Source organism: Aquibium sp. A9E412 (assembly GCF_030398335.1).
Taxonomy (GTDB): domain Bacteria; phylum Pseudomonadota; class Alphaproteobacteria; order Rhizobiales; family Rhizobiaceae; genus A9E412.
On sequence record NZ_JAOAOP010000028.1, the window covers coordinates 1 to 41,807 of the forward strand.

Annotated in this window: 38 protein-coding genes; 8 read left to right on the forward strand and 30 right to left on the reverse strand. The window is 72.5% G+C overall.

Features of this window, described 5'->3' with window-relative positions; all coding sequences use genetic code 11:
- Positions 1-42: 42 nt before the first annotated feature.
- The 3 genes from N1F89_RS11720 (at position 43) to N1F89_RS11730 (ending at position 2,671) form a co-directional block, all read left to right on the forward strand.
- Positions 43-1,098: a dihydrodipicolinate synthase family protein gene (locus tag N1F89_RS11720; RefSeq protein ID WP_354670322.1), complete on the forward strand. Its 1,056-nt coding sequence runs from the start codon at positions 43-45 to the stop codon at positions 1,096-1,098.
- A 7-nt stretch (positions 1,099-1,105) separates the two neighbouring features.
- The gene (locus N1F89_RS11725; RefSeq protein ID WP_290084278.1) at positions 1,106-1,876 is read left to right on the forward strand and encodes an ABC transporter ATP-binding protein; all 771 of its coding nucleotides are present in this window, start codon (positions 1,106-1,108) and stop codon (positions 1,874-1,876) included.
- Positions 1,877-1,999: 123 nt separating this feature from the next.
- Positions 2,000-2,671: an SDR family oxidoreductase gene (locus tag N1F89_RS11730; RefSeq protein ID WP_290084279.1), complete on the forward strand. Its 672-nt coding sequence runs from the start codon at positions 2,000-2,002 to the stop codon at positions 2,669-2,671.
- A 15-nt stretch (positions 2,672-2,686) separates the two neighbouring features.
- Here N1F89_RS11730 and N1F89_RS11735 read toward each other — a convergent pair whose 3' ends face one another.
- The 4 genes from N1F89_RS11735 to rfbF are packed head-to-tail and all read right to left on the reverse strand — an operon-like array spanning position 2,687 to position 6,539.
- Positions 2,687-3,424 (reverse strand): hypothetical protein, encoded by a 738-nt coding sequence (locus tag N1F89_RS11735; protein WP_290084280.1) that lies wholly within the window; start codon positions 3,422-3,424, stop codon positions 2,687-2,689.
- 47 nt (positions 3,425-3,471) lie between these two features.
- Complete coding sequence (locus tag N1F89_RS11740) at positions 3,472-4,704, reverse strand: class I SAM-dependent methyltransferase (RefSeq protein ID WP_290084281.1); 1,233 nt, start codon at positions 4,702-4,704, stop codon at positions 3,472-3,474.
- A gap of 3 nt (positions 4,705-4,707) precedes the next feature.
- On the reverse strand, positions 4,708-5,775 hold the full coding sequence (rfbG, locus tag N1F89_RS11745) for a CDP-glucose 4,6-dehydratase (RefSeq protein ID WP_290084282.1): 1,068 nt from the start codon (positions 5,773-5,775) through the stop codon (positions 4,708-4,710).
- Positions 5,772-6,539, reverse strand: coding sequence for a glucose-1-phosphate cytidylyltransferase (rfbF, locus tag N1F89_RS11750; protein ID WP_290084283.1), 768 nt, complete (start codon positions 6,537-6,539; stop codon positions 5,772-5,774). The genes rfbG and rfbF overlap by 4 nt, the downstream gene beginning before the upstream one ends.
- Positions 6,540-6,727: 188 nt before the next feature.
- Here rfbF and N1F89_RS11755 point away from each other — a divergent pair, with 188 nt between their 5' ends.
- A complete protein-coding gene (locus N1F89_RS11755) occupies positions 6,728-7,981 on the forward strand; it encodes a glycosyltransferase family A protein (protein ID WP_290084284.1) in 1,254 nt (417 codons plus the stop codon).
- Here the strand turns inward: N1F89_RS11755 and N1F89_RS11760 are convergent.
- The 11 genes from N1F89_RS11760 to N1F89_RS11810 all read right to left on the reverse strand — a co-directional run bounded on the left by N1F89_RS11760 (position 7,944) and on the right by N1F89_RS11810 (position 19,637).
- Complete coding sequence (locus tag N1F89_RS11760) at positions 7,944-8,729, reverse strand: cephalosporin hydroxylase family protein (RefSeq protein ID WP_290084285.1); 786 nt, start codon at positions 8,727-8,729, stop codon at positions 7,944-7,946. The genes N1F89_RS11755 and N1F89_RS11760 overlap by 38 nt on opposite strands.
- A complete protein-coding gene (locus N1F89_RS11765; protein ID WP_290084286.1) occupies positions 8,722-9,624 on the reverse strand; it encodes an NAD-dependent epimerase/dehydratase family protein in 903 nt (300 codons plus the stop codon). The genes N1F89_RS11760 and N1F89_RS11765 overlap by 8 nt, the downstream gene beginning before the upstream one ends.
- Positions 9,625-9,696: 72 nt before the next feature.
- Positions 9,697-10,230, reverse strand: a complete 534-nt coding sequence (locus tag N1F89_RS11770; protein WP_290084287.1) for a dTDP-4-dehydrorhamnose 3,5-epimerase family protein — start codon at positions 10,228-10,230, stop codon at positions 9,697-9,699.
- Positions 10,227-11,405: a class I SAM-dependent methyltransferase gene (locus tag N1F89_RS11775; RefSeq protein ID WP_290084288.1), complete on the reverse strand. Its 1,179-nt coding sequence runs from the start codon at positions 11,403-11,405 to the stop codon at positions 10,227-10,229. The genes N1F89_RS11770 and N1F89_RS11775 overlap by 4 nt, the downstream gene beginning before the upstream one ends.
- A 160-nt stretch (positions 11,406-11,565) precedes the next feature.
- A complete protein-coding gene (locus tag N1F89_RS11780; RefSeq protein ID WP_290084289.1) occupies positions 11,566-12,558 on the reverse strand; it encodes a cysteine synthase family protein in 993 nt (330 codons plus the stop codon).
- Positions 12,551-12,976, reverse strand: a complete 426-nt coding sequence (locus N1F89_RS11785) for a MarR family transcriptional regulator (protein ID WP_290084312.1) — start codon at positions 12,974-12,976, stop codon at positions 12,551-12,553. The genes N1F89_RS11780 and N1F89_RS11785 overlap by 8 nt, the downstream gene beginning before the upstream one ends.
- Before the next feature lie 44 nt (positions 12,977-13,020).
- Positions 13,021-13,605: an amino acid synthesis family protein gene (locus tag N1F89_RS11790; RefSeq protein WP_290084290.1), complete on the reverse strand. Its 585-nt coding sequence runs from the start codon at positions 13,603-13,605 to the stop codon at positions 13,021-13,023.
- 2 nt (positions 13,606-13,607) lie between these two features.
- Positions 13,608-14,501 (reverse strand): UPF0280 family protein, encoded by an 894-nt coding sequence (locus N1F89_RS11795; protein WP_290084291.1) that lies wholly within the window; start codon positions 14,499-14,501, stop codon positions 13,608-13,610.
- Positions 14,498-16,042: a 6-hydroxynicotinate reductase gene (locus N1F89_RS11800; RefSeq protein WP_290084292.1), complete on the reverse strand. Its 1,545-nt coding sequence runs from the start codon at positions 16,040-16,042 to the stop codon at positions 14,498-14,500. The genes N1F89_RS11795 and N1F89_RS11800 overlap by 4 nt, the downstream gene beginning before the upstream one ends.
- Complete coding sequence (locus N1F89_RS11805) at positions 16,039-18,780, reverse strand: molybdopterin-dependent oxidoreductase (protein WP_290084293.1); 2,742 nt, start codon at positions 18,778-18,780, stop codon at positions 16,039-16,041. The genes N1F89_RS11800 and N1F89_RS11805 overlap by 4 nt, the downstream gene beginning before the upstream one ends.
- Positions 18,777-19,637: an FAD binding domain-containing protein gene (locus N1F89_RS11810; protein ID WP_290084313.1), complete on the reverse strand. Its 861-nt coding sequence runs from the start codon at positions 19,635-19,637 to the stop codon at positions 18,777-18,779. The genes N1F89_RS11805 and N1F89_RS11810 overlap by 4 nt, the downstream gene beginning before the upstream one ends.
- A 181-nt stretch (positions 19,638-19,818) precedes the next feature.
- On the opposite strand from N1F89_RS11810, the gene pncA reads away from it, so the two are divergent.
- A complete protein-coding gene (pncA, locus tag N1F89_RS11815; RefSeq protein ID WP_290084294.1) occupies positions 19,819-20,418 on the forward strand; it encodes a bifunctional nicotinamidase/pyrazinamidase in 600 nt (199 codons plus the stop codon).
- Between the two features lie 11 nt (positions 20,419-20,429).
- Here the strand turns inward: pncA and N1F89_RS11820 are convergent, their stop codons facing one another.
- The 10 genes from N1F89_RS11820 to N1F89_RS11865 form a co-directional block, all read right to left on the reverse strand.
- A complete protein-coding gene (locus N1F89_RS11820) occupies positions 20,430-21,137 on the reverse strand; it encodes an ABC transporter ATP-binding protein (RefSeq protein ID WP_290084295.1) in 708 nt (235 codons plus the stop codon).
- A gap of 4 nt (positions 21,138-21,141) precedes the next feature.
- Complete coding sequence (locus N1F89_RS11825) at positions 21,142-21,873, reverse strand: ABC transporter ATP-binding protein (RefSeq protein WP_290084314.1); 732 nt, start codon at positions 21,871-21,873, stop codon at positions 21,142-21,144.
- Positions 21,870-22,832, reverse strand: a complete 963-nt coding sequence (locus N1F89_RS11830) for a branched-chain amino acid ABC transporter permease (protein ID WP_290084296.1) — start codon at positions 22,830-22,832, stop codon at positions 21,870-21,872. The genes N1F89_RS11825 and N1F89_RS11830 overlap by 4 nt, the downstream gene beginning before the upstream one ends.
- Positions 22,829-23,710 carry a branched-chain amino acid ABC transporter permease gene (locus tag N1F89_RS11835; RefSeq protein WP_290084297.1) on the reverse strand — a complete coding sequence of 294 codons (882 nt, stop codon included), beginning with the start codon at positions 23,708-23,710 and terminating at the stop codon, positions 22,829-22,831. Before N1F89_RS11835 ends, N1F89_RS11830 begins: the two co-directional genes overlap by 4 nt.
- A gap of 81 nt (positions 23,711-23,791) precedes the next feature.
- Positions 23,792-25,096, reverse strand: a complete 1,305-nt coding sequence (locus N1F89_RS11840) for an ABC transporter substrate-binding protein (protein WP_290084298.1) — start codon at positions 25,094-25,096, stop codon at positions 23,792-23,794.
- 133 nt (positions 25,097-25,229) lie between these two features.
- Entirely contained in the window at positions 25,230-26,681 is a 1,452-nt protein-coding gene (locus tag N1F89_RS11845; protein ID WP_290084299.1) for a hypothetical protein, read from the reverse strand.
- 95 nt (positions 26,682-26,776) lie between these two features.
- A complete protein-coding gene (locus tag N1F89_RS11850) occupies positions 26,777-27,010 on the reverse strand; it encodes a hypothetical protein (protein WP_290084300.1) in 234 nt (77 codons plus the stop codon).
- A gap of 82 nt (positions 27,011-27,092) precedes the next feature.
- Entirely contained in the window at positions 27,093-29,180 is a 2,088-nt protein-coding gene (locus N1F89_RS11855) for a hydantoinase/oxoprolinase family protein (RefSeq protein ID WP_290084301.1), read from the reverse strand.
- A 38-nt stretch (positions 29,181-29,218) separates the two neighbouring features.
- Positions 29,219-30,922 (reverse strand): gamma-glutamyltransferase, encoded by a 1,704-nt coding sequence (ggt, locus tag N1F89_RS11860; protein WP_290084302.1) that lies wholly within the window; start codon positions 30,920-30,922, stop codon positions 29,219-29,221.
- A gap of 63 nt (positions 30,923-30,985) precedes the next feature.
- Positions 30,986-32,764 carry a hydantoinase B/oxoprolinase family protein gene (locus N1F89_RS11865; RefSeq protein ID WP_290084303.1) on the reverse strand — a complete coding sequence of 593 codons (1,779 nt, stop codon included), beginning with the start codon at positions 32,762-32,764 and terminating at the stop codon, positions 30,986-30,988.
- A 214-nt stretch (positions 32,765-32,978) separates the two neighbouring features.
- Here N1F89_RS11865 and N1F89_RS11870 point away from each other — a divergent pair, with 214 nt between their 5' ends.
- Positions 32,979-34,160 carry an acyl-CoA dehydrogenase family protein gene (locus N1F89_RS11870; RefSeq protein WP_290084304.1) on the forward strand — a complete coding sequence of 394 codons (1,182 nt, stop codon included), beginning with the start codon at positions 32,979-32,981 and terminating at the stop codon, positions 34,158-34,160.
- Positions 34,161-34,213: 53 nt separating this feature from the next.
- Positions 34,214-34,732, forward strand: a complete 519-nt coding sequence (locus N1F89_RS11875) for a MaoC family dehydratase (protein WP_290084305.1) — start codon at positions 34,214-34,216, stop codon at positions 34,730-34,732.
- A gap of 19 nt (positions 34,733-34,751) precedes the next feature.
- Here the strand turns inward: N1F89_RS11875 and N1F89_RS11880 are convergent, their stop codons facing one another.
- The 5 genes from N1F89_RS11880 to N1F89_RS11900 form a co-directional block, all read right to left on the reverse strand.
- Positions 34,752-35,756 carry an oligopeptide/dipeptide ABC transporter ATP-binding protein gene (locus tag N1F89_RS11880; RefSeq protein ID WP_290084306.1) on the reverse strand — a complete coding sequence of 335 codons (1,005 nt, stop codon included), beginning with the start codon at positions 35,754-35,756 and terminating at the stop codon, positions 34,752-34,754.
- Positions 35,753-36,766: an ABC transporter ATP-binding protein gene (locus N1F89_RS11885; RefSeq protein ID WP_290084307.1), complete on the reverse strand. Its 1,014-nt coding sequence runs from the start codon at positions 36,764-36,766 to the stop codon at positions 35,753-35,755. Before N1F89_RS11885 ends, N1F89_RS11880 begins: the two co-directional genes overlap by 4 nt.
- 106 nt (positions 36,767-36,872) lie before the next feature.
- On the reverse strand, positions 36,873-38,300 hold the full coding sequence (locus tag N1F89_RS11890; RefSeq protein WP_290084308.1) for an MmgE/PrpD family protein: 1,428 nt from the start codon (positions 38,298-38,300) through the stop codon (positions 36,873-36,875).
- Positions 38,301-38,334: 34 nt separating this feature from the next.
- Positions 38,335-39,564 carry a CoA transferase gene (locus tag N1F89_RS11895; protein WP_290084309.1) on the reverse strand — a complete coding sequence of 410 codons (1,230 nt, stop codon included), beginning with the start codon at positions 39,562-39,564 and terminating at the stop codon, positions 38,335-38,337.
- Positions 39,565-39,619: 55 nt separating this feature from the next.
- Positions 39,620-40,369 (reverse strand): GntR family transcriptional regulator, encoded by a 750-nt coding sequence (locus N1F89_RS11900; RefSeq protein WP_290084310.1) that lies wholly within the window; start codon positions 40,367-40,369, stop codon positions 39,620-39,622.
- Positions 40,370-40,712: 343 nt separating this feature from the next.
- Between N1F89_RS11900 and N1F89_RS11905 the strand changes: the two genes are divergently transcribed.
- Positions 40,713-41,807: ABC transporter substrate-binding protein (locus N1F89_RS11905; protein WP_290084311.1), on the forward strand; the 1,095-nt coding region annotated here is incomplete at its 3' end.

Sequence of the window (41,807 nt, forward strand, 5' to 3'; positions counted from 1 at the left end):
CCGCCGCCGGCCCCGAACTCGGATAAAGGAGCCCAGATGGGACTGCACCGCACTGAGCTGCCCGTCGCGATCCGCAGCCTGATCGCGGAAGGAACCGCGATCCCCGCGCATCCGCTGGCGCTCGACGCCGGGCGCCGGCTCGACCGCCGGCGCCAGCGCGCGCTGGCGCGCTACTATCTCGACGCCGGGGCGGGCGGGCTCGCCGTCGGCGTCCACACCACCCAGTTCGCCATCCGCGAGGCCGGGCTCTACGCCCCGGTGCTGGAGATCGCGGCCGAGACCGCCGCGGCGTGGAGCGACCGGCCGGTGGTCAAGGTCGCCGGCCTCGTCGGCCCGACCGCGCAGGCGGTCGAGGAGGCGCGCACGGCGCGCGCGCTCGGCTACCATTGCGGGCTGCTCAGCCTCGCGGCGCTGAAGACGGCGAGCCTGGAGGAGATCGTCGCGCACTGCGCGGCGGTCGCCGAGGAGATGCCGCTGGTCGGCTTCTACCTGCAGCCCTCGGTCGGCGGCATGCGGCTGCCGTTCGAGTTCTGGCGCCGCTTCGCCGCCATCGACAACGTGATCGCGATCAAGATCGCGCCGTTCAACCGCTACGCCACGCTCGACGTCATCCGCGGCGTGGCGGCGGCGCGGGCGGAGGACCGCATCACGCTCTACACCGGCAATGACGACCACATCGTGCTCGACCTCGTGACGCCGTTCGCGGTCGAGCGCGACGGCGTGCCCGTCACGCTGCGCATCCGCGGCGGACTGCTCGGCCACTGGTCGGTGTGGACGCGCGCGGCCGTCGGCCTGCTGGAGCGCTGCCGGGCGGCGGCAGAGGCCGGCGGCGTCGACGCCGACCTCCTGGCGCTCGACGCGCAGGTGACCGACTGCAACGGCGCCGTGTTCGACGTCGCCAACGGCTTCCGCGGCTGCATCGCCGGCTGCCACGAGGTGCTGCGCCGCCAGGGCCTGCTCGAAGGCACCTGGTGCCTCGATCCGGACGAGGGCCTGAGCCCCGGCCAGGCCGAGGAGCTGACCCGCGTCAGCCGCGCCTACCCGCATCTCACCGACGACGCCTTCGTCGCCGAGAACCTCGACCGCTGGCTTGCCTGAGGCGCCCATGACCGACACTCCCATCATCCGTCTCGCGGGCGTCAGCAAGACCTATCGCACGCGCGACAAGGAGACGCTGGCCGTCTCCGATGTCACCATGACGATCGCCGAGGGCGACTTCGTCTCGCTCGTCGGGCCGTCGGGCTGCGGCAAGACGACGGTTCTGAAGATCGTCGCCGACCTGATCCAGGCCGACGCGGGCACGGTCGAGGTGGGCGGCTCGGGCGCCTCGGTCGATCGCAGCCGCGACGTCGGCATGGTGTTTCAGCAGGCGCTGCTCCTGAAGTGGCGGCGCATCATCGACAACGTGCTGCTGCCGGCCGAGATCCTCGGCCTGCCGCTGCGCGAATCGCGCGAGCGGGCGCGGGACCTGCTCGCCATGGTCGGCCTGCGCGGCTTCGAGCGCGTCTATCCCTACGAGCTGTCGGGCGGCATGCAGCAGCGCGCGGCGATCGCCCGCGCCCTCGTGCACGACCCCAAGATCGTGCTGATGGACGAGCCGTTCGGCGCGCTCGACGCGCTGACGCGCGAGAAGATGAACCTCGAGCTGCACCGCATCTGGACGGAATCGCGGAAGACCGTGCTGTTCGTCACGCACAGCATCCAGGAGGCGGTGTTTCTCGGCACCCGCTGCGCGGTGCTGACCTCGGGGCCGGCGCGCATGGCCGCCTACTTCCCGATCGAGCTGCCGCACCCGCGCGTCCTGTCGATGAAGACCGAGGCGCGCTTCGGCGCCTATGTGCGCCAGATCTACGGCCTGCTCGACGTCGAGGGCTGAGCCCGCCGCCGGCCTCGGCCGGCGCGGCCGGCGATTGATCGCGCCCGGCAGGGCGCTAGCTTCTGCCGCACCGCAACGCGCATGGCGGTGCTGCCGCCATGCCGCCAGCAGACGGGAGAAGGCATGTCGAAAACGCTGTTCATCACCGGCGCATCCTCGGGCATCGGCGCGGCCACGGCGCGCGAGGCCGTCGCCGCGGGCTGGAATGTCGGCCTGTTCGCGCGCAGCCGCGAGCGGCTGGACGCGCTCGCCGGCGAGCTCGGCGCGGCGGCGCTGGCGCTGCCGGGCGACGCCACCGACCTCGCCGAACAGGAGGCCGCCATCGGCCGCCTGGTCGAGCGCTTCGGCAGCCTCGAGGCGGCCTTCGCCAATGCCGGCACCGGGCTGTCGACGCCCGGCACCGAGGCGGGCGATCCCGACGAGTGGCGCCGCATGGTCGACATCAACATCATGGGGCTCTTGTTCACCGCGCGCGCCGCGCTGCCGCATCTGCGCGCGACGCGCGGCCACCTCCTCCTGACCGGCTCGGCCGCAGGCCGGCGCCATCTGCCCGGCTCGATCTACGGCGCCAGCAAGTGGTTCGTGCACGGCTACGGCGGCAACATGGCCGACGAGATGCGCGAATGGGGCGGCCGCTGCACGGTGATCTCGCCGGGCATGGTCGACACCCCGTTCTTCGACGAGGCCAAGCCCGACAAGCTGCAGCCGCAGGACATCGCCCGCGCCGTGCTGTTCGCGCTCGAGCAGCCGGCGCACGCCACCGTGCGCGAGATCCACGTCATGCCGACGGACTGAGCCGCGCGAGGGCCGTCAGTCGCGGCGCGTCCACACGGAGGCGCCGTCGACCGTGCGCTTGTCGATACCGCGTTCGATGCGCCAGTCGCGGCCGGTGTCGCGGATCACCGGCGTGCCGTCGGGCGAGAAGATGTGATGGCGGAAGCCGGCCGTCGCGGCTTCGAGCTTAGGGTTGTGACCGGAGAAGAACTGCTTTTCCGGGTCGAGCGCAGGGTCCATGAGCGCCGCCGCGCGCCGGGCGAAGCCGCCCTCGAGGATCGACGGCGCAGTGGTGAACTTGCCGCGCCAGCGGAAGAAGGGCGTCTTCCAGCCGGCGAGCCGGACATACACGCGGCGGCGGTGCAGGTGGCCCTTGCGGCGCACGTCCCAGTTCTGGTCGGCGGTGTGCAGCGAGACCTGGCGGATGCGCGGGTCGGCGAAGGGGGCGAGCACGGACCGGTCGATGCGCTCCAGCGCCACCCAGTCGTCTTCCAGATGCAGCACGTAGGGCGCCCGCGTCGCCTGCCAGAGCCGCTTGACGGCGGCGCCGAAGCCTGCCGTCTCGGGCTCGAAGACGACGAGGTCCTCGAAATGGGCCCGCAGGATGGCACGGCAGCGGTCGTGGTCGGCCGCGTCGCCGAAGATCGGGTCGATGTTGACCAGCGCACGGGTGATCGCAAGGGCGGGAAACAGCCTGTCCGCGAAGCTCGCCAGCGTGCGCTCTAGCAGCGCCGGCCGCCGCCCGGCGACCAGCGTCAGCTCGACCTCGGCCACCGCGGGCGCCGCCGCTCCCGGTTGCGCGCGGCTGCCGTGCCCGGCCGTCACAGGAGCCGCGTCTGCGGTATGGCGACGACGAAGCGGCCGCCGCGCGTTTCGACCGTGCGGTTGGCGGCGCGAATCTCCTCGGCCAGGTTCCAGGGCAGGATGACCACGAAGTCCGGGGCGCTCGCGTCCAGCGCCTCGGGCGCACGCACCGGAATGTGGCTGCCCGGCAGCAGGCGGCCCTGCTTGACGGGATTGCGGTCGACCGCAAAAGCGATGTCGTCGCGCGTCACGCCGCAGACATTGAGGAAGGTGTTGCCCTTGGCAGCCGCGCCGTAGGCGGCCAGCGTCCGGCCCGCGCCGCGCGCCTCGGCGAGGAAGGCGCGGAACCCCTCGCACACGCTCGCGATCCGCGCGTTGAAGGCGCTGTAGGTCGCCATGTCCGCCAGACCGGCGGCCTCCTCCGCGGCGCGCAGCCGCGTCACGGTCGGCGTCTGCGCATGCGGCCCGCCGACGCGCTGTGCGAAGACGCGCAGCGAACCGCCATGCGTGGCGAGCTCCTCGACGTCGAAGACCGCCAGTCCGCCGGCGGCGAAGACGCGCTCGACCGCCAGCAGCGACAGATAGGCATAGTGCTCGTGGTAGATGGTGTCGAACTGCAGGCCGGCGATCAGCCGCATGAGGTGCGGGAACTCGAAGGTCGCAACGCCTGCCGGCTTGAGCAGCGCCGCGAAGCCGGCGACGAAGCCGGCGATGTCGGGCACGTGGGCGAGCACGTTGTTGGCGGCCATCAGATCGGCCGATAAACCCTCCGCGGCAAGCCTTTCCGCCTCCGCCCGGTCGAAGAAGGCGACGCGCGTCGGCACGGCGCGCGTCTCGGCGATCGCCGCGGCGTTGGCGGCGGGCTCGACGCCGAGCACCGGTATGTCGCGGGCGGCGAAATACTGCAGCAAATAGCCGTCGTTGGAGGCGATCTCCACGACCTGCGATGCCGGTCCCAGACCAAAGCGCTCCGTCATCGCCTCGGCATAGCGCCGGGCATGGTCGAGCCAGCTCGTCGAATAGGACGACAGATAGGCATAGTCGCCGGTGAAGATCGCCTCCGGCGGCACGGTCTCGGTGGTCTGGGCGAGGAAGCATGCGTGACAGACCATCACCTTGAGCGGATAGCACCGCTCGGCGGCGATTGCCGCGGCATCGGGCTCCAGAAAGGCGTTGGCGACCGGCGTGGCGCCGAGATCGGCCATCACCGTGGCGAGCGGGGTCGCGCAGAAGCGGCAGCGGGGCGCCATCGTTCAGGCCTCCGTGAAGCGCGCGATCTGCGCGCGCGTCAGTTCGGCCGGATCGGCGCCTCGCCGCCAGCCGTCGTACCAGCGCGCCGTCCACGCGATCGCCTCCGTCTGGTCGAGGCGCGCCCGCCAGCCGAGCGTCGCCGCGGCGAGCGCCGGGTCGAGGGCGAGTGCGGCCATCTCGCGTGGCGCGTCGGCGGCGGTGCCGCCGTGCCAATGCGGATCGCGGCCGAGCGCGACCAGCATCGCCTCGGCCACCTCGCGGACCGCGCGTTGCCGCTCGTCGGCAGGCGGTCCGAAATTGAGCGCCGCCGGCGCCGCCGCGTCGCCGGCCAAGGCCTCCAGATAACGGAAATAGCCGGCCAGGCAGTCGAGCACGTGCTGCCAGGGGCGCGTGGCGGCGGGATTGCGGATCGACGGCGGCAGGCCGGCGTCCGCCGCTCGCACGATGTCGGGGACCAGCCGGTCGCTCGCGAAGTCGCCGCCGCCGATCACGTTGCCGCCGCGCGCGGTGGCCACCGGCACGCCGCGCGGCGCGAAGGCGCCGGCGGCGAGTGCTGCGGTCGCCAGTTCGCAGGCGGCCTTGGAGGCCGAATAGGGATCGAGACCGCCGAGCGGATCGTCCTCGCTGAAGGGGCGGCCGCTCTCGTCGTTGCGGTAGACCTTGTCGGTCGTCACGACGAGGACGGCCTGCAGCCGCGCGACGTCGCGCAGCGCCTCGAGCAGCCGCACCGTGCCGGTGACGTTGACGTCGAACGTGTCGCCCGGAGCGGCATGGCCGCGGCGCACCAGCGCCTGGGCGGCCATGTGCAGCACGATCTGCGGATCGGCCGCGCGGACGGCGCGCGCGACGGCCGCCGCGTCGCGGATGTCGGCCAAGTGCTCGCCGGCCAGACCCTGCGGGCCGACGAGCGCATGCAGCGCCGGCTCGCTGTCCGGCGGCAGGGAGAGGCCGTGGACCTCGGCACCCATGCCGGCCAGCCACAGCCGCGCCCAGGTTCCCTTGAAGCCGGTGTGGCCGGTGACGAGCACGCGGCGGCCGCGCCAGAAGCCCGGATCGGGTCTGGGGGTCATGTCCAGACCTTCCACGGCGCGCGACCGGCCTGCCACAGGGCCTCGAGCTGGTTCTTGTCGCGCATCGTGTCCATCGGTTGCCAGAAGCCGTCATGCGGGTAGGCCATCAGCTCGCCGTCGGCGGCCAGCGCCTCGAGCGGCGCGCCCTCGAAAGGCACGGCGTCGCCGGCGATGCGCTCGAGCACCGCGCGCTCGAGCACGAAGAAGCCGCCGTTGATGCGCGCGTTGTCGCCGGCCGGCTTCTCGATGAAGCTGCTGACCCGGGCGCCGTCGAGCGACAGCGCTCCGTAGCGACCAGGTGGCACGACGCTGGTGACCGTCGCCTCGCGGCCGTGCCGGGCATGGAAGGCGGCGAGCGCGGCGATGTCGATGTCGGCCACGCCGTCGCCGTAGGTGAGGAAGAAGCGGTCGTCGAGATGGGCGGCGACGCGCTTGAGGCGGCCGCCGGTCAGCGAGTCGGCGCCGGTGTCGACCAGGGTGACGCGCCAGGGCTCGGCCTTGCTGGCGTGGAACGCCGTCTCGCCGGTCGCCAGGTCGATGGTGACGTCGGAGGAGTGCAGGACGTAGTTCGCGAAGTACTCCTTGATCATGTAGCCGCGGTAGCCGAGGCAGATCACGAACTCGGTATAGCCGTGGTGGCTGAAGATCTTCATGATGTGCCAGAGGATCGGCCGGCCGCCGATCTCGATCATCGGCTTCGGCCTGAGATGGCTTTCCTCGGAGATGCGGGTGCCGTAGCCGCCGGCGAGAATGACGACCTTCATGGGCCTCACTGCGTGTTTCGACCGGACCGGCCCGCATGCGGCGGACGCGGTGCCGGCGACCGGTCAGGGTGCGGCATGGGTGGAGCATTTCCAGCTTGATTGCAACCGACATGCGGTGGCAATGGAAGGCGGAACGCCGCCTTTCGGCGGTCGATCGCACATCACCGCTCCGGGAGCCGGCCTAGCCAATGCGCACCGCGCCGTTCTTTACCGTCGTCATACCGACGCGCAACCGGCCGGAGCTCGTGCCCGACGCCGTGCGCAGCGTCCTGCAGCAGACGTTCGGCGACGTCGAGGTCGTGGTTTCCGACAATTCCGACGCGGCGAACGCCGACAGGACCGTAGCCGCGCTGGCCTTCGCGCGCGACGACGCACGTTTTCGCCTCGTGCGCGCGCCCGACGATCTGTCGATGACCGCGCATTGGGAATGGGCGCTGGGCCAGGCGCGCGGTCGCTATCGCGGCGTGTTGACCGACCGCATGGCGTTGCGGCTCTTCGCGCTCGAGGAGCTGCGCGACATCCTGCTGGCCGACGAGGCGGCGGCGGTGTGCTACCGCGCGGCTCCGACGATCGAATCCGTCGGTTGGCTCCGCGCCAAGCTCGCGCCGGGGCCCGTCGTGGCAACGGACCGCGCGACGGCAGACCAGATCGCCGCGTTCTCCCGAGGCGATCTCAGGAAGGACAATCCGCGCATGCTGAACTCGTTCGTTCGGCATGACGTACTCGACCGGATCGCGGCGCGGTACGGCTCGCTGTTCGACGGGATCTCGCCCGACTACGGCTTCATGTTCCGGTTCTTGTCGGTCGAGATGCGCTATCTCGCGGTCGAGGTTCCGCTGATCGTCACGCAGGGCGAGGCGCGCAGCAACGGGCGCGCCTTCAAGACGGGCAACGTGAACGCCGAGAAGACGGATTTCCTGCAGAAGCTTTCCGGGCAGGATGCCATCCTCGCCCACGGGCCGATTCCGCACGATGTCGACGTGCTGCCGAACGTGATCCTGCGCGAGTACGACTATGTGCGTTCGCTCGGCGCCAGCGCGGATTTCCCGGCCATCGACGCGCGTGCCTTCTTCCGGAGCTGCGTCGGCTTCGCACGCGATCTGGAGCGCGAAGGCACGCTGAGCCAGGCCTACATCGACGCGCTCGACCGGTATCGCCGCGACAAGCTGCCCGGCCAGCGCGCGTTCGCACGAAGCCGCATCAACGTCGCGGCCGGCGCGCGGCGCCGTCTGGCCAAGCGCTTCAAGGCCGGGCTTCGCGCGCGGCTCGGCGCGGTCGTTCCCGCGTTGAACGCCGGCCGCTACACCGGGGCGCGCAACATGAGCGAGCTGCTGGCCGCAGACCTCGAGGCGCGGCGCTGCGGGACGGCCTCCGCTCGGCGCTCGGCCGGATCTGACGGCGGCCTCAGCGGCGCCGCAGATAGCCGTCCGGCGCCGTCGTGATCTGCAGCTTGCGCTCGATGGCGCGGTCGATCTCGAAATCCTCGTTCGCCTCCAGGAACGCATGCACGGCGGTCTTGGGATTGTCGCCGCGGTCCCAGGGCCGGTCGGTGAAGTAGCCGGCCGGCAAATCCTCCACCACCGTGTCGAACACCACGCAGTAGCTGCCCGGCGTGACCAGCGGCGCGTAGGCCTCGAGCTCGGCCAGCACGTGCGCGTGCGTGTGGTTGGAATCGAGGCACACGAGCACGGTTCCCCCCTGCGCCAGGCGCGCCGCCGCTGCCCGCACGCGCTCGACGGTCTCGGGCGCCACGCTCGAGCCTTCGATCATCTCGATGCGCCCGGCCATCGGATGCGCTTCGATGGCGGCGCGGTTGTGCGGGCGGATGTCGATGTCGATGCCGAGCACCTTGCGGCGCGGGTTGCGCGGGTCCAGCGTCTCGCCCCGCTCGACCGCATCCGCGTAGTCGAGCAGCGCCAGCATCGAGGCGCTGAGGATCAGCGAGCCACCATGGGCGATGCCGGTCTCCACGATCAGGTCGGGCCGGACCTGCCAGATGAGTTCCTGCATGGCGACCATGTCCTGCGGATACTGGATGAGCGGCCGGCCGAGCCAGTCGAAATGGTAGGAGTAGTTGTGCCGGTAGGAGGCGAGAAACCAGGCGCGGGTCAGCGCGGCGAGGTCGTCGTCGCGACCCTGGGCGGCGATCTCCGCCGCTCCCCGTTCGCGGAACTGGCGATGGTCAGACATGATCGTTCCTTCCTTCCGGACGGGCGGTCCCGCCGGTCTCGTTGCTTGCTAGGTCGGGCGCCGCCTGAAGCGCCGCCAGCCGCCGGCCGTCGCCCCAGAAGGCGAAAGGCTCGTAGGACGGATAGGCGCGCGCGCCCAGGTTGAGCGCGATCGCGGAGCCGGCCGCGGCGCGCCAGTCCTCGACGAGGCCGCGCACCGAGCGCGGCCGGCCCGAGCACACGTTGACGATGGCCGGCGCCTGCGCCGCGAGCGCCACTGCCGCGATCGCCGCGCCGGCGTCTTCGGCCGGCATGAAGTCGCGCAGCTGCTCGCCCGCCGACATGTCGAACTGCGCGTCGCCGCGCGCCAGCGCGGCCTGAAAGGCGCCGAAGAGCGACGTGGGCGCCTGGCCGGGCCCGTAGAGGTAGAACAGCCGCAGCCAGCGCAGCTCGAACGGCCGCTCGGCGGCGAGAAAGCCGAGCTGGCGGCGCAGCGCGTCCTTGGCGAAGCCGTAGGGGTTGGCCGGCTGCGGCTCGAGGGTCTCGGCGAGCGGGCCGCTGCGCATGCCATACTCGAAGCAGGTACCGGCAACGACGAGCCGCCGCACGCCGGCCGCCACGAGGCCGGACAGAAAGCGGTACTGGGCCGGCAGCTCGACCTCGAAATGGCGCAGCGACAGGTAGTTGGGCAGCCCCTCCCAGGCCAGATGCACGACCACCTGCGGCCGGCCGAGCCGCGCATAGGCCTCGGCCGGGTCGAGGCTCATGTCAAATCGCGTCCAGCGGCGATGCGCCGGCGCTTGCTCCTGCACGGGCCGGCGCGCCTGCGCCACCGCGGCGACCGCACGCGCGTCGAGCGCGGCCAGCACGTGCCGGCCGAGAAAGCCGGAGGCTCCGGTGACGGCGAGAGGGGTCAAGGCACTGTCTCCGCGGCTGTCATCACCTTCTGCCGGTTCGCGGCGCGGCGAATCGCGGCGCACCGACGGCTTCTACAGCATCGCGAAGCCGCGGTCGCGCTCCGAAAGCCGGGCGACCGGCAGCGGCCAGTCGACGGCGAGCCTGGGATCGAGCGGGTTCAGGCCGGCTTCCGAGGCGGGCGCGTGGGGACGGTCGTGCAGATAGACGAGCGTGCAGTCCTCCGTCAGCGTCTGGAAGCCGTGCGCGAAGCCGGGCGGGATGAGCAGCGAGCGCATGTTGTCCGCGCTCAGCCGCTCGCCGTGCCAGGCGAGATAGGTTGGCGAATCCGGCCGCACGTCGACGGCCACGTCGAACACGGCGCCGGCCAGGCAGGAGACGAGCTTGGTCTCCGCCTGCGGTCCGGTCTGGAAGTGGAGGCCGCGCACGGTGCCCGCCTCGGCGGTGAAGGACTGATTGATCTGCGCCACGGGGCCGCGCGGCCACAGCGCGGCCAGTTCGTCGGCGCAGAACAGGCGGGCGAAGAAGCCGCGCGCATCGCCGTGGCGCCGCCGCTCGATCAGCTTCAGCCCCTCGAGCGGGGTGTCGTGAACGGCGAAGCGGGTCACGGCCGCGGCGTCCGAGCGGCATCGTCGGCCATGCTGCGCGGCGGCCTGCGCAGGCTGATCAGCTCTGCCGGCCAGGTCATGCGCTGCATGTCGGCTGCGATCTCTGTTTCGTAGTTGGGGTTCATGACCACGACCGCGACGACGCCGGCATCACGGGCGGCCTGCGGCGAGACGATGGGCAGCGCCGTGACCGGCAGGAAAGCGCCCTGCTTGGCTCGGTTGAGATCGATTGCCATCGCCAGTCCCTGCGTCAGCAGCGCGAAGGTGACCCCCTTCGACGCCGCGCCCCAGATGGCGACCGGTCCACGCCGGCCGAGCACGCGCACGCGCTCCTGCCAGGCCGTGCGCTCGGCCGCGGCACGCGCCCGGAAGCGGCTCACCAGACCGGGATCGGGGGCCGCCTCCGGCTCGGCGCGGCCGCGCGTCGCCTCCACCCACATGTACTGGCCGCCATAAACCGGCGAGCAGGTGGCGGCAAGGCCGAACGCGGCGAGCAGCCGGCGCATGGCGCCGGGTGCGAACAGCGAGCAGTGCTCGTAGAAGAGGTCCTCGAAGGCGGCGTTCTCGAGAATCCAGGTGACGTCGGGGGTCTCCAGAAACAGGCGGATGTCGCGCTGCACGGCGAGTTCGGCCATCGCGCTGACGAAACCGCGCGGCGCGGCGATGTGCTCGATCGTGTGCCGAGAGCACACGACATTGATCTGCGGCGGCACCGCAGCGGCGCTCGCCGGCGTGAAGGGCTCCGCCCGCACGGTGATGTGCGGCCCGAAGGATCGCTGGCCGATCCAGGCGGGGTCGTAGCCGATGGCCGAGGCCAGCCGGCCGGACGCGTCCAGCATCGCCAGGAATTCGCCGGCGCCGCAGCCGACCTCGAGCACGTGCAGCGGGCCGGGCACGTCGAGCAGGCGCCGCACCATCGCCTCCTGATGGGCGCGGTAAACGGCCGAGGCCTGCACGGAATTATCGTAGGTGCTGTCATAGGCGATGCGCGCAGGCTCGAAGGCCGCATTCCACACAAAACCGCACCGCCGGCAGGCGCGCATGTCGAGACGGCCGGTCGGAAAGGCGAGGGCGGCCTCGCGCGTCGGCACCACGGCGTTCTGCAGCAGGGGAACCCGGTCGCGTCGTTCGACCGGGTCGTCCTCGCTCGACAGGCAGGCCGGGCATCGCGGCATGAGGCCTCGCTTTCCTTAAGGCCATAGCAGGTTGCCGACCCGCGGTGAAGCGGGCTGTCGCCACGGCCGTCCGAGGCCGCCGCGGCACGAGCCGAGGGCGGTTTCTCTCGCGCCCGCGCGGGAGCCCTTCACCTCGTCGCCCGAGCCGCGGGGCCGCGGGTCACGGCCACAGGTCGGTGGACAGGTATTTCAGGCCGCTGTTGGCGATGACGATGGCGAGCGTCGCGCCGCGCATCGGCCCGGCCAAGAGGTCGAGCGCTGCGGCGGCGTTGGCGCCGGACGAATAGCCGGCAAAGATGCCTTCCTCGGCGGCCAGCGCGCGGGCGGCCCGGCGCGCCGCGTCGCCACTCACCGCCACGGTGCCGTCATAGGCGAGGTCGGCCAGGAAGGCGAGGTCGGCGCGGGCGTAGCCGCCGCCCTGGATCGGATGGCCGGGGCAGGTGACCGGCGCGCCGGCCAGCACCGCCGCGCCGGCGGGCTCGACCGCGAAGCAGCGGATCGCCGGATCGCGCGCCTTGAGATAGCGGGTGACGCCGGCAAAGGTTCCGCCGGAGCCGACGAAGTCGACGAAGCCGTCGAGGCCGCCGCCGCTCTGTTGCCAGATCTCCGGTCCGGTCGTGGCGTGGTGGGCGCGCCAGTTGCCGTCGCGCACGAACTGGTCGGCGCGGAAGGCGCCGCGCTCTTGCGTCAGCCGCTCGGCGGCGCGCTCGACGAGCGCCAGATCGGCGCCCGACACCGCGCCCGGCCGGCCGCCCGGCGCCTGGTCGACCAGCACGACCTCGGCGCCCAGCCCGCGCATCATGCGGGCGCGCTCCGGCGAGTTGCCGCGCGACATCACGGCGACGAAGGGATGGCCGCGCACCGCGCAGACGATGGCGAGCCCGGTGCCCATGTTGCCCGAGGTCAGCTCGACGACGGTCTGGCCGGGGCGCAGCGTGCCGTCGGCGCGCGCCGCCTCGACGATGCCGCGGGCGGCGCGGTCCTTCTTGGAAAAGCCCGGATTGAGGTGGTCGAGCTTGGCCAGGATGCGGCCGTCGAGCCCGCGCCGCGCCGTCAGCCGGTCGAGCGCGACGAGCGGCGTCGCGCCGATCGCCTCCACGACGCTCGGCAGGATGCCGGCCGGCGCCGGCCGCGCCGCGGGCCGGTCAGCCATCGGCCAGCTTGGCGAGCAGGCGCAGCAGCGTCGCCGCCTCGCGCCCGGTCAGCGGGGCGAGCGTCTCAGCGGTGATGCGGCGGGCGGCCGGCAGCAGCCGCTCGACGGTGGCGCGGCCGGCCTCGGTCAGCGCGACGAGGCGCTGGCGCCGGTCGTCCGGGTGGGCGGCGAGCGCCACCAGGCCGCGCGCCTTCAGCCGGTCGATCACGCCCTTGGTGGTCGCCGCGTCCATCGCGACGCGCTGGCCGAGGCGGTTCTGCGCCGTCGGCCCGTCGGCGTGCAGCCGGGCGAGCGCGGCGAACTGCGGCGGCGTCAGCTCGTCGATCGCCGCGGCGAAGATCGCCAGATGCCGCTGGTTGGCCTTGCGCAGCAGGAAGCCGGCCTGGCGCTCCAGCCGGTAGGGCGGCTCGGCCGCCATGCGCGGCGCGGCGGCCGGCAGCTTCGCCTTCAGGCCGATGGCGCTCATCGCAGCCCGTCCTCGCCGCGCACGTCGGCGGCGGCCAGCCCGCCCATGCGCGCGTGCACGCGCGGCCCGCAGGCCATGGCGAGGCAGAAGACGATCTCGTCGGGCCGCGGACCGTCGGCGAGGCCGACCTCCATGGCGTCGAAATGGCTGCGCACATAGGCGGCGTTGATGTGGCCGAGCGGCACGTCAAGCCGGGCGCCGAAGCCGCCGACCTTCTTGGCCGAGGGCACGATGGCGCGGGCGTCGCCGAGCCGCTCGCGCATCGCGTAGCCGCCCGGAACGTGCCACAGCGCGCCGTGCTCGAGCTCGCCGGCGGTGCCGACGATGGCGCCCTTGCCGTAGCCGTCGATCGCCGCCGGATCGCCGCCGAGCGCGGCGATCAGCCGGTCGGCGAGCGCCAGTCCGAGCGGCTTGAGGGCGTCCATCGCGCTTTCGAGCTCGGCGACGTGGCGCCCGGCGAAGGGGTTGGCGACCAGCGCCATGGCGGCGGCGCGGCGACGCGGCTGCGCCGGCGGCGGCCCGCCCTCGTGGCGGATCTCCTCGATGAGCAGGGCGGTCTTGCGGAGGGCGAAATCGGGCATCGTCAGGTCCTTTCGAGCGCCCGGCGGGCGCGGGGCCGGCCGGCGGCCGGCGGCACGGAGAAGGCCGGCGCGCCGCACAGGCGGCTTTCGCCGGCGAGAAACAGCGCGGCGGCGACGATCAGGCCGCGCCGGCGGCAGGCCTCGGCCGCGGCCAGGCCGCGCGCCAGCGCCGCGGCGACGGCGGCGCGCGGCAGCGGGCCGACGGCCCGCGTCACCGGGCGGTCGCCGAGGTCGCTGTCGGGGTCGATCCGTGTCGCCGGCAGGCGGACGATCGCCGGGTGGCCGGGCAGGTCGACGGCGTTGGCGATCAGCGTCGCGGCGACGTCGGCCTGCGCGGCGCTCGCCGCCAGCACGGTGACGGCGTCGGCGATGCCGAGCGAGAGCGAGCGGCCGCGCCAGCCGCTGGTGGCCAGCCCGCGCACCGGCTCGGCCGCGGCAATGCGCACGCGGTCGGCGAAGCCGTGGCCGGTGCCGGCGATGGCGGCGTCGATCTGCGTGCCCGGCGCGAGGTGGAGCGCGACGTCGCCGCCATTGTTGACATAGGCGCGGTCGAGCCGCCGGCCGGCGACCATGGCGGCGAGCACTGCGTCGGCGACGGCGCCGGCGACGGCGGCCATCGGCGTGGCGAACACCGGACGGTGCGCGGCGGCGGCCGCTTCCATGCGCGCCGCCACCGGGCCGGCGAAGCGGCGCGGCGGGTCTTCGGCCGGGCGGCGCAGCGCCGGCAGCTCGGCGACCAGCTCGGCGAGCAGGCCGGCAAAGCGGGCCGCCGCCTGGTCGTGGGCGGCCGCGCGCTCGCGCGGCGCGCCGAAGGCCTCGACGACGAGGTCGATCGGGCCGTGCCGCATGCGCAGCCGCCGGCCGTCGGCCAGGGGAACGATCTCGGGACCGCTCATCGCCCGCCCTTCGTACCGGCGCCGGGGCCGAGCGCGCGCGCCGGCGGCCACGGGTTGCCGCGCGGGGCGGCGGCCGGGCGGCGCGGGTTGTGGTACTCGCCGCCGGCCGCCAGCACGTCGTCGAGGTTGCGGATGGCGCCGGCATGGCCGCCCAGGCCGAGATAGGCGTCGCGCCGCAGCGTGAACTCGATCGGCGCCACCAGCGCCGGCGTCGGCACCGAGCCGAAGGCGTTGTCGGGCATGCGCGTCACGTCGACCATCAGCGTGATGCCGCCGCCCGGCCAGACATGGACCGGCGCGCCGCCGCAGGTGACATAGGTCTCCAGGCCCTGCACCGAGCGCGTCAGCGCGACCGGGTTCTGCGTCACGCCGGCGCGCAGCGAGCCGCCGGCGCCGGCCATGAACAGCACCGAGCACAGCGCCGGCTCGCAGTTCTCGTCGATCCGCGCGACCGATGTCCGCAACCGCTCGGGAAACGGCTTCTCGACCGGCTGCAGTGCCGCGTCGAGCTCGTAATAGGCGTATTCCTCGCCGGTGGTCGAGACCATCAGCAGCGACAGGCCGGGCCGCGCCCCCTTCCTGGCGTCGAACGGGCCGAGGATGTCGAGCGGGTCGGCGAGCGTCGTGCCGCCCCAGCCGAGCCCCGGCTCGGAGACCCGGAAGTAGCGGCCGGGCGTCGAGCGGCGGCCGCGGATCCTGATGCCGGTGTCGGGCCAGCCGAGCACCTTGCCGGCCTGGTGCTCCGACACGACGCCGGTGATGTGGTCGTCGACCACCACCACCTCGTCGACCAGGCCGTGCCACTGGGCGGCGAACATGCCGATGGTGGCCGAGCCGCAGCCGACCCGCATGCGCGCCTCGCGGCGGCCGTCGATCAGCGGCGCGGCGCCGGCCTCCACGACGACGGTCGAGCCGCCGTCGACGGCGAGCTCGACCGGTTGCTTGTTGCACAGCGCCAGCAGCGTCGCGCATGTGGCGCGGCCTTCCGCCTTGGAGCCGCCGGTCAGATGCCGCACGCCGCCGAGCGACAGCATCTGCGAGCCGTATTCGGCCGTCGTCACGTGGCCGACCGGCTCGCCGCCGGCGCGCACGGTCGCCGTCTCGGGGCCGAGATGGCGGTCGGTGTCGATCTTCACCTTGACGCCGCAATAGGAGAAGATGCCCTCGGTGACGACCGTCACCAGGTCGACGCCCTCGACCTCCTGGGCGACGACGAAGGGGGCGGGCTTGTAGTCGGGATAGGTGGTGCCGGCGCCGATGGCGCTGACGAAGCGGCGCGCCGGGGCGACCGGCGAGCCGTCCCACGGCGTCTCGTCGGCGGCGAAGGAGACCAGCGCCTCGCCGGCCTCGCGGGCGTGCTCGAGCACGAGGACGGGATCGGTGCGCACAATGCGGCCGCCGAAATTGCCGTAGCGGTCGCAGGCGCCGGTGCGGCCCTCGGCGATGTAGCACATCACCGGGCAGGCGTCGCAGCGCAGCTTGCCGCCGGCCTCGCGCGCGCCGCCGGTCCCGGGCTCGAAGCGTTCCGACAGCTCGCTCATCGCTCGTCTCCGACGGCGCGGATCGCCGCCAGCACCCGGGCGGGCGTCGCCGGCAGGGTGGTGACGGCGGCGCCGGTGGCGTCGCGGATGGCGTTGAGGATGGCCGGCGCGGTGGGGATCAGCACGTGCTCGCCCAGCCCCTTGGCGCCGAACGGGCCTTCCGGGTCCGGCACCTCGATCAGGATCGTCTCGACCGGCGGCACGTCGCCGATGGTCGGGATCAGGTAGTCGTGCAGGTTCTCGGTGCGGCCGGGCACGTATTCCTCCATCAGCGCCATGCCGATCCCCTGCGCGATGCCGCCCTCGATCTGGCCTTCGGCGAGCAGCGGGTTGATGGCGCGGCCGACGTCGTGCGCCGCCGTCACCCGGACCGGCCGCACCGTGCCGAGCCGGGTGTCGACGTCGAGCTCGACGAGCTGCGCGCCGTAGCCGTAGACGGCGTAGGGCCGGCCCTGGCCGTCGGCGTCGAGCGCGGTGGTCGGTGGGTCGTAGGTCTCCTCGGCGCAGAACACCAGCCCGGTCCCGTCGGCCGGCAGGTCGCCGAGCGCCAGCCGCCGCACGGCCTCGCCCTCGCGCAGGACGAGCGTCGCGCCGTCGAGCGCCAGCGCGGCACCGTCGGAGACGTTGGCGTAGCGCAGCACGGTCTCGCGCAGCGCGCGGCCGGCGCGCTCGGCGGCGCGGCCGGTGATGAAGGTCTGGCGCGAGGCCGAGGTCTTGCCGGCGTCGGGCGTCAGCGCGGTGTCGGCGCCGACCAGGCGGATGGCGGCGAGCGGCAGGCCGAGCGCGTCGGCGGCGATCTGCGCGATCACCGTGTTGGCGCCCTGGCCGATGTCGACGGCGCCCTGGTGCAGGCGGACCGTGCCGTCGGCGGCGATGCCGATGCGGATCGTCGAGGGGTTGGGCAGCGCGGTGTTGCCGCAGCCGTACCAGCAGGAGGCGATGCCGACGCCGCGCCGCACCACCGGGCCGGCCGCGTTGCGGGCGGCCGCTTCGGCGTTGGCGCGGCTCCAGTGCGGCTCGAGCGCGGCGAGGCAGGCGTCGATGCCGACGCCGGCGAGCACCTGGCCGCAGGTCGTCGCGTCGCCGTCGCGCAGCGCGTTGCGCCGGCGCAGGGCCAGCCGGTCGATGCCGAGGGCGTCCGCCAGCGCGTCGTAGAGCGTCTCCTGCAGCATGGTCGCCTGCGGCACGCCGAAGCCGCGGAAGGCGCCGGCGACCGGCCCGTTGGTGTGCACCGCGCGCGCCGTCGCCCGGTAGGCGGGCGTGCGGTAGGGGCCGGAGGCGTGCACCGGCACGCGGTTGGCGACCGTCGGCCCCCAGCTCGCATAGGCGCCGGTGTTGAAGGTGCCGTCGAACAGCATGCCGGCGATGCGGCCGTCGGCATCGGCGGCGATGGTCGCCGTCATGCGCGCCGGGTGCCGCTTGGTCGTCGCGGCCATCGATTCGGCGCGGCTGAAGGCGAGCGCGGCCGGCCGGCCGGTCTTCAGCGCGACGAGCCCGATCAGCGGCTGCAGCGACAGGTCGAGCTTGGAGCCGAAGCCGCCGCCGGCGGCCGTCGGCACGATGCGCACCCGCTCGACGGGCAGGCCGAGCACGGCCGCCGTCTCCTCGCGGTCCATCGCCGGCGCCTGGGTGCAGGCGGCGATCACCAGCGTGTCGCCGTCCATGTGCGCGACGCCCGCCTCGGGCTCGATATAGGCGTGCTCGACATAGGCGGTGTCGAGCGATCCCGACACGCGCACCGCCGCGCCGGCGATCGCGGCCTGCGCGTCGCCGCACACGACGCGGCCGTTCACCAGCACGTCGTCGGGGCGCCCGGCGTGCAGCGGCGCGCCATCGGGCGGCATCGCGTCGGGCGTCAGGCCGTGCGGCAGCGGCTCCCAGTCGACGGGAAAGCCGGCCGGATCGAAGGCGGCGACGGCCTGCGGCGCACCGGCGACCAGCGCCACCGCCTCGCCGCGGAAGCGCACGCGGTCCTCGGCGAGCGCCGGCTGGTCGGCGAAGGCGGCGATGACGCCGAAGCGGTTGCGGCCGGGAATGTCGGCGGCGGTGAAGACGGCGGCGATGCCGGGATGCGCGGCGCGCCAGGCTTGCAGATCGCCGAAGCGGAAGCGGGCGTGCCAGTGCGGCGCGCGCACCACGCGCACGGCCAGCGCGTCGGCCGGCCAGCCGTCGGCGCCGAAGCGCTCGCTGCCCAGCACCTTGGCCAGGCCATCGAGGCGCAGCGGCGAGGCGCCGACCGCGCCGCCGGCCGGCAGGGTGGCGGCGTCGACGGCGGTCGCGTTGGCGTTCATCACCGCGGCGACGATCTTGCGGTAGCCGGTGCAGCGGCACAGGACGCCGCCCAGCGCGTCGGCCACCGCGGCCTCGTCCGGCTGCGGCGTGCGCGCCAGAAGCGCGGTCGCGGCGACCAGCAGGCCGGGCGTGCAGATGCCGCACTGTGCCGCGCCGTGCCGCAGGAAAGAGGCCTGCAGCGCCGAGACCGCGCCGTTCGACAGCCCCTCCACGGTGGTCACGCGGCGGCCGGCCGCCTGCCGGGCCGGCACCAGGCAGGCGCACAGCACCGCACCGTCGACGAGCACCGAGCAGGCGCCGCAGTCGCCGGCGTCGCAGCCGACCTTGGTGCCGGTCAGGCCGAGCGGCCCGCGCAGCACCGCCGACAGCCGTGCGGCAGGCGCGGCCTCGACCGTCACGGCGCGACCGTTGAGCTCGAAGGCGATGGGCGCGGGCGCGTGGCTCATGCGGCCTTACCCGCATCGCGCGGCGCGCCGGCCAGGCGCACGGCGCGGGCGACGATCTCGCGCACGGCGGCGCGGCGGTAGTCGGCCGTGCCGCGCACGTCGTCGATCGGCGCCAGCTCGTCGAAGGGATGGGCGGCGACGGCGGCGTCGCTGTCGGCGCCGGCGGTGCGGCCGGCGAGCGCGGTCTCCAGCCTCGCCAGCCGCCGCGCCACCGGCGAACAGGCGCCGACGGCGATCGCCGCCTCGGCGATGCGGCCGGCGCCGTCGAGCGTGAGGCGGGCCGCGACCATGGCGATCGCGATGACGAGATAGCGCCGCGCGCCGAGCTTGAGGAAGGCGGAGCGGCCGCGCGCCGCCGCCTTCGGCACGCGCACCGCGACCATCAGCTCGTCGCCGGCCAGCGCGGTCTCGCGGTTGCCGCGCAGGAAATCGGCGAGCGGCAGCCGCCGCGTGCCGGCCTGCGAGGCGAGCTCCACGGCGGCATCGAGCGCCAGCAGCGGCGGCACGCCGTCGGCGGCCGGCGAGGCGTTGCACAGGTTGCCGGCGACCGTGCCGGCGTTCTGGATCTGCACCGAGCCGACCTCGCGGGCGGCCTGCCGGAGCGCGTCGAAGGCCGGCGGCAGGTCGGCGGCGAGCAGCGCGCTCCAGGTGGTGCGCGCGCCGATGACGATGTCGCCGTCGCTCTCGGCGATGCCGCACAGGGCTTCGAGGTCGTTGAGGTCGAGCACGTCGTCGGCGAGCGGCCGGTCGCCGAGCGCCGGATAGACGTCGGTGCCGCCGGCCAGACACCGCCAGCGCCCGTCGGCGAGCAGCGCGAGCGCCTCGGCGACGGTGGACGGTCTGGCGTAGCGCGGCACCCGGCTCACCCTGCCTCCCGCGGCCCGAATTTCATTCGTATGCAAATGATATCAGCGGCGGGCGGCTTGTCAAAGCCGTCCGCTTCGGGCCACGTTGCGCGCGATTCCGCCCCGAACGCCGGGCCATGCGCCGCCGGCGCGGACGACAGGACGGACCGTGGCGCAGCCGATGGAGGACGCGATGAGCCGAGAGGCCCTGCTGGTGATCGACGTGCAGTATGATTTCTGCCCCGGCGGCGCGCTGGCGGTCGCGGACGGCGATGCCGTCGTGCCGGTGATCAACGGCCTGATCGGCCGCTTCGACCACGTCATCCTGACGCAGGACTGGCATCCGGCCGGCCATTCCAGCTTCGCCTCGAGCCATCCCGGCCGGCAGCCCTTCGACACGGTGGCGATGGCCTATGGCGAGCAGACGCTGTGGCCGGATCACTGCGTGCAGGGCACGCGCGGGGCGGCGTTCCACGACGGGCTCGAATGGACCAAGGCCGAGCTCGTCATCCGCAAGGGCTTCCGGCCCGAGGTCGACAGCTACTCCGCCTTCTTCGAGAACGACCACGAGACGCCGACCGGGCTCGCCGGCTATCTGCGCGAGCGCGGCATCGGGCGGCTGACGCTGGCCGGGCTGGCGACGGATTTCTGCGTCGCCTATTCGGCGCTCGACGCGGTGCGCGCCGGCTTCGCGGCGACGGTGGTGATGGAGGGCTGCCGGGCGATCGACCTCGGCGGCTCGCTGGCGGCGATGACGGCGCGCATGGAGGAGGCGGGCGTCACGCTGGCCTGAGGCCGCTGCGCTCAGCCGACGCCGACGTAGCGGTGCACCAGGTCGGGGTCGGCGCGCAGCCGCTCGACGTCGAGCGTCTCGCGGTTGCGGCCGTTCTCGATGAAGGCGACGCGGTCGGCCACCGGCAGCACGGCGTCGACGCGCTGCTCGACCAGGACGGTCGACACGCCGCGCGCGCTCAATCCGGCCACCGTCTCGCGGATGCGCGCGATCATCGCCGGCATCAGCCCCTCGGTCGGCTCGTCGAGCAGGAGCACCTGCGGCTCCAGGCACAGCGCGCGGGCCATCGCCAGCATCTGCTGCTCGCCGCCCGACAGGGTGCCCGAGACCTGGCGCAGCCGCTCGCGCAGCACGGGAAACAGCGCCAGCACCGCGTCGCGCACGGCGCGCCCCTTGCCGCGCGCCATCAGGCCGATCTCGAGGTTCTCGGCCACGGTGAGCTCGGCGAACAGGCGCCGGCCCTGCGGCACATAGGCGACGCCGGCGGCCGGCACGGCGTGGGCGGGCAGCGCCGTCAGCTCGACCGCGCCGAGGCGGATCGTGCCGGAGCGCACCGGCACCAGCCCCATGATCGCCTTGAGCGCGGTCGTCTTGCCGGCGCCGTTGCGGCCGAGCAGGCACAGCACTTCGCCCTGGCGCAGCGTCAGCGAGACGTCGTGCAGCACCTGGACGTTGCCGTAGAAGCAGTTGATCCGATCGAGTTCGAGTGCGGCCGCCATCGCCTCAGCCCCCCAGATAGGCCTGCTGCACGGCGGGATCGGCGCGGATCGCCGCCGGCTCGCCCTCGGCCAGGATGCGGCCGGACTCCATCACGGTGATGCGGCCGGCGAGCTCCATGACGACATGCATGTTGTGCTCGATCAAGAGCACCGTGGCATCCTCGGCGATCTCGCGCACCAGGGCGATGAAGGCGGCGATCTCGCCGTCGGACAGGCCCTGCGTCGGCTCGTCGAGGATCAGCAGCCGCGGCTCGAGCGCCAGGCCCATGGCCACTTCGAGAAGCCGCTGGTGGCCATAGGACAGGTTGCCGGCCAGGGTGGCGGCGTGGCCGGCAAGGCCGACGCGGGCGAGCGCCCGGTCGACGCCGGCCTCGAGCCGGGCGCGGCCCGGCCGGCCGGCGCCGGCGTCGAGCAGCCTGCGCTGCACCGACAGCGCCACGTTGTCGAAGGCGGAAAGGCGGGCGAAGACGCTGGTGATCTGGAAGGTGTAGGCGATGCCGGCGCGCACGCGCCGGTGCGCCGGCATGCCGGTGATGTCGCGCCCGTCGAAGACGACGCGGCCGGCCGACGGCGCCAGGCGGCCGCAGATCAGCCCGACGAATGTGGTCTTGCCGGCGCCGTTGGGGCCGATGATGGCGCGGATCTCGCCGGCCGGCAGGTCGAAGTCGACCTCGTCGACGGCGCGCAGGCCACCGAAGCTGCGCGACAGGCCGCGCGTCGACAGCAAAGGCGTCACGGCAGCCATGGCAGCCACCGCTCGCGCAGCGTGCCGACCAGCCCGCGCGGGAAGTAGAGGATGAGCAGGATGAGGGCGAGGCCGACGACCAGCAGATAGGCCGAGGTGTAGCCCGAGGTGACGTCGACGACGTAGAACATCGCCAGCGTGCCGACGATCGGTCCGAGCGTCGTCGCCGCGCCGCCGAGCAGCACCCACAGCAGCGGCAGGATCGAATACTGGATCGAGGCGAAGCCGGCGCCGACATAGCCGAACAGCAGCGCATAGGCCGCGCCGGCGGCCGCGCACAGCACGCCGGAGACCGCCACGGCGGCGAGCTTGTTGGCGAACACGTCATAGCCCAGCATGCGCATGCGCTCCTCGTTCTCGCGGATCGCCACCAGCGTGCGGCCGAACGGCGCGCGCACGATCGCCACGGTGGCGGCCAACGCCGCGGCGAACAGCGCCAGCGCCAGCAGGTAGCGCGTCGACGGGTCGGTCGGGTCGAGCACGGCGCCCGGCAGGGCGATGAAGCGGTCCTCCGGTGCCAGCACCAGCCCCTCCTCGCCGCGCGTGTAGGTGGTGAAGTAGAGGGTCAGCAGGTAGATCACCTGGGCGAACATCAGCGTCACGATCATGAAGGCGACGCCGGTCGTCCTGAGCGCCAGCACGCCGACGGCGAGCGCCAGCGCCAAGCCGGCCGCCAGGCCGGCGGCGAAGCCGGCCGGCGCCGGCCAGCCGAGATGGTAGACGGTGAGCCCGGCGCCGTAGAGCCCGGCGGCGAAGAACATCGCGTGGCCGAGGCTGAGCAGTCCGGTGTAGCCGAACATCACGTTGTAGCCCATGGCGAAGACGGCGAGCACCAGGATGCGCGAGAAGACGCCGCGGTGGTACTCCGGCAGCAGCCAGTTGAGCGCCAGCAGCAGCAGCACCAGGCCGAGGTGCAGCGCGACGATGCGGGCGAGCCCGTCGGTCCTCATCGCGGCGCCGTCCCGAACAGGCCCTGCGGCCGGAAGACGAGCACCAGCGCGACGAGCAGCGTGGCCAGCATCTTGGCGAGCGTCGGCGAGAAGAACACCGAGATGATGCCGTCCGACAGGCCGATCAGCACCGCGGCGAGCACCGTGCCGCGCAGCGAGCCGAGGCCGCCGATGATGACGACGATGAAGGACAGCAGCAGCGGGTCGAGGCCCATCAGGTAGTGCGCCTGCTGGATCGGCACGATGAGCACGGCGGCGATGGCGGCGAGCCCGGCGCCGAGCGCGAAGACGCCGGCATAGACGCGGTCGACGGGAATGGCGAAAGCCTGCGCGGTCTCGCGGTCGTACTGGGTGGCGCGCATGAGAAGGCCGGCGCGGGTGCGCGTGAGCATCAGCCAGGTGGCCACCACGAGCAGCGCGGCGACGGCGATGACGAACAGCTTGTAGCCGGAATAGCCGAACCAGGGCAGCGTGACGCGGATCGAGAACGGCGCCTCGACCGGCCGCGCCTCGGGGCCGTAGAAGGTCAGCGCGAGCTGCTGGATGATGTAGAGCAGGCCGATGGTGGCGACGATGGTCGCCTCCGGCTCGTAGGACAGCCGGCGCAGCACCAGGCGCTCGGCGGCGAAGGCGACCGCGGCGACCACCAGCGGGCTGACGACGAGCGCGGCGAGGAAGCCGACCGCCGGGTGGCCGCCGACGATGCTGGCGACCCACCAGGCGACGACGGCGCCGAGCATGAAGAACTCGCCATGCGCGACGTTGACCACCCGCATGACGCCGAACACCAGCGACAGGCCGAGCGCCATCAGCGCCAGCACCGCCGACGTGACGAGGCCTTCCAGCGTGGCCAGGAGAAGGTGCGGTCCGAAGGACATTAAGGCGGGCGTCGGCAGGCCGGCGCCGCGCCCGCCGCCCGCGGCATGCGCCGCCGGACGGAGGACGCGGCAGCCGCCGGATCAGAAGGGCTGCGCGGTGTAGTCGGCCTCCGGCTCGTAGAGCCCGTCCTCGATCGAGGTGCGGTGGACGACCTTGAGGGCGCTGTTCTCGACCAGCGAGATGTTCTGGTGGCCGAAGCACTGGTGCAGCTTGCCGTTGAAGCGCTTGGCGCCCTGCGGGTGGTTGATGCCGGCGTCGAAGCCGCTCATCGCCTCGGTCGCCTCGATCACCTTGGCGCGGTCGTCCGGCCCCTTGTAGTCGGCCATCTCCATCGCCGCCTTGATGACGTAGAGCGTCTCCCAGCAGCCGAACATATGGGCCGCCGTCGACACGTCCTTGGGATCGTCGAGACTGGCGCCGCTGTCGTCGATGCCGACGGCCTCGCGATAGGCGCGCTCGTAGTCCGGCATGTCGGGCTGGGCGTAGCGCGCCATGCCCTCCCAGAAGTGGCTGCCCTCGAGGAACTCGAGCCCCGGGCTCGACAGCGCCACGGCCTCGAGCGAATCGATGAAGCCGAAGAGCGCCGGTCCGCCGGAGCCGAAGAAGTCGCCCATCTCCTTGACGAAGGTCAGCACCGCGGGGCCCACCATGACGTGGTAGATGACCTCGGTCTCGGAGGGGATCTGCGGGAAGTAGCGGGTGAACGAGCTCTCGGTCGGCGGGATCGGCACCTTGGCGATCACCTCGCCGCCCTGCGCGGCGATCGCCGGCTCGAAGAAGTCGCGGTGATCGTGGCCGAAGGCGTAGTCGGGATAGATCATCGTCACCTTCTTGCCGAGGTTGCCGGAGATCCACGGCGCCACGGAGGTGACCTGCGAGCGCACGTCGGTGATGCCCGGCTGCACGACCCAGCGGTTCAGCCGGCCGGAGGCGACGTGGTAGCCTTCCGACACGACGTAATAGGGCATCTTCAGCTCGCCGGCGGCCGGCGCCGAGCCGGTCACCACATGCGAGAACAGCGTGCCGTAGACGATGTCCGTCTTGTGCTGGTTGGCGAACTTCTCGACCACCTCGGCGCCGCGCGCGGGATCGGTGCCGTCGTCCTCGACGACGATCTCGACGGGGCGGCCGTTGATGCCGCCCTCCTCGTTGATGCGGGCGACGGCGGCCTCGGTGACGCGCTCGTACCAGCGGCCATAGGCCGCGCCGATGCCGGTGCGGTGGGCCTGGAAACCGATGCGGATCGGCTCGGAGGACTGCGCCTGCGCGTAGCGCACGAAGCCCGGCCCGAGCGCCAGACCGGCGGCCGCGCCCATGCCCTTGAGCGCGCCGCGCCGGGTCAGTCCGCCCGCACGGCGCGCGCCCTTGCTGCCAATGTCCGTCATGCCCCTTCCTTTCGATGCTTGTCTTCGTGGCGGCCGCTGCACACCAGGCGCGCGATCCCGCCACCGGAACGCGGCGGACTCAACCACCATTCCGGCGGCATGGCAATACGGCCTGACGCCGGGTAAGGCGGCTTTACAGTCCGGTCGGGGCGGCCAACAGCCACAGGCCGAACGTGGTGTAGGCGACCATCAGCACAGCCAGCGGAAGCTGGCTGAGCGCGGCCCGGCGGGCGTCGCCGTAGAGGCGGAAGGCCATCAGATGGGCGAGCACCACCGCCAGGACGTGGCCGCCGACGATCGCGGCGGCCTGGAGGTTCCAGACGATCCAGGCGGAGTCGGCGCCGATGGCGATGCCGGCGCGCACGTGCAGCGCGGCCGTGCCGAACAGGTTCCAGCCGCGTGCCAGCGGGTCCGACAGGGCGGCCAGCGCGTACTGGCCGTTGACGGCGAGCACCACGAGATAGTGGGCGACGTGGTAGGCGAGCGCGATCGGCACGATCGACCAGACGAGCAGGCCCGCCTGGGCGGCAATCGGCGGCCCGCCGCCGGCCAGCCGGGCACCGAGCGCGACCGCCGCGAAGAAGGCGCCGGCGAGCGCGGCGAACATGGCGAGCAGGCCGCCGGTGTTGTGCGCCATGACCGCCGAGCGGCCGGGAAACTCGAGCGGATTGACGCCGATGGCGGCGAGCCAGGCGAAGGTCGCCATCAGCCCGTCGAAGGAGACGGTCGACAGCGCCAAGAGCAGGAACAGCGCGCCGTCGACCGGCAGCGGCCGGGCGCCCGAGAGCTGCGCGCCCGGCAGGCACAGGGCGAGCCGGCGCCGGCCGGCGCGGCCGGCGCGGCTGGTCTCGACGACGGCGAGCCGGGCGATCATGGCGAAGAAGACCGACAGGAACTCGACCCGTCGCGTCCAGGCGCGGTAGCCGAAGGCAAGCGTGCCGGCGAAGGTGACGAACCAGTAGCCGGCGACGGCGCGCGCCAGGCGCTCGGGATCGTCCGGCGCGGGATCGACCAGCTCGAACCAGGCGAAGGCGAGGAAGAACGCGATGGCGCCGGCATGGCCGAGCCGGCGCGGCAGGCGCAGCGGCGGGCGGGCGCGTCCCGTCAGCCGGCGGGCGAGCCGGCTCGCCAGCCGCCAGGGGCCGTACCACGGGTTGAGCCAGGCCCACAGATTGCCGACCAGGCCCTGCAGCACCGTCAGGCCGACCCACAGCAGCGTCCACACCGTCAGCGGCAGCGGGTTCGACAGCGGGTCGCGGCTGCCGGTGAAGCCGGCGAGCACCAGGCCGCACAGCACGAGGAACGACAGGCCGGAGACGAGCGCCCGGCCGCGCGGCCGGCCGGCGGCGAGCGGCAGCCGGCGGCGCGCGGCCGCCAGCAGCGGCGCCGGCGGCAGCAAGGCGAGCGCCAGGAAGCTGATCGCCACGGCCAGCCCGCCGCCGAACAGGTAGTAGTCGGTCGGCAGCAGCAGCACGAAGCCGCGCTCGGCGGCATGGGCGTGGGCGGCCTGCGGCTGCAGGACGAGCGCGGCGGCCGCGGCGAAGGCGAGGCGGCGGATGGCGGGGCGGCTGGGTGGGCGGCGCATGGCGCGGACTTTGGCGCAAATGCGACGGCTTGCAAACGCGGCGCGGCGTCCCGCCCGTCGTCACCCGGCCGAACCGGGCCTCGCGACGCCGCCGGTCAGCGCGAGACCGGCACGGCGTCGGGCGCGACGGACGGGTCGGCGGTGATCGTCAGGCTCTGGGCGTCGAGCGAGGCCCAGCCATAAAGGGCAATGGCGGCCGCCACCACGACGGCGATCAGGATGACGGCATGAAGCAGCCCGTCCGGCGCGCCTTCGCCGGACATGCCGCCGTTCCGCGCCTGGGTGGCGCGGCGGTGTCGGCCGGGATCGTCCCTTCTGTCGTCGGCCACGGGGTCCTCCTTGGTCGGTCCAAGTCGAAACACCAAACGCGGCCGGCGGAGGCCCGTTCCGTCGCGGGGCGGTGGCGCCGCCTCAGCCGGTCTCGATCAGCAGCGAGCCGGAGGGATGCACGGTGGCGCGGTCGCCCTCGGCGAGCAGCGTCGTGGTGTCGAGCTGCTGCAGGATCGCCGGCCCCTCGACCACCTCGCCGACGGCGAGGCGGGCGCGGTCGTAGACGGGCGAGGAGCGCATGCCGTCGCCGACGAAGATGTCCTGGTGGGCGATGACGGCGTCGGCGGCCGGGCCGCCGCCGGTCAGCGCCGCGCGCGCGGGAACCGGCAGCCGGCCGGTCGCGGTGACGCGCAGGGTGACGATCTCGACCGGGGTGTCCTCCTGGGCGAAGGAATAGAGCTGCTCGTGCAGCCGGTGGAAGGAATCGACCAGGCGCGTCAGCGCCGCCTCGTTGACCGCGCGCTCGCTCCACGCGACGTTGAGCTCGAAGCCCTGATGGCGGTAGCGCATCGCCGCCTCCCACTCGATGGCGCGGCCGGATTCGGGCACACCCTCGGCGGCCAGCCAGCGCTCGGCCTCCGCCTCCAGCTCGGCGAACCCGGTGCGCACGGTCTTGTGGTCGAAATCGTCGGTGCCCTGCAGGCAGGTGCGGGCGAACTCGTTGCGCAGCGAGGAGACCGACAGGCCGATGGCCGACAGGACGCCGGCCGACGGCGGCACGATGACGGTGCGGATGCCGAGCAGGCGGGCGAGATCGCTGCCGTGGATCGGCCCGGCGCCGCCGAAGGGCAGCAGCGCGAAGTCGCGCGGATCGAGGCCGCGCTCGACCGAGACGACGCGGATGGCGCCCAGCATGTTGTTGTTGACCACCTCGAGGATGCCCCTGGCGGCGGCATGCACGGAGATGCCGAGCGGCCGGGCGACCTTGTCCTCGATGGCGCGGCGCGCGCCGGCCAGGTCGATCTCCATCTCGCCGGCGAGCAGCCGCTCGGGCAGGTGGCCGAGCACGAAATGCGCGTCGGTGACGGTCGGCTCGGTGCCGCCGCGGCCGTAGGAGACGGGGCCCGGCCGGGCGCCGGCGCTCTCCGGGCCGACCGACAGGGTGCCGGCCGAGTTGACGCGGGCGATCGAACCGCCGCCGGCGCCGATGGTGTGGATGTCGACCATCGGCAGCGTCATCGGCCAGTCGCCGATCTGGCTCTTGGTGGTGACGCCGGGGCGGCCGTCCTTGATCAGGCAGATGTCGGCCGAGGTGCCGCCGATGTCGACCGTGATGACGTCCTTGAGGCCGGCGGCGTCGGCCTCGTGCACGGCGCCGACGATGCCGGCCGCCGGGCCGGACAGCGCCGTCTGGATCGGCTCGCGCTTGATGGTCGCCGCGCCGGTCACGCCGCCGCTCGACTTCATCAGCAGCAGCGGCGCATCGATGCCGGCCTTGGTCAGCTCGGCGTTGAGTTTGGCGACATAGGTGGCGACCAGCGGCATGACGTAGACGTTGAGGATCGTCGCCATGCTGCGCTCGAACTCGCGGAAGACCGGCAGCACCTCCGAGGAGATCGACACCATGGCGTCGGGGTGCACCTCCTCGACGATCTCGCGGGCGCGGCGCTCGTGCGCGCCGTCGGCGAAGCTGTGCAGGAAGCAGATCGCCACCGCCTCGATGCCGCGCGCCTTGATCGTCTCGGCGGCCTGGCGCACCGCCGCCTCGTCGAGCGGCTCGAGCTCGCTGCCGTCGACGGCCAGACGCTCGGGGATCTCGTGCACGTTGTGCGCGGAGACCGGGCGCTTCGGCTTGACCCAGGAGTAGATGTTGGCCTTGCGCGGGATGTCGTGCCGGCCGATCTCCAGCACGTGGCGGAAGCCCCTGGTCGTCAGCAGGGCGGCCGGCGCGCCGCGCATCTCGAGGATCGCGTTGGTCGCCACCGTGGTGCCGTGCGCGACCTGGGCGATCTCCTGCGGCCGGCGGCCGGCGGCCGCCAGCACCTTGCGGATGCCGTCCATGAAGCCGCGCTCGAAATCGGGCGGCGTCGTGGCCGTCTTGGCCTTCCAGCTCTCGCCGCTTTCGCGGTCGACCAGCGTGACGTCGGTGAAGGTGCCACCGACGTCGATGGCCACGGTCAGCGTGCGGCGCGCGTCGGTCCCGGCTGCGGGATGTTCGGTGTCGGTCACGGCGGTTCGGGTCCTCCCGCTTGGTTGATCTCGCCGCCTCAGGCGGGCACGCCGACGGCGGTCGCCGGGCGCAGCGCGTCGACGCCGCTGCGCACGGTGCCGTCGGCGTCGACGGTGGCGCCGACGGGGCGGGCGAAGTTGGAGCTCAGGAACGTCTCGTCGATGCGCTGCAGCGTGTGGCCGCCGGCCTCGAGCGCGGCGAGGCTTTCCTCCGGCAGGCGCGAATCGACCAGCACGGTGTCCTTCTCGCAGTGCACGCGCGGCGCCTCGATGGCCTGCTGCAGGCTCATGCCGTGGTCGACCACGTTGACGAAGGACTGCAGGATCGAGGTCATCACCTTGCGCGCGCCGGGCGCGCCGTTGGTCATGAACGGGCGGCCGTCCTTGTGCACCAGGATGGCGCTGACCGCCGACAGCGGCATCTTGCCGGGCGCGACGGAGTTGATGTGGCCGGGCACCGGGTCGAACCAGATCATCGCGTCATTGAGCACCATGCCGGTGCCGCGGGCGACGACGAAGGAGCCCCACAGGTCGCCGATCGTGTTGGTCAGCGAGACCATCATGCCGTCCTTGTCGACGGTGCCGAGATGCGTGGTGCAGCTGCGGTCCGGCGGCACGCGGCCGTCGGCGGCGAAGCCGCCCGGGTCGCCGGGGCCGACGGAGGCCGGCGCGCGGCCGGGCGTGATCAGCTTTGCGCGCTCGGCGGCATAGGCCTTGGAGCCGAGCACGGCGGCGGGAATGTCGCCCTGCGCGGGATCGGCGAGATAGGCGAAGCGGTCCTGGAAGGCGAGCGCCTGGGCCTGCGCCATCAGGCTGAGGCCCTCGGGCGTGTCGCGGCCGATGCCGGCGACGTCGAAGGTCTCCAGCATGTTGAGCGTCTCGATCACCGTGTCGGCGCCGCACGGCGCGGGCAGGGTGGAGATGACGTGGCCGCGGTACTCGGCCTTGCGCGTCTCCTCGTGCACCACCGGGCGGTAGCCGGCCAGGTCCTCGGCGGTGATCAGGCCGCCGCCGCGCTGCATCTCCTCGACGATCAGCCGCGCCGTCTCGCCGCGGTAGAACTCCTCGGCGCCGCCGGCGGCGATGCGCTTCAGGGTGGCGGCGAGGTCGGGCTGGCGGAACGGCGGAACCGGCAGGTACATGCGCACCGGTGCGGCCGGCGGCAGGCCGTCGGGCAGGAAGATCGCGGCCGCCTCGGGGAACTCGGCCAGCCGCCGCGCGGTGCCGGCGGTGATGGCGGAGATGTAGCCCTCCACCGCGTGGCCTTCCTCGGCATAGGCGATCGCCGGCTCGAGCACGGTGGCGAGCGGCAGCCGGCCCCAGCGCTCGTGCGCGGCGCACAGGCCGGCGATGGTGCCGGGAATGCCGACCGAGCGGTGGCCGACGAAATTGGCGTCGTCGACGATCGCCGGCCACTGATACATGCCGACGCCGGCGCGCGCGCGGTCGAGCTCGAACATGTCGGGCCGGGCGGCCGCCGGCACGCGCGGCAGGAAGTCGATGGCGGTGTCGCGGCCGGTCTCGGGATCGTGCACGATCATCACGCCGCCGCCGGCGATGCCGCTCATCATCGGCTCGACGACGGTCACCGCCACGGCAGCGGCGACCGCCGCGTCGATGGCGTTGCCGCCGGCCGCCAGCATGCGCGCGCCGGCGTCGCTGGCCAGCGGGTGCTGGGTGGAGACGACGCCGCCGCGCAGGGCGACCTCCGACTTGGAGACGATGAACTGACTGCGCTTCATGGCTTCACCGGACAAGCGTTGCAACAAGGGGTGTGAGGTGGGCAACCGCCGCAGGGCGGCCGATCAGGCCATCTCGTCGAGATAGGCGCCGTTGTGGAACAGCTTGCCCTCGACGCGGCGGTCGCGGCGCGTCGCCTCGGTGGCGGCCGCGTCGATCTCGAGCGAGGCGGGATCGAGCACCACGCCATAATCGGCCTTCGCGCCGTCGAGGCTGACCATGCCGTTGGCGACGTCCTGCGCGACCAGCTCGGGCTCGCGGTCGAACGGATTGCCCCAACCGCCGCCGCCGCCCGTGGCGATGCGCAGGACGTCGCCAGCCTTCAACACGATGCCGTCCTTGATCGACGGCAGCCGGCGCTCGTCGGGCCGGCCGGGATTGACGATCACCTCGCCGGCGCGCGCGCACTGGCCGCCGGCCGTGCCCCATGGCGGGTTCTTGGTGCCTTCGATGCGCACCGAGCAGCGCGTGTTGTCGACCAGCGTCTCGACCTCGCGCACGATGCCGCAGCCGCCGCGCCAGCGGCCGGGGCCGCCGGAATCGCAGTTGAGGCCGTAGGCGCGGATGCGGATGGGAAAGCCCATCTCGACGAACTCGACGGGATAGTTCTCCTGGCCGACGAAGTAGATGGCGTCGACGCCGTCGGCCGTCGGCCGGGCGCCGTAGCCGACGGCCAGGCCGTCGGTCAGCAGGAACGGCGCGTCGTCGTCGGCCATGCCCGACATGTAGTAGATCGAATAGGCGTTGTTGGCGGCCAGCGCCTGGCCGCCGGTGGCGGCGTTGATCAGGCCGAGCATGGCCTGCTGCACCTTGACGAAGGTGGTGCCGCGCAGGCCGAGCGGGGCGGGGAAGCGCGGCTGCAGCACGCTGCCCTTGCGCAGCTTGACCTCCTCGAGCGTCTCGATATGGCCCTGGTTGATCAGCAGGCTGGGGTCGTTGCGCGCGGCGTAGAGGCCGAGCGTCATCGCCGGCACCGAGGGGCTCATCAGGAAGTTGATCGGCCCCGGCGCCTGGTCGGCGCTGCGCGTGGCGTCGATCGCCATCCTGCCGTTCTGGCCGACGGTCAGGTCGAAGCGGATGTCGAACGGCCCGTTGCCGTGGCCGTCGGTGTCGACGCGGTCGGCGAAGGTGTAGGTGCCGGCCGGCAGCAGGTCGGTCAGGCGCTGGCCGACCACGGAGGCCGTCTGGCGCTCGGATTCGGCGAAGGCGTCGAGCATCACCCGGTCGCCGTAGCGCTCGAACAGCTCGCCGAGGCGCTTGGCGCCGAGCCGAACGGCGGCGACCAGCGCGCGCAGGTCGCCGCGTACCATGTCGGGATAGCGCGAGTTGGCGACGAAGATCGCCACCGCGTCGTCGTTCTGGCGGCCGGCCGCATAGAGCCGCACCGGCGGCACGATGGTGCCTTCCTGGAAGATGCTGTCGGCGTCGGGCGACAGCGTGCCGGGGCGCAGGCCGCCGATGTCGTTGAAGTGGGCCCAGGTCTGCGAGAAGCCGCGCACCTTGCCGTCGACGACGAGCGGCGCGACGATCACCTGGTCGGGGGTGTGCGAGACGCCGCCGGCCGAGCCGTAGCAGTCGTTGTACCAGTAGACGTCGCCGGCATCCATCTCCTCGAGCGGGAAGCGGTCGAGCACCGGCTGGATGACGTTGCCCATCAGCGGCAGGCCGGCGCTGTGCACCAGGCGGCCGCCGGCATCGAAGAAGCCGATGAAGTAGTCCTTCTTCTCGCGGATGAAGGGCGACATGGCCGTGCGATCGAGCAGGGCGGACATCTCCGCCTGGGCGGAGCGAATGGCGCCCTTGATGATCTCCAGAAGGATCGGATCGTCGCCGCGCTCTGCCATCTCCACCCTCGCAACCGGCAAAAAACTGCGGCGGACTATAGGAGCGGGCCCGGCGGATTGTCCAGACAAAAGTTCGGACTCGGCACATTGAGCCGGATCGCTGCGGGCGGCCGCCGCTTCGGTGCCGCCCTTCCGCCTTGCCAAGCGCCATGCGGCACGGCATAATTTGGAACAATAGACTTTCGTTGGTACAAATGAACACCGGATAGGAGACATGGCTTTGGACACCGCCCGGCCCCGACGCGTCATCGATGCGGATGACGAAGCCCGCCTGTTCGAGTCGATCGACCGCTGGCTCGAGCGCGACGTGCGCCCGGTCGTCAAGGAGCACGACCACGCCGACCGCTACCCGCACGAGATCGTCGAGCAGATGAAGGCGCTCGGCCTGTTCGGCGCCACGATCTCGGCCGACTATGGCGGCCTCGGCCTGCCGGCGACGACCTACGCCAAGATCGTCATGCGCATCTCCAGCGTGTGGATGGCGATCACCGGCATCTTCAACTCGCACCTGATCATGGCCAACGCCATCGAGCGCTTCGGCACCGAGGCGCAGAAGGCGGAATGGCTGCCGCGGCTGGCCAGCGGCGAGGTGCGCGGCGGCCTGGCGCTGACCGAGCCCGACGCGGGCACCGACCTGCAGGCGCTGCGCACCCAGGCGCGCCGCGACGGCAACGGCTACGTGGTCAACGGCACCAAGACGTGGATCTCCAACGGCATCGAGGGCTCGTGCTTCGCGCTGCTGGTCAAGACCGACCCGCAGGCCGAGCCGCGCTACAAGGGCATGAGCATGTTCATCGCGCCCAAGGGCGACGGCTTCACCGTCGGGCGCAAGCTGGAGAAGCTCGGCTACAAGTCGATCGATTCGGGCGAGCTGGTGTTCGAGAACTACCGGCTGCCGCCGGAGAACCTGATCGGCGGCGAGGAGGGGCACGGCTTCCACCACGCCACCGGCGGGCTCGAGCTCGGCCGCATCAACGTGGCGGCGCGCGGCGTCGGGCTGGCCGACGGCGCGCTGGCGCTGGCGACCGAGTACGCCCAGGTGCGCAAGACCTTCGGCAAGCCGATCTGGCAGCACCAGGCGATCCAGCTCAAGCTCGGCGAGATGGCGACGCGGGCGCGCGCGGCGCGGCTGCTGACGCTCGACGCGGCCGAGGCCTTCGACCGCGGCGAGCGCTGCGACATGGAGGCCGGCATGGCCAAGTACTTCGCCTCGGAGGCGGCGCTGGAAAACAGCACCGAGGCGCTGCGCATCCATGGCGGCTACGGCTACTCCAAGGAGTACGACATCGAGCGCTTCTACCGCGACGCGCCGCTGATGTGCATCGGCGAGGGCACCAACGAGATGCAGCGCATCATCATCGCGCGCCAGTGGGTCAAGCGCCACGCGATCGATTGAGGCGGGCAGGCCCGCCGCTCCACCCCGAAAACAGCAGCACGGAAGGGACCAGCATGGTCAGGGAAGTGATCGAAGTCGGCGCGCAGCGCTACCGCGAGACCTATGGCCGCTATTTCGACGATTTCGAGATCGGCGACGTCTACGAGCACCGGCCGGGACGCACCATCACCGAGACCGACAACATCCAGTTCACGCTCCTGACGATGAACACCCACCCGCTGCATTTCGACAATGCCTATGCCGCGCACAGCGAGTTCGGCCGGCCGCTGGTCGCCAGCACGCTGACCCTGGCCATGGTGGTGGGCATGAGCGTGACCGACGTCAGCCAGAAGGCGATCGCCAATCTCGGCTGGACCGACATCAAGCTGACGGCGCCGGTGTTCACCGGCGACACGATCTACGCGGAATCGCGCGTGCTCGACAAGCGCCGGTCGAAGTCGCGCCCCAACCAGGGCATCGTCACGGTGGAGACCATCGGGCTCAAGGCCGACGGCACGCGCTTCATGTCGTTCCAGCGCTCGGTGCTGGTGCCGTTCCGCGGCCACGGCATCGACGAGAAGGCCGGCTACTGAGCCGGCCGGGCGGCGCCGGTCAGGCCGGCGCGGCCGCGCCGGGCGCCACCTTGATGCAGGCGACGCGATGGCCGGGCTCGACCTCGACCAGCGGCGGCACGGCGGCGCGGCATTCCGCGCTCGCCAGCGGACAGCGGGTCGAGAACACGCAGCCCGGCGGCGGCGTCACGGCGCTCGGGATCTCGCCCTCGATGCCGGCGCTCTCGCGGCTCGCCTCGGCGACCGGGTCGGGCAGCGGCGCGGCCTCCATCAGCGCGCGCGTGTAGGGATGGCGCGGCGCGGCGTAGAGCTGGCTGCTCGAGGCGATCTCCATCACCCGGCCGAGATAGAGCACCGCCACGCGATGGGCGATGTGGCGCACCACCGCGAGGTCGTGCGCGATGAACAGGTAGGACAGACCGAGCTCGGCCTGCAGGTCCTCGAGCAGGTTAACCACCTGCGCCTGGATCGACACGTCGAGCGCCGACACCGGCTCGTCGGCGACCACCAGGCGCGGGTTGAGCGCGATCGCCCGGGCGATGCCGATGCGCTGGCGCTGGCCGCCGGAGAATTCGTTGGGATAGCGGTCGCGGGCGGAGGCCGGCAGGCCGACCATGTCGAGCAACTCGGCGACGCGCCGGGCGCGCTGGCTGCGGTCGAAGCCGCCCTGCACCACCATCGGCTCCTCGATGATGGCGCCCGCCTTCATGCGCGGGTCGAGCGAGGAGTAGGGGTCCTGGAAGATCATCTGGGCGCGCGAGCGGTAGGGCCGCAGCGCTCGCTCCGAAAGGCTGCCGATCTCCGTGCCCTCGAGCCTGATCTCGCCCGAGGTCGGGTCCTCGAGCCGGGTGACGACGCGGCTGATCGTGCTCTTGCCGGAGCCGGATTCGCCGACCAGGCCGAAGGTCTCGCCGCGGGCGATGTCGAACGACACGTCCTCCACCGCATGCACCACGCGCCGGTCGCTGGAGAACAGGCCGCCACCCAGCGGATAGCGCTTGACCAGGTTGCGGACGGACAGAAGCGGGGTCTCGGCGGCGGTCACGACTGGCCCTCCAGAACGGCGGCGGTCGCCTCGGGCATGGTCACCCAGCAGGCGGCGGAGTGGGCGCCGCCGCCCGGCGCCAGCGGCGGCTGATCGGCGGCGCAGCGGTCGATCGCCAGCGGACAGCGCGGATGGAAGGCGCAGCCGGAGGGCAGCCTGGCCGGGTCGGGCGGACTGCCCTCGATCGGCGTCAGCCGTTCGGCCTCGGCGGCGTCCATGCGCGGCACGGAGGCGAGCAGGCCGCGCGTGTAGGGGTGGCGCGGGTCGGCATAGAGCTCGCGCGCCGTGCCCTTCTCGACCAGGCGGCCGGCATACATCACGTTGACGCGGTCGGCGATGCGCGCGACGACGCCGAGATCGTGCGTGATCATCATCACGGACGTGCCGTTCTCGCTGGCCAGCCGCTTGAGCACCGACAGGATCTGCGCCTGGATCGTCACGTCGAGCGCGGTCGTCGGCTCGTCGGCGATGATCAGCGCCGGATCGCAGGCGAGCGCGATGGCGATCATGATGCGCTGGCGCATGCCGCCGGAGAACTGGTGCGGATACTGGCGCAGGCGGCCGACCGGTTCGGCGATGCCGACCGACTGCAGCAACTCGGCGGCGCGCTTGTCGGCCTGGCTCTGGGTCAGGCGCAGGTGATGCACCATGCCCTCGGTGAGCTGCGTGCCGATCGTCAGCGTCGGGTTGAGCGAGGTCATCGGCTCCTGGAAGATCATGCCGATGCGGTTGCCGCGCAGGTGTTCCATGTCGGCATCAGACAGCGCCAGCAGGTCCTGGCCCTCGAACATGACGCGGCCGCCGACGATGCGGCCCGGCGGGTTGGGCACTAGGCGCAGGATCGACAGCGCGGTGACGCTCTTGCCCGAGCCGCTCTCGCCGACGATGGCGACCGTCTCGCCGCGGCGGATGTCGAAGCTCACGCGGTCGACCGCACGCAGCACGCCGCGCCGGGTGTGGTAGTGGGTGCTGAGCTGGTCGACCGAGAGAAGGGGCGTCACATCGAGCATCCGGGTCTTCTGCCGCTGGTGTCTGGATAGCGCGGATCGACGCCCGGCGCGAGCCCGGGCGTCGGATGAGCGGCGCGGGGGATCGGCGGCGCGCTCGCCGCGCGCCTCACGCGCCGGCTCCGCCGGCCGCCGCCATGCGCTGCGCGCCGTCGGCCGCCGCCGGCACCGACAGCGCGAACAGCCGGTCGACGCCGGCCAGCGTCTCGACGGCGAGCAGCGCGTCGGCGAGCGCGGCCGCGCCCGCCGCGCCGAGCAGCGGCTCGGTCAGGCCGGTGAACTTGCGCCGCTGCGCCTCGGCGTCGGGGAAGCGCTCGGGCTCGCCGCTCGGCACCTCGACGACCGTCTCCACGCGGCCCGCCGCCGTGGTGATCGCCACCGTCGCCGACATCTGGCGCGGATAGAAGGCCTCGGCGCGCGGATCGGCCGCGACGGTGACCCGGTCGCACAGCGCGTCGACCTCGGGCTTGCCGAGATAGCGGGCATAGTCGTCCCAGGCGAGGCCGTCGGCGAGCAGGCCCATCGACGCGACGAAGGGCATCGAGAACTGGCCGTCGACGACGCTGCGCGGACGCCGCTTGGCGTCGGCCGGCACGCCGGTCAGCTCGACGCCGGTCTGCGGCAGGCCGATCTCGATCGCCTCGACGTCGCCGGCGGCGATGCCGTGCTCGGCGCGCAGCGCCAGGATGCCGTCGAGCGCGGCATGGGTGTAGCGGCAGGCGGGGTAGGGCTTGACCGCGGTCTCCATGATCGAGAAGCGGCTGCCGAGATCGGCGACCGCCTCGTCCGGCTCGGCGCCGTCGGTGTAGCCCTTGAAGAAGCCGAAGCGGCCCTCGAGCGGCGCGGCCGCGGCGTGGAACCCGTTGCGGGCGGCGAGCGCGACGGAAAGCCCGTCGGCGGCCGCCGCGCCGACCTGCCAGCGCTTGTTCCAGGCGCCGTTCTCGAGGAACTGCAGCGAGCCGGCGGCGCGGCTGGCGGCCAGGCCGAAGGCGGCGGCCATGCGCTCGGGCGACAGGCCGAGCGCGCGGCCGGCCGCGGCCGCCGCGCCGAAGACGCCGCAGGTGGCGGTCGGGTGGAAGCCGCGCGCATAGTGCCTCGACGGGCCGAGCGCGACGCTCAGCCGGCAGACCACGTCGTAGCCCGCCACAATCGCGGCGATCAGCGTGCGGCCGTCGGCGCCGGCGATCTCGGCGGCGGCGAGCGCGGCGGGAATGACGGTCGCGCCGGGATGGATCGAGCCGGCGGCGTGGGTGTCGTCGAAGTCGAGCGAATGGGCGAGGGCGCCGTTGAAGAGCGCCGCGCCATAGGGCGAGAAGCCGGCCTCCTCGGCGACCACCGAGGCACTGCCCGCGTCGAGGCCGAGGTCGGCCAGCGTTGCGCGGAAGCAGGCGGTGGTGTCGGCGTCGAGCTGCGCGCGGGCCATGATGCCCCACAGGTCGAGCAGCATCTCGGCGGCGCGCTGGCGCACCGGCGCCGGCAAGGCGGCGGCGTCGAGCCCGGCGGCGTGGGCGGCGAGCCGTTCGGTGATGGCGGTCATGTCGCAGTCCTCCCTGGTGGCGTGGCGCAGACGCCTATTCCGCGGCATCCTCGCCGAGCTGGGGCGCCTGGCCGACGATGCCGGCGGCAAGCAGATTGGCGATCTCGGCCTCGCTCAGGCCGCTGGCGCGCAGCACCGCGGCGGTGTCGCGGCCGAGCCGCGGGCCGGCGCGCTCGACGGCGTCGCCCTCGTAGCGGATCGGCCCGCGCAGCATCGACAGCGCGCCGCCGTCGTCGGTGACGAAATCGGCGATGCCGCCGCGCTCGGCGACGAACGGGTTCTCCAGCGCCTGGCGCACGTCGAGCACCGGCGAGACCGGCACCTGGCCGCCGAGCCGCTCCATCCAATCGGCAGTATCGCGCTGCGACAGCACGGCGTCGAGCTCTGCCGTCAGCGCGTCGCGGTTTTCCAGCCGGTCGGCGGCGCTGGCGAAGCGCGGATCGGTGGCCAGATCCGCGCGCTCGATCAGGCGGCAGAAGATCGGCCAGAAGCGCTCCTTGTTGCACATGACGAACAGCCAGGCGTCCCTGGTCCGGTAGAGCTGGCTCGGCACCAGCGAGGGATGGCCGGAGCGGCTGACGCGACCCTGCAGGTGGCCGCGGTCGAGGAACCAGGTGGCCAGGTAGTTGAGGTTGTGCAGCGCGGTGTCGAACAGCGAGACGTCGATGTCGCGGCCCTTGCCGGTCTGGCGCGCGCCAATGATGGCGCTCGCCAGCGCCAGCGCGGCGACGGTGCCCGTCATCATGTCGACGATCGACAGGCCGAAGCGCGAGGGCGGCGTGTCGGGCTCGCCGGTCAGGCTGAGATAGCCGCTCTCGGCCTGCATCAGATAGTCGTAGCCGGGCCACGCCTTGCGCGCGCCCTCGCGGCCATAGGCCGACAGATGGGCGCACACGATGCGCTCGTTGTGCGGCGCCAGGTCGGCATAGGTCAGGCCGAGCGTGCCCGGCAGGTCGCCGCGCAGATTGTCGAACACCGCGTCGGCGCCGGCCACCAGGCGGTGAAACACCGCCTTGCCCTCGGGCGCCTTGAGGTCGAGCGCGACGCTCTCCTTGTTGCGGTTGAAGCTGTGGAAGAACAGGCTGTCGCCGTCGTCGCCGAAATAGGGCCCGACGACGCGGCCGACGTCGCCGCCCTTCGGATTCTCGATCTTGACGATGCGCGCCCCCAGATCGGCCAGCAGCATGGTGCCGAACGGGCCGGCGCCGTACTGTTCGACGGCGAGCACGGTGACGCCGTGCAGCGGAGCGGGGCTGGAGGTCATGGCAGCATCCATAACGTGAACTTTCGATCTTTGTATGGACAAAGTTCGGAAGCTGTCAAGGATGTTCGGCGCCGTGCGTGTTGCGCAGGATGGTCATGCGGTAGGTGAAGTTGGCCGCCGGATAGATGTTGACGGCGATCTCCACCGTGCGGTCGGAGAAGTCGTTATAGGCGCGGATCACCTTGAGGCCGGCCGAGCCCTCGCGCACGCCGAGCTCGCGCGCGGCGTCGCCCGACAGCACCACGCCGTCGATCGTCTGGGTGATCGACTGGATCAGCAGGTTGTGCTGCTGCTCGATCATCCGGTAGACGGCCATCGGCGAGGTGCCGATGCGCGGCGCCACGTCGGCGACGTCGGGGTGCAGGAAGATGTCGTTGGAGCACAGCGGCGTGTCCTTGCCCTCCAGGTAGCGGATGCCCTCCAGGTGCACCCATTCCTGCGGGTGGTGCTGCGGCTGGACGCCGTCGATGGCCGGCAGCGCCAGGGCGGCGCGCACGCGCCGGACATGCAGCCGCGTGGTCGCGGCGTATTGCAGCAGATCGCCGATCGACGAGATCGAGTTGATGAAGGCGGGCTTCGGGTCGGTCTTGACGACGACCGTGCCGGCGCCGCGCTGGCGGGTGATGAGGCCGAGACGCTCGAGCTCCTGCACCGCGTGGCGCGCGGTGTTGCGGCTGACGCCGAAGGTCTGCGAGATCGCATGCTCGGTGGGGATGCGCGCGCCCACCGGATAGCGGCCGCCACGGATGTCGGCCAACAGGCTGTTGGCGATCTCCCTGTAGCGGTGGCCGGAATTGTTGCTCACCGGAGTCCTCCTTCGGCACAACCAAACGTTGCCCGCCGCCAATCGCGGGTCAAGACGATAATTTGCTTGCCAATAGACAATTTGTCTGTACAAACTTTGATGTCCGCGCGGCAAGGGGACCGGGGCGGCGGCGCGCCAGGCGCTGCGGCCCGGCGCAAGGCGCGGACGCATGAGGAGGAGAACCATGCCGATGCTGTCAGTGCTGTCCAGAACCATGGCCCGGGCCAGTCGCCCGCCGCTCGACCGCGAACGCGCGCGGTTCGGCCGCAGACGTCGAACGTGAGCGCGGTCCGCCGGCGCGACGCCGGCGCGCGACCGACCCGATTGGAACTGGAGTCATGACATGAACCGAACGTTTTCCCTGGCGCGCCTGACGCTGGCTGCGGCCGTCGCATGCGGTCTGGCCGCCGCCCCCGCCCTCGCCCAGTCGGACGAGGCCGGCAAGCTCGGCAGCATCACCATCGCCATCGAGCTCGACCTCGACACGCTCGACCCGACGCAGAACATCAACACCCACCAGCGCTCCGTCTACGGCCACATCTTCGACCCGCTGCTGACGCGCGACAAGGACGGCAACGTCGAGCCGGCGCTGGCGACGCGCTGGGAGCGCGTCGACGAGACGCGCTGGCGCTTCTGGCTGCGCGACGACGTCACCTTCACCAATGGCGAGAAATTCGACGCGCAGTCGGTCAAGTTCACCGTCGAGCTGATGCAGGGCGCCTCCTCGCAGGCGCGCAGCTACTACAACGAGTTCACCGCCGTGGAGATCGTCGACGACTACACCGTCGACCTGGTCACCAAGGGACCCTACTCGGCGACGCTGGCGCTGATCGCCGACTACCTCAACGCGGTGCCGCCGAAATACTACCAGGAGGTCGGCGCCGAAGGCTTCGCCGCCAATCCGGTCGGCACCGGCCCCTACATGCTCGACACCTGGACGCGCGGCGACCGCATCACGCTGAAGCCCAATCCCGACTGGGCGCTCGGCACGCAGAAGGCCGACGAGGTGGTGTTCTGGGTGGTGCCGGAGCCGTCCTCGCGCATCTCCGCGCTGCTCAACGGCGAGGCCGACGTCATCGGTCAGGTGCCGGCCATCCAGGCGGCGCAGATCGAGGATTCGCCCGATGTGCGCATCGAGGGTGCCGGCGTGGCGCTGTGGCCGATCTGGGGCGGTCTGATCGTCGACCGGCCGGAGCTGCAGGACGTGCGGGTGCGCCATGCCATCAACTATGCGGTCAACAAGCAGGCCATCGTCGACCGGCTGCTGCGCGGCTACGGCCGGGTGATGGGCCAGCCCTGCCCGCCGGACACCTCGTGCTGGAACCCCGACATCGAGCCCTACGCCTACGATCCGGAGAAGGCCAAGGCGCTGCTCGAGGAGGCGGGCGCGACCGGCATGTCGCTCGAGATCAACTTCCCGACCGGCGTCGTGCCGCAG

What these genes read in the sequence shown, in the direction of transcription:
- N1F89_RS11730 (WP_290084279.1), top strand. Translation starts at nt 2,000, where the DNA reads ATGTCGAAAACGCTGTTCATCACCGGCGCATCCTCGGGCATCGGCGCG.
- N1F89_RS11870 (WP_290084304.1), top strand. Translation starts at nt 32,979, where the DNA reads ATGGCTTTGGACACCGCCCGGCCCCGACGCGTCATCGATGCGGATGAC.
- N1F89_RS11805 (WP_290084293.1), bottom strand. Translation starts at nt 18,780, where the DNA reads ATGAGCCACGCGCCCGCGCCCATCGCCTTCGAGCTCAACGGTCGCGCC.
- N1F89_RS11725 (WP_290084278.1), top strand. Translation starts at nt 1,106, where the DNA reads ATGACCGACACTCCCATCATCCGTCTCGCGGGCGTCAGCAAGACCTAT.
- N1F89_RS11895 (WP_290084309.1), bottom strand. Translation starts at nt 39,564, where the DNA reads ATGACCTCCAGCCCCGCTCCGCTGCACGGCGTCACCGTGCTCGCCGTC.
- N1F89_RS11760 (WP_290084285.1), bottom strand. Translation starts at nt 8,729, where the DNA reads ATGTCTGACCATCGCCAGTTCCGCGAACGGGGAGCGGCGGAGATCGCC.
- N1F89_RS11840 (WP_290084298.1), bottom strand. Translation starts at nt 25,096, where the DNA reads ATGACGGACATTGGCAGCAAGGGCGCGCGCCGTGCGGGCGGACTGACC.
- N1F89_RS11795 (WP_290084291.1), bottom strand. Translation starts at nt 14,501, where the DNA reads ATGAGCGGTCCCGAGATCGTTCCCCTGGCCGACGGCCGGCGGCTGCGC.
- N1F89_RS11790 (WP_290084290.1), bottom strand. Translation starts at nt 13,605, where the DNA reads ATGCCCGATTTCGCCCTCCGCAAGACCGCCCTGCTCATCGAGGAGATC.
- N1F89_RS11845 (WP_290084299.1), bottom strand. Translation starts at nt 26,681, where the DNA reads ATGCGCCGCCCACCCAGCCGCCCCGCCATCCGCCGCCTCGCCTTCGCC.
- N1F89_RS11875 (WP_290084305.1), top strand. Translation starts at nt 34,214, where the DNA reads ATGGTCAGGGAAGTGATCGAAGTCGGCGCGCAGCGCTACCGCGAGACC.
- N1F89_RS11740 (WP_290084281.1), bottom strand. Translation starts at nt 4,704, where the DNA reads ATGGCGCCCCGCTGCCGCTTCTGCGCGACCCCGCTCGCCACGGTGATG.
- N1F89_RS11865 (WP_290084303.1), bottom strand. Translation starts at nt 32,764, where the DNA reads ATGGCAGAGCGCGGCGACGATCCGATCCTTCTGGAGATCATCAAGGGC.
- N1F89_RS11835 (WP_290084297.1), bottom strand. Translation starts at nt 23,710, where the DNA reads ATGTCCTTCGGACCGCACCTTCTCCTGGCCACGCTGGAAGGCCTCGTC.
- ggt (WP_290084302.1), bottom strand. Translation starts at nt 30,922, where the DNA reads ATGAAGCGCAGTCAGTTCATCGTCTCCAAGTCGGAGGTCGCCCTGCGC.
- N1F89_RS11775 (WP_290084288.1), bottom strand. Translation starts at nt 11,405, where the DNA reads ATGCCGCGATGCCCGGCCTGCCTGTCGAGCGAGGACGACCCGGTCGAA.
- N1F89_RS11890 (WP_290084308.1), bottom strand. Translation starts at nt 38,300, where the DNA reads ATGACCGCCATCACCGAACGGCTCGCCGCCCACGCCGCCGGGCTCGAC.
- N1F89_RS11785 (WP_290084312.1), bottom strand. Translation starts at nt 12,976, where the DNA reads ATGGCGGCCGAGCCGCCCTACCGGCTGGAGCGCCAGGCCGGCTTCCTG.
- rfbF (WP_290084283.1), bottom strand. Translation starts at nt 6,539, where the DNA reads ATGAAGGTCGTCATTCTCGCCGGCGGCTACGGCACCCGCATCTCCGAG.
- rfbG (WP_290084282.1), bottom strand. Translation starts at nt 5,775, where the DNA reads ATGACCCCCAGACCCGATCCGGGCTTCTGGCGCGGCCGCCGCGTGCTC.
- pncA (WP_290084294.1), top strand. Translation starts at nt 19,819, where the DNA reads ATGAGCCGAGAGGCCCTGCTGGTGATCGACGTGCAGTATGATTTCTGC.
- N1F89_RS11800 (WP_290084292.1), bottom strand. Translation starts at nt 16,042, where the DNA reads ATGAGCGAGCTGTCGGAACGCTTCGAGCCCGGGACCGGCGGCGCGCGC.
- N1F89_RS11755 (WP_290084284.1), top strand. Translation starts at nt 6,728, where the DNA reads ATGCGCACCGCGCCGTTCTTTACCGTCGTCATACCGACGCGCAACCGG.
- N1F89_RS11820 (WP_290084295.1), bottom strand. Translation starts at nt 21,137, where the DNA reads ATGGCGGCCGCACTCGAACTCGATCGGATCAACTGCTTCTACGGCAAC.
- N1F89_RS11780 (WP_290084289.1), bottom strand. Translation starts at nt 12,558, where the DNA reads ATGGCTGACCGGCCCGCGGCGCGGCCGGCGCCGGCCGGCATCCTGCCG.
- N1F89_RS11885 (WP_290084307.1), bottom strand. Translation starts at nt 36,766, where the DNA reads ATGCTCGATGTGACGCCCCTTCTCTCGGTCGACCAGCTCAGCACCCAC.
- N1F89_RS11830 (WP_290084296.1), bottom strand. Translation starts at nt 22,832, where the DNA reads ATGAGGACCGACGGGCTCGCCCGCATCGTCGCGCTGCACCTCGGCCTG.